The 57,671-nt window shown below is 36.0% G+C and carries 49 protein-coding genes, 3 tRNA genes and 2 pseudogenes (2 of these 54 running past the window's edge); 32 read left to right on the plus strand and 22 right to left on the minus strand.

Annotated features, from left to right (window positions below; translation table 11 throughout):
- The 11 genes and pseudogenes from CXF59_RS10175 to CXF59_RS10225 form a co-directional block, all read left to right on the plus strand.
- A protein-coding gene (locus CXF59_RS10175) for an acyl-CoA desaturase (protein WP_101137683.1) crosses the window boundary here: on the plus strand, positions 1-541 show its 3' portion. Its footprint begins 551 nt before the window's first position; 541 of the gene's 1,092 nt are visible here — the last part of the coding sequence; its start codon lies beyond the left edge, outside the window; it ends in the stop codon at positions 539-541.
- Positions 542-645: 104 nt separating this feature from the next.
- Positions 646-1,833 (plus strand): pyridoxal phosphate-dependent aminotransferase, encoded by a 1,188-nt coding sequence (locus CXF59_RS10180; RefSeq protein WP_101137684.1) that lies wholly within the window; start codon positions 646-648, stop codon positions 1,831-1,833.
- Positions 1,834-2,095: 262 nt separating this feature from the next.
- The gene (gene purT / locus CXF59_RS10185) at positions 2,096-3,253 is read left to right on the plus strand and encodes a formate-dependent phosphoribosylglycinamide formyltransferase (protein ID WP_101137685.1); all 1,158 of its coding nucleotides are present in this window, start codon (positions 2,096-2,098) and stop codon (positions 3,251-3,253) included.
- Between the two features lie 5 nt (positions 3,254-3,258).
- A complete protein-coding gene (locus CXF59_RS10190) occupies positions 3,259-3,588 on the plus strand; it encodes a DUF6370 family protein (protein ID WP_101137686.1) in 330 nt (109 codons plus the stop codon).
- A gap of 5 nt (positions 3,589-3,593) precedes the next feature.
- On the plus strand, positions 3,594-4,169 hold the full coding sequence (locus tag CXF59_RS10195) for a Crp/Fnr family transcriptional regulator (protein ID WP_101137687.1): 576 nt from the start codon (positions 3,594-3,596) through the stop codon (positions 4,167-4,169).
- A 216-nt stretch (positions 4,170-4,385) separates the two neighbouring features.
- Positions 4,386-5,102, plus strand: a complete 717-nt coding sequence (locus tag CXF59_RS10200) for a pirin family protein (protein ID WP_101137688.1) — start codon at positions 4,386-4,388, stop codon at positions 5,100-5,102.
- 56 nt (positions 5,103-5,158) lie between these two features.
- Positions 5,159-5,566 carry an OsmC family protein gene (locus CXF59_RS10205; protein WP_101137689.1) on the plus strand — a complete coding sequence of 136 codons (408 nt, stop codon included), beginning with the start codon at positions 5,159-5,161 and terminating at the stop codon, positions 5,564-5,566.
- 2 nt (positions 5,567-5,568) lie between these two features.
- Positions 5,569-5,792 (plus strand): annotated as a pseudogene (locus tag CXF59_RS10210) ((4Fe-4S)-binding protein).
- A 2-nt stretch (positions 5,793-5,794) separates the two neighbouring features.
- The gene (locus CXF59_RS10215) at positions 5,795-6,322 is read left to right on the plus strand and encodes an NADPH-dependent FMN reductase (RefSeq protein ID WP_101137690.1); all 528 of its coding nucleotides are present in this window, start codon (positions 5,795-5,797) and stop codon (positions 6,320-6,322) included.
- A gap of 296 nt (positions 6,323-6,618) precedes the next feature.
- Positions 6,619-7,491, plus strand: a complete 873-nt coding sequence (fabD, locus tag CXF59_RS10220) for an ACP S-malonyltransferase (protein ID WP_101137691.1) — start codon at positions 6,619-6,621, stop codon at positions 7,489-7,491.
- Positions 7,492-7,640: 149 nt separating this feature from the next.
- Positions 7,641-7,895: a hypothetical protein gene (locus CXF59_RS10225; RefSeq protein ID WP_101137692.1), complete on the plus strand. Its 255-nt coding sequence runs from the start codon at positions 7,641-7,643 to the stop codon at positions 7,893-7,895.
- A 42-nt stretch (positions 7,896-7,937) separates the two neighbouring features.
- Here the strand turns inward: CXF59_RS10225 and galE are convergent, their stop codons facing one another.
- Both galE and CXF59_RS10235 read right to left on the minus strand, forming a co-directional pair.
- Positions 7,938-8,951 (minus strand): UDP-glucose 4-epimerase GalE, encoded by a 1,014-nt coding sequence (gene galE, locus CXF59_RS10230; protein WP_101137693.1) that lies wholly within the window; start codon positions 8,949-8,951, stop codon positions 7,938-7,940.
- Positions 8,952-9,018: 67 nt separating this feature from the next.
- Positions 9,019-10,152, minus strand: a complete 1,134-nt coding sequence (locus tag CXF59_RS10235) for a DegT/DnrJ/EryC1/StrS aminotransferase family protein (RefSeq protein WP_101137694.1) — start codon at positions 10,150-10,152, stop codon at positions 9,019-9,021.
- Between the two features lie 224 nt (positions 10,153-10,376).
- Between CXF59_RS10235 and CXF59_RS10240 the strand changes: the two genes are divergently transcribed.
- Positions 10,377-11,609: a 3-deoxy-D-manno-octulosonic acid transferase gene (locus CXF59_RS10240; RefSeq protein ID WP_101137695.1), complete on the plus strand. Its 1,233-nt coding sequence runs from the start codon at positions 10,377-10,379 to the stop codon at positions 11,607-11,609.
- Between the two features lie 469 nt (positions 11,610-12,078).
- Positions 12,079-12,267 carry a hypothetical protein gene (locus CXF59_RS10245; protein WP_101137696.1) on the plus strand — a complete coding sequence of 63 codons (189 nt, stop codon included), beginning with the start codon at positions 12,079-12,081 and terminating at the stop codon, positions 12,265-12,267.
- Between the two features lie 140 nt (positions 12,268-12,407).
- Here the strand turns inward: CXF59_RS10245 and CXF59_RS10250 are convergent, their stop codons facing one another.
- The 4 genes from CXF59_RS10250 to mutS all read right to left on the minus strand — a co-directional run bounded on the left by CXF59_RS10250 (position 12,408) and on the right by mutS (position 15,856).
- Positions 12,408-12,755, minus strand: coding sequence for a YegP family protein (locus CXF59_RS10250; RefSeq protein WP_101137697.1), 348 nt, complete (start codon positions 12,753-12,755; stop codon positions 12,408-12,410).
- Between the two features lie 172 nt (positions 12,756-12,927).
- Positions 12,928-13,013: transfer RNA gene (locus tag CXF59_RS10255), tRNA-Leu, on the minus strand.
- A gap of 11 nt (positions 13,014-13,024) precedes the next feature.
- Positions 13,025-13,100: transfer RNA gene (locus CXF59_RS10260), tRNA-Gly, on the minus strand.
- Positions 13,101-13,249: 149 nt separating this feature from the next.
- On the minus strand, positions 13,250-15,856 hold the full coding sequence (gene mutS, locus CXF59_RS10265; RefSeq protein ID WP_198554678.1) for a DNA mismatch repair protein MutS: 2,607 nt from the start codon (positions 15,854-15,856) through the stop codon (positions 13,250-13,252).
- Between the two features lie 161 nt (positions 15,857-16,017).
- Between mutS and CXF59_RS10270 the strand changes: the two genes are divergently transcribed.
- From CXF59_RS10270 to CXF59_RS10280, 3 genes are all read left to right on the plus strand, one after another.
- Positions 16,018-16,461, plus strand: a complete 444-nt coding sequence (locus CXF59_RS10270) for a DUF1573 domain-containing protein (RefSeq protein ID WP_101137698.1) — start codon at positions 16,018-16,020, stop codon at positions 16,459-16,461.
- A gap of 75 nt (positions 16,462-16,536) precedes the next feature.
- Entirely contained in the window at positions 16,537-17,073 is a 537-nt protein-coding gene (locus CXF59_RS10275) for an RNA methyltransferase (RefSeq protein WP_101137699.1), read from the plus strand.
- A gap of 64 nt (positions 17,074-17,137) precedes the next feature.
- The gene (locus tag CXF59_RS10280) at positions 17,138-19,543 is read left to right on the plus strand and encodes a T9SS type B sorting domain-containing protein (protein ID WP_232758818.1); all 2,406 of its coding nucleotides are present in this window, start codon (positions 17,138-17,140) and stop codon (positions 19,541-19,543) included.
- Between the two features lies 1 nt (position 19,544).
- Here the strand turns inward: CXF59_RS10280 and folK are convergent, their stop codons facing one another.
- Positions 19,545-20,681 (minus strand): 2-amino-4-hydroxy-6-hydroxymethyldihydropteridine diphosphokinase, encoded by a 1,137-nt coding sequence (gene folK, locus CXF59_RS10285; protein ID WP_101137701.1) that lies wholly within the window; start codon positions 20,679-20,681, stop codon positions 19,545-19,547.
- 138 nt (positions 20,682-20,819) lie between these two features.
- Between folK and sppA the strand changes: the two genes are divergently transcribed.
- Positions 20,820-22,580, plus strand: coding sequence for a signal peptide peptidase SppA (gene sppA, locus CXF59_RS10290; RefSeq protein WP_101137702.1), 1,761 nt, complete (start codon positions 20,820-20,822; stop codon positions 22,578-22,580).
- A gap of 245 nt (positions 22,581-22,825) precedes the next feature.
- Positions 22,826-25,441, plus strand: a complete 2,616-nt coding sequence (locus CXF59_RS10295; protein ID WP_101137703.1) for an AsmA-like C-terminal region-containing protein — start codon at positions 22,826-22,828, stop codon at positions 25,439-25,441.
- 123 nt (positions 25,442-25,564) lie between these two features.
- On the opposite strand, the gene CXF59_RS10300 is transcribed toward CXF59_RS10295, so the two are convergent.
- Positions 25,565-26,359, minus strand: a complete 795-nt coding sequence (locus CXF59_RS10300) for a DUF2797 domain-containing protein (protein ID WP_101137704.1) — start codon at positions 26,357-26,359, stop codon at positions 25,565-25,567.
- A 199-nt stretch (positions 26,360-26,558) separates the two neighbouring features.
- Between CXF59_RS10300 and CXF59_RS10305 the strand changes: the two genes are divergently transcribed.
- A complete protein-coding gene (locus CXF59_RS10305; protein WP_101138521.1) occupies positions 26,559-28,085 on the plus strand; it encodes a GH3 auxin-responsive promoter family protein in 1,527 nt (508 codons plus the stop codon).
- Positions 28,086-28,607: 522 nt separating this feature from the next.
- A pseudogene (gene uraA / locus CXF59_RS10310) lies at positions 28,608-29,815 on the plus strand (uracil permease).
- 257 nt (positions 29,816-30,072) lie between these two features.
- Here the strand turns inward: uraA and serB are convergent.
- The 4 genes from serB to CXF59_RS10330 all read right to left on the minus strand — a co-directional run bounded on the left by serB (position 30,073) and on the right by CXF59_RS10330 (position 35,104).
- Positions 30,073-31,308 (minus strand): phosphoserine phosphatase SerB, encoded by a 1,236-nt coding sequence (gene serB / locus CXF59_RS10315; protein ID WP_101137705.1) that lies wholly within the window; start codon positions 31,306-31,308, stop codon positions 30,073-30,075.
- 163 nt (positions 31,309-31,471) lie between these two features.
- Entirely contained in the window at positions 31,472-32,704 is a 1,233-nt protein-coding gene (gene clpX, locus CXF59_RS10320; protein ID WP_101137706.1) for an ATP-dependent Clp protease ATP-binding subunit ClpX, read from the minus strand.
- Positions 32,705-32,780: 76 nt separating this feature from the next.
- Positions 32,781-33,455 (minus strand): ATP-dependent Clp endopeptidase proteolytic subunit ClpP, encoded by a 675-nt coding sequence (clpP, locus tag CXF59_RS10325; RefSeq protein WP_101137707.1) that lies wholly within the window; start codon positions 33,453-33,455, stop codon positions 32,781-32,783.
- A gap of 323 nt (positions 33,456-33,778) precedes the next feature.
- Positions 33,779-35,104 (minus strand): trigger factor, encoded by a 1,326-nt coding sequence (locus tag CXF59_RS10330; RefSeq protein WP_101137708.1) that lies wholly within the window; start codon positions 35,102-35,104, stop codon positions 33,779-33,781.
- A gap of 416 nt (positions 35,105-35,520) precedes the next feature.
- Between CXF59_RS10330 and CXF59_RS10335 the strand changes: the two genes are divergently transcribed.
- The gene (locus tag CXF59_RS10335) at positions 35,521-36,387 is read left to right on the plus strand and encodes a DUF4238 domain-containing protein (protein WP_157824569.1); all 867 of its coding nucleotides are present in this window, start codon (positions 35,521-35,523) and stop codon (positions 36,385-36,387) included.
- A 166-nt stretch (positions 36,388-36,553) separates the two neighbouring features.
- On the opposite strand, the gene CXF59_RS10340 is transcribed toward CXF59_RS10335, so the two are convergent.
- A complete protein-coding gene (locus tag CXF59_RS10340) occupies positions 36,554-37,102 on the minus strand; it encodes a hypothetical protein (protein WP_101137710.1) in 549 nt (182 codons plus the stop codon).
- Positions 37,103-38,104: 1,002 nt separating this feature from the next.
- On the opposite strand from CXF59_RS10340, the gene CXF59_RS10345 reads away from it, so the two are divergent.
- The 3 genes from CXF59_RS10345 (at position 38,105) to CXF59_RS15765 (ending at position 39,675) form a co-directional block, all read left to right on the plus strand.
- The gene (locus CXF59_RS10345; protein ID WP_198554679.1) at positions 38,105-38,299 is read left to right on the plus strand and encodes a hypothetical protein; all 195 of its coding nucleotides are present in this window, start codon (positions 38,105-38,107) and stop codon (positions 38,297-38,299) included.
- Between the two features lie 12 nt (positions 38,300-38,311).
- Positions 38,312-38,980: an FAD-binding oxidoreductase gene (locus CXF59_RS10350; RefSeq protein WP_101137711.1), complete on the plus strand. Its 669-nt coding sequence runs from the start codon at positions 38,312-38,314 to the stop codon at positions 38,978-38,980.
- Positions 38,981-39,501: 521 nt separating this feature from the next.
- Positions 39,502-39,675, plus strand: coding sequence for a hypothetical protein (locus tag CXF59_RS15765; RefSeq protein WP_198554680.1), 174 nt, complete (start codon positions 39,502-39,504; stop codon positions 39,673-39,675).
- Positions 39,676-39,784: 109 nt separating this feature from the next.
- Here the strand turns inward: CXF59_RS15765 and CXF59_RS10355 are convergent, their stop codons facing one another.
- A complete protein-coding gene (locus tag CXF59_RS10355; RefSeq protein ID WP_101137712.1) occupies positions 39,785-40,327 on the minus strand; it encodes a pyridoxamine 5'-phosphate oxidase family protein in 543 nt (180 codons plus the stop codon).
- A gap of 662 nt (positions 40,328-40,989) precedes the next feature.
- Entirely contained in the window at positions 40,990-42,147 is a 1,158-nt protein-coding gene (locus tag CXF59_RS10360; RefSeq protein WP_101137713.1) for a hypothetical protein, read from the minus strand.
- Between the two features lie 756 nt (positions 42,148-42,903).
- Between CXF59_RS10360 and CXF59_RS10365 the strand changes: the two genes are divergently transcribed.
- The 8 genes from CXF59_RS10365 to CXF59_RS10400 all read left to right on the plus strand — a co-directional run bounded on the left by CXF59_RS10365 (position 42,904) and on the right by CXF59_RS10400 (position 52,271).
- Positions 42,904-43,287 carry a hypothetical protein gene (locus CXF59_RS10365; RefSeq protein ID WP_101137714.1) on the plus strand — a complete coding sequence of 128 codons (384 nt, stop codon included), beginning with the start codon at positions 42,904-42,906 and terminating at the stop codon, positions 43,285-43,287.
- Positions 43,288-43,444: 157 nt separating this feature from the next.
- The gene (locus tag CXF59_RS10370; RefSeq protein ID WP_101137715.1) at positions 43,445-45,289 is read left to right on the plus strand and encodes a cystathionine beta-synthase; all 1,845 of its coding nucleotides are present in this window, start codon (positions 43,445-43,447) and stop codon (positions 45,287-45,289) included.
- Between the two features lie 501 nt (positions 45,290-45,790).
- Positions 45,791-46,720 carry an APC family permease gene (locus CXF59_RS10375; RefSeq protein WP_232758820.1) on the plus strand — a complete coding sequence of 310 codons (930 nt, stop codon included), beginning with the start codon at positions 45,791-45,793 and terminating at the stop codon, positions 46,718-46,720.
- Between the two features lie 437 nt (positions 46,721-47,157).
- Positions 47,158-47,544, plus strand: coding sequence for a DUF6122 family protein (locus CXF59_RS15405; RefSeq protein ID WP_101137716.1), 387 nt, complete (start codon positions 47,158-47,160; stop codon positions 47,542-47,544).
- Between the two features lie 440 nt (positions 47,545-47,984).
- On the plus strand, positions 47,985-48,320 hold the full coding sequence (locus tag CXF59_RS10385) for an NIPSNAP family protein (RefSeq protein ID WP_101137717.1): 336 nt from the start codon (positions 47,985-47,987) through the stop codon (positions 48,318-48,320).
- Between the two features lie 59 nt (positions 48,321-48,379).
- On the plus strand, positions 48,380-49,144 hold the full coding sequence (locus tag CXF59_RS10390) for an alpha/beta fold hydrolase (RefSeq protein WP_101137718.1): 765 nt from the start codon (positions 48,380-48,382) through the stop codon (positions 49,142-49,144).
- A gap of 266 nt (positions 49,145-49,410) precedes the next feature.
- A complete protein-coding gene (locus CXF59_RS10395; protein WP_198554681.1) occupies positions 49,411-50,853 on the plus strand; it encodes an NAD(P)/FAD-dependent oxidoreductase in 1,443 nt (480 codons plus the stop codon).
- Positions 50,854-51,101: 248 nt separating this feature from the next.
- Positions 51,102-52,271, plus strand: a complete 1,170-nt coding sequence (locus CXF59_RS10400) for a nitrate/nitrite transporter (protein ID WP_101137720.1) — start codon at positions 51,102-51,104, stop codon at positions 52,269-52,271.
- Positions 52,272-52,439: 168 nt separating this feature from the next.
- On the opposite strand, the gene CXF59_RS10405 is transcribed toward CXF59_RS10400, so the two are convergent.
- The 7 genes from CXF59_RS10405 to CXF59_RS10430 all read right to left on the minus strand — a co-directional run.
- Positions 52,440-52,511: transfer RNA gene (locus CXF59_RS10405), tRNA-Glu, on the minus strand.
- Between the two features lie 356 nt (positions 52,512-52,867).
- The gene (locus CXF59_RS10410) at positions 52,868-53,311 is read right to left on the minus strand and encodes a hypothetical protein (RefSeq protein WP_101137721.1); all 444 of its coding nucleotides are present in this window, start codon (positions 53,309-53,311) and stop codon (positions 52,868-52,870) included.
- Between the two features lie 298 nt (positions 53,312-53,609).
- Positions 53,610-56,108 (minus strand): multicopper oxidase domain-containing protein, encoded by a 2,499-nt coding sequence (locus CXF59_RS10415; RefSeq protein WP_101137722.1) that lies wholly within the window; start codon positions 56,106-56,108, stop codon positions 53,610-53,612.
- Between the two features lie 71 nt (positions 56,109-56,179).
- A complete protein-coding gene (locus tag CXF59_RS10420; protein ID WP_101137723.1) occupies positions 56,180-56,566 on the minus strand; it encodes a DUF302 domain-containing protein in 387 nt (128 codons plus the stop codon).
- A 23-nt stretch (positions 56,567-56,589) separates the two neighbouring features.
- Positions 56,590-56,727 carry a hypothetical protein gene (locus CXF59_RS15005; protein ID WP_157824571.1) on the minus strand — a complete coding sequence of 46 codons (138 nt, stop codon included), beginning with the start codon at positions 56,725-56,727 and terminating at the stop codon, positions 56,590-56,592.
- 26 nt (positions 56,728-56,753) lie between these two features.
- Complete coding sequence (locus tag CXF59_RS10425; RefSeq protein WP_101137724.1) at positions 56,754-57,308, minus strand: membrane or secreted protein; 555 nt, start codon at positions 57,306-57,308, stop codon at positions 56,754-56,756.
- 53 nt (positions 57,309-57,361) lie between these two features.
- Positions 57,362-57,671, minus strand: the 3' portion of a protein-coding gene (locus CXF59_RS10430) for a heavy metal translocating P-type ATPase (RefSeq protein ID WP_101137725.1). Its footprint extends 2,180 nt past the window's final position; only the last 310 of its 2,490 coding nucleotides appear in the window; its start codon lies beyond the right edge, outside the window — the gene reads right to left on this strand; it ends in the stop codon at positions 57,362-57,364.

Raw genomic sequence — 57,671 nt, forward strand, 5'->3', positions numbered from 1 at the left:
GCAAATGAAAACCTACCTAAAAAGAAAATTATCCTACGGTGAAGCGAAGAGCCCAAAAACACTTTGGACGACTTTGATAATCACTAAAGTCATTTACGTTTCCATTTGGATCGTATTACCAATAGTTATCGGTATCGCTTGGTGGAAAGTATTGATTGGTTTCTTTATCATGCACTACACTGCAGGATTGATTCTGAGCATTGTATTCCAATTAGCTCACGTTGTGGAAGAAACAGAAAACCCTTCTCCAAACGAATTAGGAGAAATGGGCAACACCTGGGCAATTCACCAACTATTTACCACAACTAATTTTGCTCCAAAAAACAAAATAGTAAACTGGTACACCGGTGGTCTGAATCACCAAATTGAACATCATATTTTTCCAAATATCAGCCACATTCATTATGGTAATATTGCGAAAATCGTTAAGGAAACTGCAGCAGAATGTAATTTACCTTATTACGAATACAAAACAATGCGAAGTGCAGTTATTGCTCACTTTAAACATTTGAAAGAGTTAGGAATGAAACCGGCAATGTAGAACCTTATATTGAAGAGATGTCTTGAATCTCTTCAAAACAAATAACTAAATAATTAACCACCCTCATTTTCTATTAACAAATTAGGGCAATCAACACTTTTTTAATGAATCATTTACTTTCAGACAGAATTAACAACCTAGCTACTTCACAAACATTAGCTATGGCTGCTTTGGCCAGAGAATTAAAGGCACAAGGAAAAGACATTATCAGTTTAAGTTTAGGAGAACCTGACTTCAATACTCCAGACTTTATTAAAGAAGCTGCTAAAAAAGCGATTGACGAAAATTACAGCACCTATTCTCCAGTAGATGGATACGCTGAATTGAAAGAAGCAATCTGCAGAAAATTCAAAAGAGACAATGATTTAGATTATAAACCATCACAAATTGTAGTTTCTACAGGAGCAAAACAATCTTTATACAACATTGCACAAGTAATGTTAAACGATGGTGACGAAGTAATTTTACCAGCTCCTTACTGGGTTTCTTATTTCGAAATCGTAAAATTATCAGGTGGAGTCCCAGTTGAAGTTCCTACTTCAATTGAAAGTGATTTTAAAATTACTCCAGCTCAATTAGAAGCAGCCATCACACCAAATACAAAGATGATGTGGTTCAGTTCTCCTTGTAATCCAAGTGGTTCTGTTTACAACAGAGAAGAATTAACGGCATTAGCTAAAGTATTAGAGAAATACCCTAACATCATTGTGGTCGCAGATGAAATCTACGAGCACATCAATTTCTCAGGGACTTTTTGCAGTATTGCATCTATCCCAGGAATGTTAGAAAAAACAGTTACCGTAAACGGAGTTGCAAAAGCATTTGCAATGACAGGATGGAGAATTGGTTATATTGGAGGCCCCGAATTTATCGCTAAAGCCTGTACAAAAATACAAGGACAAGTAACGAGTGGTGCAAACAGTATTGCACAACGTGCTACTATTACAGCTTTAGATGCTGATCCAAGTGTTTTAAAACACATGGTTGACGCTTTTCATAGCCGTAGAGATTTAGTTGTTGGTTTATTGAAAGAGATACCGGGTATAAAAATCAACGTGCCAGATGGTGCTTTTTATGTATTCCCAGACGTATCTTCGTTCTTCGGAAAAACATTAAGAGGAACTTTAATCAAAGACGCTAATGACTTTTCTATGTATCTTTTAGGCGAAGCTAATGTGGCAACCGTAACAGGTGACGCATTTGGGAACCCAGATTGTATCCGTTTCTCTTACGCAACAAGCGAAGACATCTTGAAAGAAGCTTTAAAAAGAATAAAAGAAGCGGTTTCGTAATTAACAAACCCTTCCCATTTTTTAAAATAGTTTAAGGTTCAGAGTTTCATAACTTTGAATTTTAAACTATTTTTGTTTACAGAATATTTTGGGCGTAACCTCGTTGAAAAAAGAAAGCTTTTTTTCAACGAGATCGAGCTATTGGCTTTATCTCTCCGTTTCACTAGGAGGATACCACCTCTATCCCTTACGCAACTTAAAAAACCCATACGCAGATAATGTACGGACAGGTCGCGACCTGTTCGCACAAAAACAATAAAACATGAAAATACTATTACTAGGCTCAGGCGAATTAGGAAAAGAATTTACAATTGCCGCACAACGCATCGGCCAAACCATAATTGCGGTAGACAGTTATGAAAATGCTCCAGCTATGCAAGTAGCGCATGGTTTTGAAGTCATCAACATGCTTGACGGAGACGCTTTGGACCGCATCGTAGCAAAACATAAGCCTGATTTTATTGTCCCTGAGATAGAAGCTATTCGGACTGAACGCTTTTACGATTACGAAAAACAAGGAATCACTGTAGTTCCCTCTGCAAAAGCCGCTAATTTCACGATGAACCGAAAAGCCATTCGTGATTTAGCTTCCAAAGAATTAGGCTTAAAAACTGCTGCTTATCGATACGCCACTAATGTCGCCGAGTTACGAAAAGGAGTCGAAACCGTGGGAATGCCTTGCGTAGTAAAACCATTAATGAGTTCGTCCGGAAAAGGACAATCAACCATAAAAACAGATTCTGATATCGAGAAAGCATGGAACTATGCTGTAGAAGGATCAAGAGGTGATGTAGTAGAAGTGATTGTGGAAGCTTTTGTCAAATTCAATTCGGAGATTACGTTGTTGACCGTTGTTCAAAATAACAACCCTACTTTATTTTGCGCACCTATTGGTCACAGACAAGAGCGTGGTGATTATCAAGAAAGCTGGCAACCCGCCAGAATTTCAGACAAAGACTTATACGAAGCTCAAGACATGGCCGAAAAAGTTACAGAAGCCCTAGGTGGTGCCGGACTTTTTGGAGTCGAATTTTTTCTTGCTGATGATGGCGTTTATTTCTCAGAACTCTCCCCTCGCCCACACGATACCGGAATGGTAACTTTGGCCCGAACACAAAACTTCAACGAGTTTGAACTGCATTTGCGCGCCATCTTAAGTTTGCCTATATTTGAAATAACATTAGAAAAAGCAGGAGCCAGTGCCGTAATTGCGGCTTCTGAAAACTCAACAAATCCAAGCTATGCGGGAATAGAAAAAATCGCCTCTCTCCCTAAAACTGATTTCAGACTCTTTGGAAAACCTTCTTCAAGACCGTACCGCAGAATGGGAGTTGCATTAGTCAATGATACATTAGAAACGCCAATAGAAGAGATTGTGGAAAAAGCTAAAGCCGCTGCTGCCTTAATTAAAGTAAGTTAGTAATCATGAAAAAAATATTTTTAGCAACATTTTTGTTTGTCACAGCCATAGTAATTGCTCAAGACAAAAAAGAACAATCAAAATCTCAAATTGTCGAAGCTGCCTGTGGACAATGCCAGTTTGGAATGGAAGGGTACGGTTGCGAATTAGCAGTACGTATTGACGGGAAACCTTATTTTATAGATGGCACTTCTATCGATTCACATGGTGATGCTCATGCCACTGATGGTTTTTGCGCCGCTATCAGAAAAGCAACCGTGGTTGGTGAAATAAAAGACAATCGTTTTGTGGTTTCAAAATTTAAATTGCTTCCCGAAGAAAAGAAAACACAATAGAAATAGTGTCATTAATTCTTCAAAATATCACCAAACACATTGCGCTTACTCGAGAAGAAGAACTATTGTTTCTATCTAAAACCGAAACGCATACTTTCAAAGCCAAAACTATTTTGTTGAATTCCGGAGAAATTTGTAAACATTCCTATTTTGTGAACTCCGGCATATTAAGGAGTTTCAATATCAATGATAACATCGTCGAACATATCTTAACTTTCGCTTGCGAAGGCTGGTGGATTGGCGACATGTATAGCTTAATTTCACAAAAACCGGGCAACCTTTTCATCGAAGTTTTAGAAGATGCTGAAATCGCTATGCTTTCTAAAGAAAACCAGGAAATTTTGTATGCTGAGATTCCTAAACTCGAGCGCTTTTTCAGAATCCTGACCGAAAACTCCTTGGTTGCCAACCAAGAACGCCTAATGGATAATCTAAGTTTATCGGCCGAAGAACGCTTTGAGAAATTTTGCATAAGATACCCAACACTACTTCAAAAAGTACCTCAAAAACAGATTGCCTCCTACATTGGCGTTACACCGGAATTCTTCAGCAAGATGAAGTCGAAGTTGCTCCGGCAATAGTGATCAGTAACCAGTTTACTTTAGTGATCAGTATTGTTTTAACGATGAAAAATACTGAAATCAATTATGAATTTAAAAATAAGTGCCAAATGACCCTGCAAACTAAAAAACGGCACACTGAACACTGAATCCTTTCTTAATCTACATTAAGTGCCTTCTTAATACAATAGTTGTAAATTTGTATTATCATAATCTAATCACTTAATTTATTTCATCATGAAAAATACAGTTTTACATAAAGCAGATACAAGAGGACATGCAGATCACGGATGGTTGAATGCGTATCATAGTTTTAGTTTTGCAAGCTGGTATAATCCAGAAAGAGTACAATTTGGTGCGTTGCGCGTTTTGAACGACGATACGGTTGCTGCAGGAATGGGTTTTGGTACTCATCCACACGACAATATGGAAATTATCACCATTCCGCTTGAAGGAGATCTGGCTCACAAAGACAGCATGGGAAATACGGAAATCATACGAAATGGCGATGTACAAGTCATGAGCGCCGGAACCGGAGTAAAGCACAGCGAATTCAATCCAAACGATGAGCAAAGAACTAAATTGTTGCAGATTTGGGTTTTTCCAAACCAACAAAATGTAGAGCCGAGATACCAACAAATTTCTTTGAATCCAGAAGAAAGGAAAAATAAACTACAACAAATTCTTTCACCAAATGCAGAAGATGAGGGGGTTTGGATTCACCAAGATGCTTGGTTTCATTTAGGTAAATTTGACAAAGGAATAGCCGCAACTTACAGCTTAAAAAAAGAAGGTAATGGAGTTTATGCCTTTATCCTTTCGGGGAATGTAATTATTAACGGACAAGAGTTGGAAACCAGAGATGGCTTCGGAATTTGGGATGTCAATTCCCTGGATATCAAAGCAACTTCAGAAGCGGAGTTCTTATTGATGGAAATTCCGATGCAACACTAATCAAAAAATAGAACTAGACTACGATGCTCAAAAAAGTTAATTTTTAAAATTAAATTATGGGAAATGTATTAGAAAAAGATATCACTGGACACATAGGTACTCAAAAGTATTTGTGCACTATTACTTGGAGAAACGGCCAACTTATTATGGACGAACCCGAAAGTATTGAAGGAAAAGACCATGGCCCAGATCCTTTTTCTACACTCCTAGCCTCTTTGGCAGCGTGTACGCTATCTACCTTGAGAATGTATATTGACCGAAAAGGGTGGGATATTCCTGAAATAAATATTTCGTTAAACTTTCACCAAGAAAGCAGTCCTGAACTCACTACAACAATCTCAAGATCAATTACTTTTCCAACAGAAATTGAAGACGACATTAAGAAGCGATTATTAATTATTGCCGAAAAATGTCCGGTGTCGAAACTATTAAAAAATAATATTGTAATCAACACAACGCTTTAATCATGGATCCAAAGGACATTGAAAAGGAATATACTAATGGCGAAGTTACCGTGGTATGGCAATCCGCTAAATGCATTCATTCAGGAAACTGTTTTCGCAACAATCCTGAAGTGTTCCAACCCCAAAAAAACCATGGATAAAGATTGATGCTTCTTCGACGGAAAAAATTAAGTCCAACATAAATAAATGCCCTTCGGGCGCATTAACCTATTACAAAAACAAATAAACATGAAAAAAATTATCGCCTTTGGCGCTTCATCCAGTAAAGATTCTATCAATAAACAATTAGCTACTTATGCTGCCGGACAATTTAAAAACACGTCAGTAGAAATTTTAGACTTGAATGATTATGAAATGCCCATTTTCTCAACAGACAAAGAAGCAGCAAGTGGTATTCCAACATTAGCAACTGATTTTTATGCTAAACTTGGAACCGCAGATTTGCTTGTAATCTCTTTTGCGGAACACAACGGTGCTTATTCCGCAGCATTTAAAAATATTTTTGACTGGACTTCGAGAATTCATGCTAAAACATTTCGAGAAAAACAAACCCTAATACTGGCTACATCTCCAGGACCAAGAGGAGGAAGCTCTGTTTTAGAAATTGTAAAAAACCGTTTTCCTTTTCAAGGTGCCGTTGTCAAAGGAAGTTTTTCACTGCCTAGTTTTAATGAAAATTTTGATGCTAAAAATGGAATCATTAATGAAGAGTTAAACAATCAGTTGTTAGAAATCATCAATTCCATCGAATTGTAATTGAGATCCACATACCACATACTTCGGATTTATTTCCGTTTTATGCAGAAAAGCGTTGTTATATAGACAACGCTTTTTTTCGTTTATTAGAGCACCGCTATTTCTCTTTAGCCCTGATGGAAGTGAAAATCCTTTTTATCCTGTCACGTTTTGAAAACGAGACAGGATAAAAAGATTGCAGCGTACAGCAGGAGAATTGTTGATTAGAAGAACAAAAGTTGGTGCTCCTGAAAAAAATAGTATTTTTGCAGACGGTTTAATTAGTAAATCATTCACTCTTTTAATAAAAAATATAGATGAAAGCATACGTATTTCCAGGTCAAGGCGCTCAATTCACAGGAATGGGTAAAGACTTATATGAAAGCTCTGCATTAGCAAAGGACTTATTTGAAAAAGCAAACGAAATATTGGGTTTCCGTATCACAGACATTATGTTTGAAGGTACTGCCGAAGAATTGAAAGAAACCAAAGTAACGCAACCGGCCGTGTTTCTACACTCGGTTATATTAGCGAAAACTTTGGAAAATTTTAAACCCGAAATGGTGGCTGGACATTCTCTAGGAGAATTTTCGGCATTAGTTACCAATGGTACTTTGTCATTTGAAGACGGGCTGAAATTAGTTTCTAAAAGAGCTTTGGCGATGCAAAAAGCGTGCGAAATCAAACCTTCAACTATGGCAGCAGTTTTAGGACTTGCTGACAATATCGTCGAAGAAGTTTGTGCTTCTATCGACGGTGTTGTTGTAGCAGCTAATTACAACTGCCCGGGACAATTGGTTATTTCAGGAGAAACATCGGCTGTTGAAGCAGCTTGTGCTGCCATGAAAGAAGCCGGAGCAAAACGCGCTTTATTATTACCAGTAGGTGGTGCTTTCCACTCACCCATGATGGAACCGGCAAGAGAAGAACTAGAAGCGGCTATTGAAGCGACTACTTTCTCGACTCCGATTTGCCCGGTATATCAAAATGTAACGGCAACAGCAATTTCATCTCCAGACGAAATCAAGAAAAACCTAATCACACAATTGACCGCTTCAGTAAAATGGACACAATCTGTGCAACAAATGATTACCGATGGTGCTACTTTGTTTACCGAAGTAGGTCCTGGAAAAGTATTGACTGGATTGATTGGAAAAATCGATCGAGAAGCTGCTACGGCTAACGCTTAGGTTTCACACGGCAGTTCTCAAAGTTTATGTAGATTTTTTTTTCTGCATCTCAATAGTAAAAACAGGAAAACTGATTCCTATTTAAATAAACAGCTGCGTTATCTGCAAATTTGTATATTTAACCAACAATTAATGTAAATTAATAAATCATGAAAAAAGTACTTTTAAGTTTAGCCTTTGTTACAACTTTAATGATGGTTTCTTGTAAGCAGGAGACTAACGATCAAGTAGGAGAAGCTACTGATGCAGTAGGGACCGAAATGGGCGAAGCGGTAGATACGGCAGCTGCCAAAGTTGATGCAGCCTTAGATTCTACTAAAGTTAAAATTAGTAACACAATGAAAGAAGGTGCTGAAAAAATGGACGATAAAGCCGATAAAATGAAAGAAGACGCGGAAAAATAACCCACAAAAAAAGGGCTGCCAATTGGCAGCCTTTTTATATACTTAACTTCTTATTTTCTGTTCCCATTTCCAGGCACTAGCCATAGCTTCTTCAAGAGAAGATTGGGCTTTCCATCCAAGAACAGTATTGGCTTTATCCGTATTGGCATAAGCAGAAGTAATATCTCCTTCTCTGCGGGCTACTATTTTATAGGGTAATTCTTGTCCGCTTACTTTTTCGAAAGCTTTAATAACTTCCAATACCGAACTTCCTGTGCCGGTGCCTAAGTTAAATCTTTCCACTTTAACGACATTGTTTTTATTCAACAATCGTTGCAACGCGATGACATGAGCTTTCGCCAAATCAACTACGTGAATATAATCCCTTATCGCTGTTCCGTCAGGCGTGGGGTAATCATCTCCATAAACAGAAAGTTCTGTACGCAATCCAAAACCGGTCTGTGTAATAAACGGCACCAAGTTTTGAGGCACTCCAATAGGCAATTCTCCAATTTCAGCTGAAGGATGTGCTCCTATCGGGTTAAAATAACGCAATAGAATAGCGTTTATACCAGATACTTTAGCAACATCAGTGACGATTTCCTCGCCTATTTGCTTTGTATTTCCATAAGGAGACATCGCTGTTTGAATCGATGCATCTTCATTGATTGGCATTGTTTCAGCTTGACCGTAAACGGTGCAGGACGAACTAAAAATAAAGTTAGTCTCCGTCATTTTCTGCAATCCTTGCAACACATAGACCAAGGCATTGATATTATTTTCATAATACAATAATGGATTCTCGACGCTTTCGCCCACTGCTTTAGAAGCTGCAAAATGGATTACACCTGAAATATCGTTATGTCTTTTGAAAAAATCCTGCACTTTATCCCTATCCCGTAAATCCAATTTTTCAAATGCCGGCATTTTTCCTGTAATCGCATCGATACCGTCCAATACTTTTAACGATGTATTAGAAAGATCGTCCACAATTATCACTTCAAAGCCTTCGTTTTGTAATTCGACAACCGTGTGAGATCCTATGAAACCTAAACCTCCTGTTACTACTATTTTCATCTATTGTTGATTTGCATTTTGTTGATTTGGTAATTCGAATTATCAAATCAACAAAATGCCTTTATTTTTATTTATTTAAGAATTCTAAAACGCTACACGTTATGAATTTTATTTGTTCGTCATCCAACTCCGTATGCATAGGAAGAGAAATCACTTCTTTTACCAATTGGTTTGTTACTGGAAAGTCTTCTTCTTTATATCTTGAATCTAAATATGCTTTTTGTGAGTGCAATGGAATTGGGTAATAAATCGCACATGGAATATCTTTGCTTAACAAATGTTTCATCAAACCATCTCTGTCTGCGTCTACAATACGTAAGGTATATTGATGAAAGACATGACAGTCGCAGATGTCGCAAATATTTGGCGCTACAATATTTTTATGCCCTTCAAATGCAGCCGAATATTTACGTGCTGCATCCTGTCTAGCTTTTCCATATTGATCTAATAAAGGCAGTTTAGCGTTTAAAACCGCTGCTTGAATACTATCCAAACGAGAATTCACTCCTACCACATCATGATGATAACGCTCATACATACCGTGATTCACAATCCCGCGGATTTTATGCGCCAAGGCGTCGTCATTAGTGAAAATGGCTCCTCCATCCCCATAACAACCTAAATTTTTAGATGGAAAAAATGAAGTTGACCCTACGTGTCCTATCGTCCCCGCTTTCTTTTTGATTCCAGTAGAAAACTTACAATTAGCACCAATCGCTTGTGCGTTGTCCTCGATTACGTATAAGTTATGCTCTTTAGCAATTGCCATAATAGCTTCCATATTAGCGGCTCGTCCGAATAAGTGAACGGGCACTATTGCTTTTGTTTTGGGTGTAATTGCTTTCCTAATTGCGTCGATAGAGATATTCATGTTGTATAAATCCACATCAACTAAAACAGGAGTCAGTTGCAATAAGGCAATCACTTCCACAGTAGCAGCAAACGTAAAATCAGCCGTAATAACTTCATCACCCGGTTTTAAATCCAATCCCATCATTGCAATTTGCAAAGCATCCGTTCCGTTTGCGCAAGGAATGACATGTTTAACGTCAAGATACTCTTCTAAAGATTTTTGAAACTGGTGAACCTGTGGTCCGTTGATATACGTATTAGTATCTAAGACCTCTTGAATAGAAACATTAACCGTTTCTTTTATTTTTTCGTATTGACTTTTCAGGTCAACCATTTGGATTTTTTTCATATATCTATTTAATTTAAACCAATTAACCTACTTGTTCAAAAAAAGGTACAAATCATACAAAATAGACAAAACACTATTTTACGATTAAGTCGCAGCACTTTTAAAAATCGAAGTAATTCTTTTAGACTTTCTTAAAACTCTTACTTGCAAAAATATGAATTTAAGCACTAAGATTTAAATGATAAACAAAAGAAACTGTATTTTAGCCCAATAAAAATTCCGGTATGCTTTTTCTCTATAACATAGTAATTCAAATTACTGGTTCACTACTAAACTTCATTGCGCTATTCAATTCAAAAATCAAGCTTTTTGTTGAAGGTCGAAAAATTGTATTTACCACTTTAGAACAGAAAATAAACCCTTCCGATAAAACAATTTGGTTTCATGCTGCCTCATTGGGGGAATACGAGCAGGGGTTACCCGTAGTAGAAAAAATCAAAGAGGAATACCCGCTACACAAAATAGTAATCACTTTTTTCTCTCCGTCTGGATATGAAGTCCGCAAAAACAACACCGTTGCAGACGCGACTGTTTATTTACCATTGGACAGCAAAAAAAATGCGAAACGATTCCTGGAAACAGTTCATCCCGACATGGTGTTTTTTATCAAGTATGAATACTGGTTGAATTATTTAAATGAACTGCACAAACAAAACACCCCTACCTATTTAATATCGGGAATTTTTAGAGAGCAGCAAATGTTCTTTAAATGGTACGGTGGTTTTTACAGAAAAGCACTGGATACTTTTACCTACTTTTTTGTACAGAATGAAGGCTCAAAAAAGTTGTTACAGCAACTAGGAAAAACAAATGTGGCCGTTTCTGGTGACACCCGCTTTGACCGCGTTGCCGCTATTTTAGAAAAAGACAATACTTTAGATTATATTTCGCAATTCAAAAATGATACCCTAACCATTGTTGTAGGAAGTTCCTGGCCGAAAGACGAAGCCTTATTGCTGGACTTTATAAATACCAATACACTGAATGTGAAATTTATCATCGCTCCCCATAACATAAAGAGTGACCAAATTGAACAGCTAAAAAACAGCATCACAAAAAAAACAGTCGTGTTCTCAGAAAAGCAAGGAAAAAAATTGCCTGATTTTGATGTCTTTATAATTGACACAATTGGTATTCTAACCAAAATCTATAGCTATGCAGACATCGCCTTCGTAGGTGGTGGTTTTGGGAAAACTGGCGTTCATAACCTACTGGAACCAGCTACTTTTGGAGTTCCAATAGTAATAGGTCCAAATTATTCTAATTTTGCTGAAGCAATCGCTTTGGTAAATATGAGTGGCTGCAACTCTGTTTCTGATAAAGCCGAATTAATTGCTGCTTTTAAAGATTTAATTGTAGATGCCAACTTCCGAAGCGAAAAAAGTCATATCTGCAGCACTTTTGTTCAAATGAATAAAGGGGCGACAAATATCATCATGAAAAACATCGCTCAATAGCTTTCATATTGAACCCTATTCTTGATTTGCTAAACAATTATTAGACGCTTAATTCTTTACAACTCGAAAAAATGAGTTCCTGATTTATCACAAGGTTTCTTTTGATCAACCAACATCAAAAATTCACTGCCTCAAAAATAAAAACATCCGTTAGAAATCACAATCTAGCTTAACATAACTTTCTTATACCATACCCTAATTTATTTACCCTCAATTAATTAAAAAACCAAGCGCTTTAAAATCCAAAAAGAGCGCCTTTTATAATAACAAAAAAAAAATCGTTACTAAATTATAAGCAATCCCAAAAACAAGCTCCCTTTCAGTCCCTATCAAACGGCACTTGAACTGTGAAAATGAGCAAATAATAAAAAACGAAAATATTTAAAAAAAAAAACAAAAAAAAAATTTACATATCAATTATTTTATATCTTTGCGACGAATTAATAATTAACCTTTATATTAAATTAAGATGAAAAAAGTATTTTTAAGTTTAGCTGTTGTTGCTGTTTTAACTGTTGTATCTTGTAAAAAATCTGAAGCTGCTGCTGAAGAAACTGTTGCTGCTGATACTACTGTTGTAGCTATTGATTCTGTAGCTGTTGATACTATGGCTGTAGCGGTTGATTCTGCTGCTGTTGAAGCACCTGCTGCTGAGTAATTTTAAAAATTACATCAAAAAATTAAAGCCATCCGCGCAAGCGAGGTGGCTTTTTTCTTTTGCGGTAGTTCCTAAAAAAAGGGTCTCTGAAATAGTTATTTCAGAGACCCTTTTTTTTACCACAATTAGAACAACTTGCGTCAATCTTCAAAAACAAAACTATCATTCGAAAAATCTAATATCTCCGCTCTTGAGCCATATTTAGTTATTTCGACGATCCCTTTTTGAACCATCAGCTCTGTACTATACTTTCTACTTGTTGCCACTACCTCATTTTCGACCACTACCCTAAAGAAAAATTTTCCTTTGGTTGTTTTAAACTTCACATAAGAACAAGTCTCTAAAACCGCCCGTACCTGTTCTACCGCCGATTCACAATCCATCCGCAACTCATAGGCATTACTCGTGAAAATTGTCTTTCCTTTTCTGGAAGTAAATTCAAACTTATAATCACCACTAAACCTTTTACTAATTACAAAAGACGCCATAAATAATTATTGAAATAAAATATGTTATCAGAGACTACGCTTCCCTTTACGATAAGAAACCAATCATAGAAAAGTTAACCCTACTAAAATACGATCTTAAATTAACATCTCGCTAATAAAGGGTTCGGTTTTAAACAAAAAAAGCTCCAAACATAGTTTGAAGCTTTTCTAGTACTCAGAGCGGGACTTGAACCCGCACGACCATTGCTGATCACTGGATTTTAAGTCCAGCGTGTCTACCAATTTCACCATCCGAGCATTATGTGGTGTGGAGCGAAAAACGGGATTCGAACCCGCGACCTCGACCTTGGCAAGGTCGCGCTCTACCAACTGAGCTATTTTCGCATTTTCAATTCTTAAAAAGAACTGCAATACTTGTTCTGTATCGCGGATGCAAATTTAAGCCTTTTATTGAATTACACAAGCCTTTTTTGCAAAAAAAAATAATAAAAAAGCTAACCTTTTGATAACCCTAACTTTAAAAATAAATAAGTTTATTTTCTAGTAAGCATTCTCTTTATTTCATTGAGTTTCATCAGCGCCTCCACTGGAGTTACCGTGTTTATATCTAAACTTAATATTTCCTCTTTGATTTCTTCCAATAACGGATCGTCTAAATTAAAGAAACTCATCTGCATTTCGTCTTTTTCAGACTTAATCCCATTCAACATATCGCTGGAATGGTTCTTTTCTAATTTCTTCAAGAGCTTTTGCGCTTTCAAAATCACGATTTGCGGCATTCCCGCCATTTTAGCAACGTGAATACCGAAACTATGTGCACTTCCCCCTTTTACTAATTTTCTAATAAAAAGAACCGTGTCTTTTAGCTCCTTCACTGCCACATTATAATTCTGAATTCTGGACAATGATTCACTCATCTTGTTTAACTCATGGTAATGCGTTGCAAATAGCGTTTTAGGCGCTGACGGATGCTCATGCAAGAACTCTGCAATTGCCCAGGCAATGGAGATTCCGTCATAGGTACTCGTCCCTCTTCCAATTTCGTCTAACAATACCAAACTCCTGTCTGAAATATTATTCAAAATGGAAGCAGTTTCATTCATTTCAACCATAAAGGTGGATTCTCCCATCGAAATATTGTCGCTGGCTCCTACCCTAGTAAATATCTTATCAACAATTCCCATCCTGACACTGTCTGCGGGAACAAAACTACCCATTTGAGCCAACAGCACAATTAAAGCTGTTTGACGCAAAATAGCCGACTTTCCGGACATATTTGGCCCAGTGATCATAATCAGCTGCTGTGTTTCTCTATCCAGAAAAACATCATTAGCAATATAAGGCATACCAACCGCTAATTGTTTTTCAATAACAGGATGTCTTCCATTCTTGATATCTAGTTCGAATGTTTCATCCAGTTCAGGACAAACATATTTATTCTCCATAGCCAGCTGGGTAAAAGAACACAAACAATCCAACTGAGCCACTAAATTAGCATTCAGCTGAACCGGTTTTATATACGTTGCAATCCAAGCAACCAATTGCTCAAATAACTCTGATTCTATTTTATGAATTTTCTCTTCGGCCCCCAGAATCTTGGTTTCATACTCCTTAAGCTCCTCGGTAATGTAACGTTCCGCATTGACTAAGGTTTGTTTTCGAATCCACTCTGCAGGAACTTTATCTTTATGCAAGTTTCTGACTTCAATGTAATAACCAAAAACATTATTGAAGGAAATTTTCAAAGAAGATATCCCTGTCAATTGAGACTCTCGTTTTTCAATTCCGTCCAAGAATTCCTTCCCTGAAGTTGAGATCGCGCGTAATTCGTCCAATTCAACATTAACTCCCTTCGCGATAGCATTCCCTTTAGCAATAGCGACCGGAGCATCTTGATTTAAGGTATTTTTAATTTTCTCTCGCAATAAATCGCAGCTATGCAAACTGTCTCCAATAATCTTCACTGCTTCTTGCGGGCTTTCCAAAGCCAATGTTTTTATGGGAATAATAGCATCTAATGACTCTTTCAAATAAACCACTTCACGAGGCGACACTTTTCCTGCCGCAATTTTCGAAATGAGACGTTCTAAGTCGGAAATTTGCTTGATTTGATATTGCATTTTTTGCAATACTTCCTGATTTTCTCGTAAGTATGAAACAACCTGATGCCGACTTCGTATTTTATTACTGTCTTTTAAAGGCAGTGCCAGCCAACGTTTTAATAAACGGCCACCCATTGGTGAAAGCGTTTTGTCAATTACATCCAGCAGCGTGACTGCATTTGGATTGTAACTGTGGTACAATTCCAGATTCCGAATTGTAAATCGATCCATCCATACATAAGCGTCTTCAGCAATACGTTGAATCGCGGTAATATGCTGCACTCTATTGTGTTGTGTTTCGGACAAGTAATACAAAATGGCTCCTGACGCAATAATTCCTTCTTTCAAGTCCTCAATACCAAATCCTTTAAGGGAAACCGTTTGAAAATGTTTTGTCAGAATTTCGAACGCATAATCTTCTTTATAAATCCAATCTTCCAAATAAAAACAGTGGTAATCATCCCCGAAGTTTTCTTTGAAATCATTTTTATTGTTTTTCTGGATCAAAACCTCACTGGGATTGAAGTTTTGCAATAACTTGTCTATATATTCTGTATTTCCTTGAGCAGCAAGAAACTCCCCTGTCGATACATCTAAAAAAGAGATCCCTATCGATTTATTGGCAAAAAATACGGAGGCCAAAAAATTATTTGCCTTTGACTGTAAAACCTCATCATTCATGGAAACCCCCGGAGTCACAAGTTCCGTCACCCCTCTTTTTACAATATTCTTAGTCATTTTAGGATCTTCGAGTTGGTCACAAATGGCAACACGAAGTCCTGCTTTCACTAATTTTGGCAAATAGGTGTTTATGGAATGATGCGGAAAACCAGCTAATGCTGTCTCTGTAGCAGAGCCCGCACCACGCTTTGTCAGAGTTATACCCAGTATTTTTGAAGCCCTAACAGCATCTTCTCCAAATGTTTCGTAAAAATCACCTACTCTGAACAACAAACAAGCATCGGGATACTTCCTTTTGATCTCATTATATTGCTTCATTAATGGTGTTTCCTTAACCTCTTTATCTTTAGATGCCAACTTATATTGTGTTTAATTAATGTAAAATGTGACAGCGAATTTAAATATTTTATAACGAATAACTATCACTTCAAAAATTAAAACCAATTTTAAGGAAAAATTAGGTTATTGGCATGATTTTTTCTTTAGCTTTGTTCTACTAATCTTAAAAACGAAAAAAAATGAGAAAAATATTTTTACTAGCGATGCTAACTGTTTTAGGAGCAGCTACATCTTGTGCTCAAGAAACCACAAAAAAAGTAAAAACAACAACTGCTAAAGTTGCCAAAGTAGACGGAGCTGGAATGGCTTTTATTTCCGAAACGATTGATTACGGGACAATTGCACACAATGCAGACGGAAAACGCGAATTTGTTTTCACTAACAATGGTACCAAACCTTTAATTATCACAAATACTCAAGGTTCATGCGGTTGTACCGTTCCTACTTCTCCAAAAGAGCCAATTGCTCCAGGTGCAAAAGGTGTTATTGGTGTAAAATATGCTACTGACAGAGTTGGAGCGTTTACTAAAACAGTGACAGTAACTTCAAACGCTGACGGACAAGCGACTAAAATACTTACTATAAAAGGTGTCGTTTTAGCTGACGGTGCTTTAAAGAGCTAAATTTTAATGACAATTTAATAAAAAAGCTTCCCTAATTCCGGAAGCTTTTTTTATTTGAACAAACCCCAAAAAAGAATGAGAAAACTAGAAAACAGCGAATTAGAGCGAAAATCCGTTGAAGATTTTAAAAGCTCAGAAAAGACGCCGGTTATTATCGTCTTAGATGATATCCGAAGTTTGCACAACATTGGCTCTGTATTCAGAACTGCCGATGCCTTTTTAATTGAAAAAATATATTTGTGTGGTATCACTGCAACGCCGCCAAATAAAGAGATTCACAAAACAGCACTTGGAGCAACTGAGACGGTAACTTGGGAACATCACGAAAACGTTCTTGAAGTCATCGAAAACTTAAAAAAAGAAGCCGTTACTACACTCGCCATCGAGCAAGTGGAAAGTGCCATTTTCCTGCAGGATTTCGAAGTAGAGAAAAATAAAAAATATGCTTTGGTGTTTGGAAATGAAGTTCATGGTGTCTCTCAAGAAGCTGTTGCATTATGTGACGGATGTATCGAGATCCCACAATTAGGCACCAAACATTCTTTAAATATCTCGGTAAGCGCAGGGATTGTAGTTTGGGATTTATTTCAAAAAATGAATTGGCCTAAGTGATTTTTGAGTAAAAAATGAATACTTTTATCGCATGAGTATTTCTTTTTTTTCCAAAATAATTCTAGTGTCATTAATTTTTATTTCCAATACAAATTATGCATTCATTTCAAGTCGTCCAATAAAAGAACACAATCCCTCTTCTACTTCCCCCTATAAACAAAGATTAAGCCGCTCGTTTGTAAATAGTGCACCTGAAATTGTGGCGACCGGCAATCAAGTATATTGTGCACAAACCAATATAAAAATAGTCACTGATGTCGCAATAACAGACCCAGATGACAGCGGGACCAATGCAATCTATATTCAAATTTCTTCCGGTTATGTATTCGGGCAAGATAATTTAACGCTAACTGGATTACACCCAGCCATTGTTTCGACTTGGGACCCCTCTACTGGAAAACTAAAACTGTTCAGTCCAACAGGTGCACAAGTGACCTACACTGATTTTATCGCTGCCATAAAAGATGTCGTATTTAAAAATTCTTCCACTTCTCCATCTGGAACACGAAGTTTCTCCATAAGCATAGGTCAAGCTAACTACTTGCCTTCAAATGGTCATTATTACCAGTTTATTCCAAGCATAGGGATTCCTTGGACGACAGCAAAAGCACTTGCCGCAAGCTCTCTTTATTATGGTTTACAAGGATACTTAGCTACCATAACTGCTGCAGATGAAGCAAAAATATCAGGAGAACAAGCCGCGGGAGCTGGATGGATTGGCGGAAGTGATGCAGCGACTGAAGGGGTTTGGAAATGGGTAACAGGTCCTGAAGGTCTTGCGAATGGTGGAACTGGAACAACTTTCTGGAATGGGCTTGCTAATGGTTCAACAACACCTCCTTATAATTTTGCCTTATGGAATACCGCCGAGCCAAATCAGTACAATGGTGCCCAAGAAAATTACGCTCACATTACCGCATCTGGTGTTGGAATTACAGGGTCTTGGAATGACTTAACAAATACTGGGGATCCTGCCGGAAATTATCAACCCAAAGGGTACATTGTTGAATATGGCGGAATGTCAGGAGATCCTGTTTTAAAAATAGCGGCAAGTACTACAATTACAATTCCAAAAATAACGAGTACAACAGCTAACAATCGCTGTGGTTCAGGAAGTTTGACTCTTCAAGCAACTGCTTCGGACGGAGTAATAAACTGGTACGCAAATGCAAGTGGCGGGGCTTCTTTAGCAACATCCAATAGCTATACAACCCCAGCTATAACTACTACAACTTCCTATTATGTTGATGCTATAAATGGAAATTGCCCAAATGCCCCTAGAACAGAAATTATTGCTACCATAAAACCACCTCCAACAATTACAGCCACAACTGAAGGTTCAGTTTGCATTTCTGGAACTACAACTTTAGGAGCATTAGCCTCCGTAGGAACAATCAACTGGTATAACGTTTCGACTGGCGGAATAACTTTAGCCACGGGAACAACATTTATAACTCCAAGCATCACCAGCACCACAACCTATTACGTCGAAGTCATTGCAAATGGTTGCACGAGTCTATCACGAACTGCCATTACAGCTACAGTTAATAATGCACCCACCATTATAGCAACGACTCCAGGGTCAGTTTGTAATTCTGGCCCGGTAATTATTAAAGCAACTCCTTCGGCAGGAACTATAAATTGGTATGATGTTGCCGCTGGCGGCTCACCATTGTTTACTGGAAATACATTTTCAAGCCCAACCATCACCACCACCACCACTTATTACGCCGAAGCGATTTTAAATAGTTGCACTAGTAGCTCAAGAGTTGCTGTAGCAGCTACAGTATATCCAATAAATACTACGATGGAGGAAATTATTTTATGCCAAGGTCAAACAACAACATTAGATGCTTCAGTGTCAAATATGGTCTATTTATGGTCACCGGGAGGAGAAACTACTCAAACTATTGTAGTCTCGACAATAGGTAATTACAGTGTAACAATTAGTTCTCCTACGGTTATTTCTTGTGATTCGAAAAAGAAGATTACTGTGATAGAACATCCACAACCTAATATCAATTCAATTGCTGTAATTGAAAACTCTATCGTAATTCAGCTCGAAAACCCTGAAAGTTATTTTGAATACTCAATTAACGGCATCGATTTCCAAGCTTTAAATCAATTTTCATATATTCCTACTGGTCAATATACTGCTTTTGTAAGAGACAATAATGGTTGCAACATAGTAACGCAACAATTCACCATCTTTACTATTCCTAAATTTTTCACTCCAAATAATGACGGTTTCAACGATGTATGGAAAATAAAGGAGATGGTCAACTACCCCAATTCAAATGTTGAAATTTATGATCGATATGGTAAATTAATTATAGAACTGAACTCTTCTAATTATAGTTGGGATGGAAAATATAACAGTAAAATTTTACCTGCCGATGATTATTGGTACCACTTAAAGCTAGACAACACCAACCCAAAAATAAAAGGTCATTTTACATTAAAAAGATAAATTATCCTGCAATTTTATTTCTAATTTCTTCTAAAACAAAAAGATAGTCTTCTTGATTTTTTACGAAATCTTTATCGGAGACATCAATAATCAAAACATTCAATTCCGTTTGCGATTTAATATATTCCAAATAGCCGGTATTGATTTTGTCCAAATAATCTGCAGGGATTTTTTGTTCATAGCTCCTGCCTCTTTTCTTTATATTCTGCAAAAGTCGCTCTGAATTTTGATACAAATAAATATACAAGTCGGGCTTGGGCATTTCTCTATAAACAATATCGAATAGATTGCGATACAGCCTGTATTCATCTTCCGCTAACGTTATTTTAGCAAAAATTAAGGATTTAAAAATATGATAATCCGCAACCAAAAAATCTTTAAACAAATCAAATTGCGCCAAATCATCGGATAATTGCTGATACCTGTCCGCGAGGAAAGACATTTCAAGCGGAAAGGCATATCGATTTTGATCTTTATAGAACTTTGGCAGAAATGGATTGTCCGCAAAGCGCTCCAGTACAGTTTTAGCATTAAAATCTTCCGCAATTTTAATCGCTAAAGTTGTTTTCCCTGCTCCAATATTCCCTTCAAAAGCAACATAGTTGAATTGCTCCAATGCAATACTTTGTAATGGATTTTCTATCGTTTCTAACACTTCACATACACTCTGATCTGAAGAAATTTCCAATAACTCTGAGATATTCTTTTTGAAAACAGGATGTTTCCAATCTAAGTCTAAATCCCGAATTGGCAACAGCACGAATTTTCTATCCTGCATCAATGGATGCGGGATTTGAAGCTTTTCGGAATCAATTATTTCTTCATTAAAAGCGATCAGGTCAATATCGATAATTCGAGATTGGTACCCCTTATCTTCACTACGAATACGCCCTACTATTTTTTCAATTTTTAAGGCTTGAGTCAGAATCTTATGTGGCGAACTATAAGTGTGTAAAACTAACGCGCAATTGTAGAAGGCGTCACTATCGAAACCCCAAGAGGGGGTTTCATATATCTTAGAAACTTTAATTACCGTACCGATTTTCTGATGTATCAATTCTATACAATGCTTCACGTTATCAAGTCGATTCCCTTGATTACTGCCGATAGATAAAATAACTTGATGTTGTGATTTCATATTAAGCACAAATTAACTAAAACAATTTTAGATTTAGCGATATATTTGTACAAAGTGTTAGCAACTAATTTTAATTTTTACTAAGGTAAACCTGTAACAATTCATCATTTTTTACGTCTAATAAATAAAAATATAATTATGAAGTTTTTAGGAAATGTATTGGCGACCATCATAGGTCTATTTATTTTTTTCATGTTGTTCTTTTTCGGAATACTAATTGTTGGGGCAGTTTTTGGCAGTGATTCAGAAGCAATCACAGTCAAAAATAATTCTGTAATCGAATTAAATCTAGAAGATATAAAATACGATTACGCTGGAAAATATGAAGACCCATGGATCACTATTTTTGCAGATAAAAAAAGCGTCGGACTAACTGATGTTATCAAAGCAATAGAAGATGCCAAAACAGATGATGATATAAAAGGTATATCCATCTTGAACAACCAATCTTCCTTAGGAATGGCTCAAAGCAAAGCCTTGAGGGATGAATTGGAAAGTTTTAAAAAATCAGGGAAATTTGTAATGGCTTATGCCAATTCCTATACCCAAAAAGAATACTACCTAAATTCAGTTGCCAGCCCTATCTATATAAATCCTGTAGGGGATATGGATTTCAAAGGACTATCTGCTGAACTCATGTTTTTCAAGGATCTTCAGGAAAAAACTGGAGTAAAAATGGAAGTGATACGTCATGGGAAATACAAAAGTGCTGTAGAACCTTTTCTTGAAAATGAAATGAGTGATGCCAACAGAGAACAAGTTACAGCACTGTTAAATTCCGTTTGGAATTCAGTTACTGCCGATATTTCGAAAAGTAGAAACATCTCGGTTGACAAACTAAATGAAATCGCAAATGGCCTTCTTGCCCGAACTCCGGAAATGGCAAAAGAGCAAAAACTGGTCGATATTATAGCCTATGAAGATGTGTATCATGATGCCATCAGAAAAGCTTTAAAAGTAGCAAAAGACGAAGACTACAACAAAGTCAGTATCTTTGATTACACGAAAAAAATGACTACAACTGGAGTAAGTATCGATTCAAAAAATCAAATTGCCATTATCTATGCACAAGGAGAAATTCAAAGTGGAGAAGGAGATGTCAACACTATAGGAGAAGGTTCTATGCGTCGTTCTTTACAGGAAGCAAGAAGAAACAAAGATGTTAAAGCTATCGTCCTTCGTATTGACAGCCCCGGAGGAAGTGCTCTTACATCTGATTTAATTTGGAGAGAATTGGAACTCACTAAAAAAGTAAAACCTATAGTTGTTTCCATGGGTAATTATGCAGCTTCAGGAGGATATTATATTGCTTGTAACGCCAACACCATTTTTGCTCAAAACAACACCATCACCGGTTCCATAGGTGTTTTTGGAATATTACCTAACTTTAGTCAGCTAACTAATAAAATTGGCATCCATACTCAGCAAGTAAAAACACATGAAAATTCTGCTCCATACAGTCCATTTGTCCCATTGGACGATAAGCTTAAAGCGGTAACTCTAGAAGGTGTAGAACATATTTACAAAACATTCGTGACCCACGTTGCCGAAGGACGAAAAATGACTTTCGCGCAAGTGGACTCTATTGCACAGGGAAGAGTTTGGGCAGGTTCAGAAGCCCTCAGACTTGGTCTTGTTGATAGAATAGGTAGTCTTGACGATGCGATAAATGAAGCTGCCGTATTAGCAAAAGTAAAAACATACAAAACAGAAAACTACCCTGAATATAAAAAGGACTTAAATGATCTTTTTGCTGACTTACCTTTTACACAATCTAAAGAAAGCTTTATAAAAGAGGAAATAGGGGAAGAAAATTACAAAGTATTACAACAAGTAAAAAAGCTAAAGTCTCAAAAAGGAGTCAGAATGGCGATGCCGTTTGAAATAAATATCCATTAAATAAAATAGATTTTAAAAATCACAGTTGCTATTAACTCCGTTTGATCTCTTTTTCAAACGGAGTTTTTTATGCTTTTTAAAATTCATAATGCGATAACATTTATTTCCTCTTCTATATCAAAAAAGAAGCAATCTATTATTTATGAAAACTTTAAAGTATCATTAATTCATAAAATGTTATTTTTGTAATTACATTTCGGATGCATATTTGCTATATAACCAGAAAACAAAACATCTAAAAACATATGCTTAATAAAATTTTAAAAATAATAGGAAGTATACTTGTTCTGCTTGCGGTGACCTTATTTGCTGTTCCTTATTTTTTCAAGGATCAAATAAAAGCTAAAATTACAGCTGCGATAAATAAAAAAGTAGATGCCAAAGTAAGTTTTGAGGATGCTGATTTGAGTCTGTTTAAAAACTTCCCCAATGCTAATGTAACTTTATACCAACTGGACATCATCAATAAAGCTCCGTTTGAAGGCGATACATTAGCATCAATCGAAGAAATAGATTTAAAAATGTCTATTAAGGAACTTTTTAAAGGAAAAGACGAAGCCATGGATATTCAAGGAATAACCTCAAAAAATGGTATGATAAATATCTTGTTCAATAAAAACGGTCTTGTAAATTATGATATTGCCATAAAAAACAAAGAGGCTGGTGCGAGTAGTCCATTGACATTAAATATTCAAAAGTATGAAATTGAAAATTTCAAGTTTAAGTACTTTGATGAAAGCTCCAAAATAAAAATGGTGATTGACAGTATAAACCATGAGGGGACTGGGGATTTTGCAGCCTCAAAATTGGATTTGGTTACAAAGTCGACAGCAAAAATCACCATTGACATGGATAAAGTCAACTATATGCACAATGTTCCCTTAACGTTAGATGCCGTTTTAGGAATAGATTTGGATCAAAGCAAATATACTTTCAAGGAAAACAAAGCATTAATCAATCAATTACCATTGCAATTTGATGGATTTATTCAGCTCGTTGATGCCGGTCAGGAATATGATTTAAAATTCAAAACACCTACATCGTCCTTTAAAAATTTCTTGGGAGTTATACCGGCTGTATATGCTGCAAATGTAGATAACGTAGAGACTACAGGTGATTTCACCGTTGTTGGCTTTGCAAAAGGACTGTATTCAGATACAACGGTACCAAAATTCAATATCGATATCGCATCAAATAATGCTACGGTTCAATATCCGGATTTACCGAAGTCAATTAAAAATATTATAATCGACAGTAAAATTATAAATAAAACTGGAATTTTAAACGATACCTATATCAATATTGACAAACTCTCTTTCAGAATAGATCAGGATGTTTTTAATATTAAAGCAAACATTAGAAATATTACTAAAAATGCAGTTGTTGACGCTGTCTTAGAAGGAACGATCAATTTAGCCAATGTGTCTAAAGCCTATCCCATAAAATTAAAGAAACCGTTAACCGGAACTTTAAAAGCGGACGTAGCGACTAAGTTCGACATGCAGTCTGTGGAGAAAAGTCAATATGAGAATATCAGGAATGCTGGTAGCATGAGCTTATCAAATTTTAAATATGCAGATGAAAACGGAAAGACAATGAACATAAGCAATGCCTTGATTCAGTTTAACCCAAGTCAGGTAAATTTGAAACAATTTGACGCCACAACAGGAAAGAGTGATTTAAGTGTCACCGGAGTTTTGGAAAATTTTTACGGCTTTATTTTTAAGAACCAAGAGTTGAAAGGAAATTTCAATCTGAATTCAAATCAGTTGGCCGTTAGCGATTTCGTGACCACGACAGAAGCCGGTAAAACGGATGCCAAAACAGAAGCGATGAAAATCCCTGCCTTTTTGAATGCCTCCCTTACCGCAAAAGCAAACACGGTATTGTATGACAATTTAACATTGAAAGACGTATCTGGAAAATTGATTATCAAGGACGAGAAGCTAACAATGGAAAACATTAAAACTTCTATTTTTGATGGAAACATTGGTTTAAATGGAGCCGTTTCCACAAAAGGAAAAGTGCCTACCTTTAACATGAACCTTTCGCTGAAGCAAGTGGATATTGCACAGTCATTTACCCAATTGGATTTTTTGAAAAAATTGGCTCCCATAGCGGGAATCATCAACGGAAAATTGAATTCTACAATCAAACTGAACGGGAATCTTGACGCCACCGCAATGAGACCTGATTTAAAAACATTAACAGGGGATTTATTGGGACAATTGCTTTCAACAACCTTAAATTCAACAAATTCAACTTTATTGACGGCATTAGGCTCTAATTTAAAATTCATTGATGTAAGTAAAATCAATTTAAACAATCTTAAGGCGGCTATTACTTTTGAGAACGGAATGGTAAGTGTTAAACCTTTTGATATCAATTATAAAGATATTAAAGCGACTATCGGGGGAACACATGGTTTTGACCAAAGAATAAATTACAACATCAAATTTGATGTGCCTGCCAAATATCTTGGAACGGAGGCTAATTCATTAATTGCAAAATTATCGCCTACTGACGCCGCTAAATTAGAAAACATTCCAATTAACGCTTCATTGACCGGAAATTTCACTAACCCAAAAATATCGACTGATATAAAAACAGCAGTAACTAACCTGACCAATCAATTGGTACAACAACAGAAAGAGCGATTATTAACTCAGGGCAATTCTGCTTTAAGTGACTTTATCACTAAAAACAAAAAGCCAAGTGACACTGCACAAGCGGCGACTCCCGCGACAAAAGAAGCTGTTAAAACACAAGTTCAAGAACAAGTTAAAACGAAAGCAACTAATCTTTTGAATGGCTTGTTTAAGCAGCCTAAAAAAACAGTAGACACCACAAAAGTGAATTAACAATTATAGAGACAGTTTGTCATTTTGACGAAGGAGAAAATTTTTTAACGAAATTCCTCCTTCGTCGGAAAGACAATATTACTCTCGTTTTTTTAATTATTAATTGCCATTACTACTTTTCCGCTAAACCGAAATCGTTACTACATATCCCTCAGAACTACGGATATTAAAAACGGTTCCATCTTCAAACAAGAGATACTGTCCTTTTATACCAGTTAATTTTCCCGTGAAACTGGGTGTCTTTTCAAGACTTAAGCTTTTAACTTTTGTTGGGTATTGCGAAACCGGGTAATGCATTTCATACAAATCATTTTTATTCAAAAAGAAATATTCTTGCACTTCTGACGGAATTAAATTTTCAAGTTTTAATCTTTCGGCTAATAAGTCTACATGCTCAATAGAATTGGTCAACATTTTTCGCCAATTAGTTTTATCGGCATAATGATTCTTTAATGCCACTTCCGTTACACCCGCTAAATAACGGTTAGGAACTTCCACTATTGAAACGGCCTCGATAGCACCTTGATCAATCCATCGTGTAGGCACCTGCGTTTTTCGGGTCACCCCTACTTTTACCTCGCTTGACAGGGCCAAATAAACAATATGAGGCTGTAGTTGCACTTTTTCCTCATAAGCAAGATCCCTATCCTGAATCCCCAAATGAGCGGTACTCAGCTCCGGTTTCATGATCCAATCCCCCACTGCCGCACTCGAATAAAAACAATCGTAACAAAATCCCTGACGGAATATTTTTTTCTTCTTTTTGCAATTCAAGCATTGGTATCCCACAAAATTAATTTCAAGGTTTTTATCCAATAATTGATTCATATTTAGAAAACTATCTTCAAAAACTAAATAATATTGAATTGGATTCCCAAATTCAGTTTGCATTTTAGTAAGTACTCCTTCGTATTGCATAGGTTTAATTGTGGATTATATTTTTTATCTTTAATAGATGGAATTCTCAAGGTTCTGTATTTCATGCCCTGAAATGACATGCAACCGTTAGGAATTCTCTAATTTTTTACTATTTTTGATACTGTTGTAAAGTTAGCATTTGTTATTTGATATTCATATGCCAATTCTAAAATGCAATTCTAAAACTCACATTTTAAAAATGCCGATACAATTAATAAATTCATTTGCCTCCTGGGTTCTAAAACAAAGAATTCATCAGATTGAGCTTTTCCTGAAATACCCTAATGAGGTTCAGGATGAGTTGCTTATGGATTTAATTCAATCTGCAAAAAACACGGAACTAGGCAAGGAATATGACTATCCTTCGATACGCTCTTATGCCGCTTTTGCCGAAAGAGTTCCCATTAGTACGTATGAAGAATTTCAACCATTAATTGAACGCACGCGTAATGGGGAACAAAATATTTTTTGGGAAACTCCTATAAAATGGTTTGCGAAATCAAGCGGAACGACTAATGCCAAAAGCAAATTTATCCCGGTAAGCCCCGAAGCCCTAGAAGATTGTCATTATAAAGGAAGTAAGGATTTATTGTGCATGTATTTGAACAATAATGAAAATTCAGAGCTCTTTACGGGCAAAAGTCTTCGTTTGGGAGGCAGCTCTCAAATACACGAAGACAACAACTCCTTTTTTGGTGATTTATCGGCGATCCTGATAGAGAACATGCCTATTTGGGCTGAATTTAGCAGCACACCGAGCAATAGAATTTCGCTAATGAGTGAGTGGGAAACAAAAATTGCCGCGATTATTAATGATACTAAAAAAGAAAACGTAACCAGTTTTGCGGGTGTACCCTCCTGGATGTTAGTTTTAATGAATAAAATGCTCGAGGAAACAGGAAAAGGAAACCTACTTGAAATTTGGCCAAATCTGGAAGTCTATTTCCATGGCGGCGTAAATTTTGAGCCTTACCGCGAACAATACCAAAAAATACTCCCTAAAAAGGATTTTAAATATTACGAAATATACAATGCTTCCGAAGGTTTTTTTGCCATTCAAGACCTCAATAATTCCAACGATTTATTGTTAATGCTCGATTACGGAATCTTCTATGAATTTATCCCAATGGATACTTTTGGCACACCAGATCAAAAGGTGGTTCGTTTAGCAGATGTAGAAATTTTTAAAAATTATGCCATAGTCATCACGACTAATTCTGGCTTATGGCGTTATCTGATTGGTGACACCGTTCGTTTCACTTCTTTAAGCCCATACCGTATTCGAGTGACAGGCAGAACGAAACACCACATTAACGTATTTGGAGAAGAATTAATGGTCGAAAACACGGATTTGGCTATTGCCAAAGCCTGTAAAATGACCCACGCTGAAGTCGTAGATTATACCGTTGCCCCTGTTTTTATGATCGACAGAGAAAAAGGAGCGCATGAATGGATGATTGAATTCAAACAGACTCCAAAATGCATTCACACTTTCCAAAACATATTAGACGATACATTAAAAAATCTAAATTCTGATTACGAGGCCAAACGTCACAATAACACCACCTTGAATCCTTTAGTTATTAATGTAGCCCGCAAAAATTTGTTTTATGACTGGCTGAAGGAAAAAGATAAATTAGGAGGACAACATAAAATCCCAAGATTATCAAACCAAAGAGATTATTTGGAACAATTAAAGAATATGCAGGCTAAAATTTTATGCTAAAGAACGATGAAAAATTATTTTACATCTTATCTTCACTCCTTTTCCTCAGTTCCTGTGGACCACACCGCATGGGTTGCGGAGCTAGAGGAATTTGCAAGAATCCACAACAATTAGAATCGGGGCAATCTGAAAAGAGCAGGCCGATCAATACTGTCGGATAATAATCCCAACTAAAAAGAGCATCAACATACATAAAAAAACCCGGGTCATTATAAAATGATACGGGGTTTTTAATTTTACAGCCTATTTATACGAAGAAAATTACCTTCTCCATCAAACAGAACGGACTGGACTAACGCAGTAAACTGGCCTGCCGTCATGCATTTACAGGCAATCGTAAAAAAGATAAAAAATAGACTAAGTTTGCAACTTCAATATCCCGTTGAACAGATTCCTCCAATTGGACGAATTTCCAAATCTTATCTTTTAAACACTACAGCAATGTCCAAAAAAATTATTGGTATTCACGAAAAACCTTCTATCCTAGAAAGCATACCACTCAGTTTCCAGCATCTTACCGCCATGTTTGGTGCTACGATACTGGTTCCGATTTTATTGGGTGTCGACCCCGCTATTGCCTTGTTGATGAACGGAATTGGGACTTTAATTTATACTTGGGTAACCAAAGGCGGTATTCCCGCGTATTTGGGATCGAGTTTTGCCTTTATCGCGCCTGCCTCCCTCATCATAGGGAGTTACGGTGGTTTTGGGCACGCGCAATCTGGATTTATATTTTTCGGATTGTTCTTTGTTGTCATCTCGTTTGTCGTGAAAAAATGGGGGATAAAATGGATCGATGTGGTGATGCCACCGGCAGTAATGGGCGCGGTCGTTGCGATTATAGGTTTGGAATTAGCTCCCGTTGCGGCACAACAAGCAGGACTTGCACCGTGGCCGACAGAAATAGGCAGCGTAGTTGCCCCTTTTGTAGCAGACAGCAATATCATATTGGTTTCGATGTTTACTTTGGGTATCGGAATTATAGGAACTGTACTATTCCGAGGATTTATGCAGGTGATTCCAATTCTTTTTGCAGTGGTCGCAGGCTATTTTCTTGCCCTCTTTATGGGAATGGTCGACACTGCCAAAATCAGCGAGGCAGCCTGGTTTGCTCTGCCTAAATTTCAGGCTCCCGTTTATGATTTGAATGCCATCATTATTATTGCTCCTGCCTGTATTGTGGTCTTAGCCGAACACATCAGTCATTTGATAGTCACTGGAAAAATCACTAATACTGATCTAATGGAGAATCCGGGCCTACACCGTTCCTTACTCGGTGATGGAATCAGTAATGTTTTATCGAGTATGGTTGGTTCGCCTCCCAATACCACTTATGGCAAAATATAGGTGTAATGGCCATCACTGGTGTGTATTCCGTTTGGGTAATTCGTGGGGCAGCCCTTTTGGCTATCACTTTTTCGGTGATCGGGAAAATTTCTGCAGCCATATCTAGCATTCCGATTGCGGTAATGGGCGGAATCACCATGTTGCTGTACGGCGTAATTGCAGTACAAGGTTTCAGAATGTTTGTGGAGCAAAAAGTCGATTTCAGCAAAAGTCGCACTATGGTGTTAGGTGCCATTACTTTTATTGTGGGTGTCAGCGGCGCTAGGATAACTCTGGGAACCGTGCAACTTAAAGGGATGGCTTTCGCGGCCATTGTTGGTGTGATGCTGTCATTAATTTTCTGGCTGTTAGACAAGGCTGGCGTAATGAACGAGGAGGCGTGATACCTTCCTTTTCTATCGCATGCCACAAAAAAAAAATACTTCGTTAGCTTGCTAGCCTTGCACGCAATAAATATTCACCAACATAACAACCAAACTAAAACAAAAAAACCACTCAAATCGAGTGGTTTTCTGTTTTATAAAACTGTAGCTATGTTGCAATTGTGCTTGTTTCACTACATCCCTGTTCGAAATTTTGTGTAATTGGTATCCATTGCTCCTCTTACATAGTATATGCAGCGCTTATTCCTAACTGAAATTTACAATTCCATCATGTCAATATGCCTGTCGTGATAGCCTAATAAGTATAAAACACCATCAAGGCCTAAGCTAGATATAGAACTTTCTGCGCTTTCTTTTACGGTAAGCTTTGCGTGAAAGGCAATTCCTAAACCTGCTAAATTTAGCATCGGCAAATCGTTTGCTCCATCCCCAACAGCTATGGTTTGATTAATGTGTATGCCTTCTCTTTCTGCAATGGCTCTCAAGTATTCGGCTTTCTTTGGGCCATCTACAATTTCGCCCAGATATTTACCCGTTAATTTACCGTCGATAATCTCCAATTCATTGGCATGAACATAATCAATCCCCAATTCTTTTTTCAGATAATTACCGAAGAAGGTGAATCCTCCCGATAAAATAGCGGTCTTATATCCGTAATATTTCAAGGCTTTCATCAAACGATGTGCTCCTTTTGTTATGGGCAAATTTTCAGCGACTGTTTGCAGTACCTCTTCACTTAAGCCTTCTAACAAAGCCATACGTTGTTTAAAACTTTCTTTAAAATCAATTTCGCCATTCATAGCCGCTTCTGTAATGGCTCTTACTTGTTCTCCTACACCCGCCAAATCAGCCAACTCATCAATAACTTCGGTTTGAATCAGAGTTGAGTCCATATCAAAACAAACCAAACGTCTATTTCTTCTGAACATATTGTCTTCTTGAAAAGAAATATCCACATCCAAAGTTCTGGAAATTTCCATAAAACTGGCGGTCATCGCAACCTTGTTTACAATGGTACCCGATACGGATAATTGCACACAAGAACGAGGATATTCTTCTTTAATGACAATAGAAGCCCTACCCGTTAATCTTTTAATAGCATCAATATTCAGGTTTTGGTCAGACATTATTTTAGCTACGGCAGCTAATTGCTTAGCAGAAAGTGTTTCTCCCAGAATGTTAATGATATACCGTTGTTTGGATTGTGTTTTTACCCAACTTTCATAATCATCAATAGAAATGGGAACAAATCGAACCTTAACCTGCAATTCATAGCCTTTAAACAACAAATCTTTTAAAACTGGGGCAGAGCAAGAACCCGCTTCAATTTCGAACAAAATACCTAAAGATAATGTTTCATGAATATCAGCCTGTCCGATGTCCAACACAATAGCATTGTACGTGCCCAATACTGCTGTTAAAGCGGCAGTAACCCCCGGTCTATCGTGTCCGGAAACCTTTAATAAAATAATCTCTTTACATTCTGTTGCCATTTTATCTCTATTGATTTTAGAAGGAACAAAAATCGGCAATCTATTTGTTTATAAAAAAGAATCTTCTTTATTTTTTCAAACAATAACAAATAGTTCAAATTACCCACAAAAAAACCCGTTCAATTGAATGAACGGGCTTCCGTATTTGAGAAATATGTAATTTTTAAGAAGCAATTTCTAATCGCTTCAATAAATTCTTATTTAAAGCTTCATTTGCATAAGCTTCATCAATTTCCAATTTTTTAGTCTCCGAACTTGGTAATTCATACATGGCATCAGTTAAGACCGCCTCACATAAAGAGCGCAATCCACGAGCTCCTAATTTGTACTCTAATGCTTTACCTACAATAAAATCTAATGCTTCGTCAGTGATTGAAAATTCAACCTCATCCATTAAAAACAATTTTTGATATTGTTTGATTAACGCATTTTTAGGTTGAGTCAAAATCGCACGAAGAGTCTCTCTATCTAAAGGATCCATGTGTGTCAATACTGGCAAACGACCAATAATCTCCGGAATCAATCCGAAATCCTTGATGTCTTTAGGAATAATGTATTGCAACAAATTCTCTTTATCGATATTGTCCACATTTTTTGATGTAGAATATCCTACTGCCTGACGATTCAATCTTTTAGAAATAATTCTTTCGATTCCGTCAAAAGCACCACCGGCGATAAACAAAATGTTTTGAGTATTTACCTCAACAAATTTTTGGTCTGGATGCTTACGCCCTCCCTTAGGTGGTACATTAACAACTGTTCCTTCTAATAACTTCAATAACGCCTGTTGTACTCCTTCTCCAGAAACATCACGTGTAATAGACGGGTTGTCACTCTTACGGGCGATTTTATCTATTTCATCAATAAAAACGATTCCTCTTTCGGCTTTAGCAACATCATAATCAGCTGCTTGAAGCAAACGTGTCAAGATACTCTCTACGTCTTCCCCAACATAACCGGCTTCTGTTAATACGGTTGCATCAACAATAGCTAAAGGAACGTCAAGCATTTTAGCAATGGTTTTAGCCACTAATGTTTTACCTGTTCCAGTTTGTCCCACCATGATGATGTTACTTTTTTCAATCTCTACCTCATCGTCCAGCTGCTGTTGCATCAAACGTTTGTAATGATTGTAAACCGCAACTGACATGACTTTTTTAGTTTGGTCCTGTCCTATTACATATTGATCTAAGAACGCTCTAATTTCTTTTGGTTTCTTTAAAATAAGATCCCCAGCTAATTTTGAACTTCCAGTTGATTTTAATTCTTCTAAAACAATTCCATGTGCCTGCTCAATACATTTATCGCATATGTGCGCATCAATCCCAGCAATCAATAAATTGGTGTCTGGTTTTTTTCTTCCGCAAAATGAGCATTCTAATTTTTCTTTCGCCATCTTTTTATGTTAGAAGTTGGATGTTAGAAGTTAGATTTACCATTCGTACCTCTAACTTCTAAAATCTAACTTTTATTTAACTTCTTCTCAACACTTCATCAATCATTCCGTATTTTTTTGCTTCTTCAGAAATCATCCAATAGTCACGTTCGCTATCTTGATGCACTTTGTCAAATGTTTGTCCTGAGTGTTCAGAGATAATTTTATACAACTCATCTTTCAGTTTCAACATTTCACGCAAGTTGATTTCCATATCAGTCGCAACTCCTTGAGCTCCTCCTGACGGTTGGTGAATCATCACTCTTGAATGTGGCAAAGCAGAACGCTTTCCTGGTGCACCTGCACATAACAATACCGCTCCCATAGAAGCTGCCATTCCTGTACAAATTGTAGCAACGTCTGGCTTGATGTATTGCATCGTGTCATAAATCCCTAATCCTGCATAAACACTTCCTCCTGGAGAATTCAAATAAATTTGAATGTCTTTTGAAGCATCGGCACTCTCTAAAAATAGTAATTGTGCTTGAACGATATTTGCAATTTGGTCATCAATTCCTGTCCCTAGGAAAATAATTCTATCCATCATCAATCTTGAAAAAACATCTAATTGAGAAATGTTCAATTGACGTTCTTCGATAATGTAAGGAGTCATGTTGGTAGGATTCATTGCCGCAACGATTTTATCGTAATACATGGCATTTACTCCTTGGTCCTTTGTAGCAAACTTTTTAAATTCTTTACCGTAGTTCATATTATATTTGTTCTAAGTTTTATGTTATCTCTTCGTTAGTGTTAGTGCAAAGGTCATACCTTTTTACAAATGATGTCAAACTGTCTTATTTTTAGCCCAGATAAAAGTAAAAAGCCTTAGAAAGGGCTGACTATTTTTTGTTGGTAAAAAAAAGCGACCAGTGAAAGCTCTTTTTTTACCTTACAAAAGAGGCTGCACTATAAAGAACTTGTAACGTATAGCTGGTCCCGATAGCTATCGAAAAGCTCCTCAAATTAATTTAAATAAAAGAGCGCCAAAAAGAATATTCTTTTGACGCTCAAATATAATCAATTTTTTAGAATTTACTCCCCGTATGAAACGGCAATAAATTCGTCGTAAGTAACTTCTTTAGTTGTTGGGTTTGCTTTTTCTTTAAACAATTCTAACAATTTCTCAGCTACTACTTGATCTGATAATTTTTTTACTTCGTCTTGGTTTGACAAAACGCGTGCTACAATTCCTTGAACTTCTTCGTCAGTAGGATTTGTTTGCCCGTATTGTGCCATTTGTGTTCTGATGTTTTTTGTAGTGAACGCTTTCAAGTCTTCAAAAGTGATTTTGATATCACTTTGCGCCATTGCTCTACCTTCAATCAACTGAAAACGCAATCCTTTTTCAGAACGTGTATATTCAGCTTCTGCTTCTTCAGGAGATAATTTTTTCTCTCCTACAGTTTGCAACCATTTTTTAAGAAATTCTGTAGGCAAATCGAATTTTGTGCTTTCGATTAAGAACTCAGTAACATCTCCTAATAATTTTTGGTCTGCTTGTGTTGCAAATTGAGTTTCAGCATCTTCTTTGATTTTTGCTTTCAATTCGTCAAGAGAAGCTACAGCTCCTTCTCCGAAAAGCTTATCAAACAACTCTTGGTTTAATTCAGCCAATTCTGTTGTGTTAATTGCTTCGATAGTGAAATCTACATCAACCTCTAGTGTATGAACCTCATCGTGATCTACTTTTAAAAACTCCATCAATTGATGTGCATCTTCAAATAAACCTTTAGTGTTTACGGTAACAACGTCACCCACTTTTTTACCGATGAATTTATCAGCAATCGCTTTGTCTTTGAAAGTAGTCAAAGAGATTGTTGTTGCGTTATTGATTCCTTTTTCTTCGTTTGTGAACGTTCCAGTTAAATCAGCACCTGCTACAACCACTTCTTGAGCAACTGCAGTACCAAATTGTTTTTGGATGCGTTCTACTTGACCGTCGACTAACTTAGCATCAGCAGTAACTACATATTTAACGATGTCGTTTTTAGCTTCTAAGTCCAATACGAAATCAGGAACTAATCCAATTTCATATTCAAAAACTAATTCTTCAGCATCCCAAGCGAAATGTTCGTTTACTTTAGGAAGCGGAGTCCCTAAAAGGTTTAATCTTTCTGATTGTAAAAAACGTTCTAAAGCTAAATCAACCACTTTAGTAACTTCTTCTACTTTTATTGCTTTACCGTATTGTTTTTCAACAAGATCTTTAGGCACAGCCCCTTTTCTAAATCCTTTAACGGTAGCCAAAGGCATTTTTTCGTTTATTCTTTTTTGTACTTGACCTTTGTAATCCATGTGAACCACTGTTATTACAATCGTCTCGTTTACAGCGTCTAATGCTACTCTTTTGATATCCATCTCGTCTTTACTTTACATTATAAATTCAGAGTGCAAAATTAATGAATTTTTCAAAGCCAACCAAGTTTTTTACCATCGAACCTTCACAGTTGAATTCCAGCAAATTATGCGGCTGAAAATCAATGGGGTTTTGTGTGTTTTGGGCGTACCGCGCCTGCGTTTTACTGCGGCGCGTCAGGCTTTGCGCTGCAATCTTTTTATCATTCCGCTATCGCTGCTTGATAAAAAAGGATTTCCACTGCAATCCTTCACGCGAGACTGAGTAGTCATCAACAAAACGCATTTTGATTATTTATAAGATAATTATTATATATTTGAATTAAAAGATAATACGGCTTTCATACCTATCTACCCATTTTCAAGGTGACATGTCTGATAACGTAAGATATATATATATTAGTTATACGATAGTAGTTATGAGTGTACCAAAAAATCATCATATAATCTCAAAAGTTCACATCAAGAATTTCTTCAATAACCGTGAAGGTAAAATCTATGTCTATGATAAATTTCAGAAGAATATATTCTTTAAATCTACATTGAAATCTCTTTTTAGTGAAGAGTACTCCAACTCAAGGTTTTCAGATGGGACAATTGATCACGAAACATTAGAAAGAGAGTTAAATGATTTTTTTGAAAAAGACTTTGCAAAAAACGTTTCAATAGTTCAACACTTCATTTCTAATAAAAAACAGAACGAAGAAATTATCAACGCTTTACTATATTTCGTTAAGTATGGCATTATTGCCGAAATGCGAACGCCAAAGCATAAAAAAGAAGTGGATGAAGCTGTTTTTGGAACATTAAAAGGTTTAAGTGAAATGTTTGCACCAGAATTGAAAGCTGATTTTGAAAAGTCAATAGAATTCCAAAACCATGTAAAATATAGTAATTTGACTAGCTACTTGGAAATTGCAGCTGGAGTTTTGGAAAAGATGGGAGATTTGAGGTACGAAATTTTAGTTGCCGATCAATTTAATTATTTTTTTATTCCGGATTTTGGAGCAGCGACTCAAAGAGATAAAATAAATGAATACTTTAATCCAGACATAAAAGAGATTGCTTACGTTGGTTTGGCCTTAACAATTAAGATTTACGTTAATTTTTACTCAACAAAACTTTATAAAAAGAGATCTATACCATCATCGTCAATTACTTATTGCGACTTCAATGCCGTAGAGTACTACAATCGTTTAAATCTTCGATACTCTCAAAGTAAAGTGGCGTCTGAAAACGAAGAATATTTAAAAGACTTTGTTGAAAGAAATTCTGCCATCGCATAACACACGTCTCACCCTGATCGCTCTGAAATGCGCAAGCGTAAGCGCAGGTATTCACCTGTGCCCACAAAGAGAAGCAAATACGGTAAAAAGTTACAGACTTAAAAAAATTTAAAACTTTATTGTATAATTTTATGTCCGATACTTTCCCGGTAAAGCCGTTTTTATTTCATTGGGTTTTGAGCATCGCCTGATAAATCTGTATCGTTATCTCGTCGCTCCAGCCTTCTAGCAAAACAATCCCGAAATCGCTTAATCGCAATTTAAAATTTAGTGTAAGCAAGGAAGAAAAGTTGTCGTTGCCCGTACTGTGTTTAATTGCCCCATTTGCATATATCGTTTTCACTATTTTATTCATGTGAAGTAGTGCCGTAAAATTCAGTTCCTGATCTGGCTGCTGTAACGTGTTCACGTAGGGAATGTTCAGTTTTCCTTCTAGTATTACGGGCATTAGCGGTGAGTTTATCAGTATGACATTCAACGAATCTGTTTCGGTGCGTAAAGTGGCTGGATCAAGCGATAATCCGATTTCGGCAGTTTGATAATTGATTACAATAAACAAATGATCGCTGGTGGCAATTACTCTGGAATCCCTGTACGAGCCAATAACCTCCACCATCCCTTCCCTGGTTTGGTATCTTTGCTGCGCCCTGATCGTAGAGCTGCATAATAGCAATACGATAGCGGCTACCCAAGCTGTTTTTATAATTTCCCCCATTATCGATTGCTTAATTGCGAAATATAATAGTTTGTAACTGAGCAGGCTTCAACCATAAATAATATCTGTTTCTTGCCACTAAGTTTCAAAGGATACCTGGATGAACAGCCATTATTCCCGTGAAATATGTAGTAATGATTTTTATCATCAACGGAACTTAAGAAAGCTATAAAATACTAACTATCAAGACGATGATTTTTTTTGGTTTCATATAAATTTACGATTTATTTACGTGCGCCTCTCTTTTTTTGGTAATTTTTTCAGTGTACCAATGCTTGTTAGTGATTAATTTGCGGTGTTGTCCCATGGAAACGTTGCGCATTCAAAACGATTGCAGATCGCTTATGGGGTTAATGTCCAGCACCCGATCTCTCGGATATGCGCTAACAACTATGGTAAAACTGCGCGATTGGATATTTTTTAAAAAGCGGATAGCAAACCTATAAAACTGGCAACCTTTCGCAGGCAAAACCATACAACCCTCTCCCGATGCTGCGGGACAATACTTCACACAGTCACTCGATGCAATCCTATTTGCCTTGATAATGAAGTAGGAAACTTATACTAAAAAATTAAAATAAGCTAGCTGAAATTTCATTTATCTCCTATACTAACCACAGATAATCAGTACATTATATTTTTTTTTACACGAATAATTGTTATATTTGGTAAGCCGAAAAAAAAATGCTGTTTGTCAACCCCATCTACTCGTGTAGAGATTGGCCTCACTTTATCATACTTTGATGACGTTAAGGACAATGTTCGCTCTCCGCTGAAAAATTTCATTACACTAAAAACCTTTTACGAGAAACAGCCATCTTAGAATTGTATACAAAATAGTGTAAAGAATATTCGTTTAAACAACTTTATTTTTAAAGTGTAGCAATTCATTTCATCATTAAAACCTACCGTAAATGGTTATGAAATAAATTAATTTCGGAATACACGACGATTGTCATAGAGAAAAAAAAGACGAAATATTGTAAACATAAAAAGAGGATAATGCGGCGATTCTCGCAATGGTTCGTAAAAGAGCAAACAGAAGAAGAAAATCTTGCCAGCAGTTTAATGGATAAAATTAAAATTGCAGGCGGTGAAAATGCAAAAGGTGATGCGCTGTATCAACTGGATAAAGATTTGAGGAAAACTTCAGGTGAAGTAAGAATCGCACAAGACGTAACAACAACTAATCCCTAATAAACAAACACCATGGAAAATCATATTGTAAAAATAATTTCAGTAGAACCAGTAACGCATGATGTAATGCGGTTTACAATTCAAAAGCCAGAAGGTTTCAAATTCGCACCGGGACAGGCAACCGAAGTGTCGATAAACACTCCTGCACTTAAAAATGAAAAGCGACCTTTTACATTTACAAGTTTAAATGATAATAAACATCTAGAATTCGTAATTAAAATTTATGATAGTCACAACGGAGTTACTAAAGAATTAGGAAAATTAAAGCACGGTGATGAACTTATCATCCGTGATGTTTGGGGCGCAATTGAATATAAAGGCGAAGGAGTGTTCATTGCGGGAGGTGCAGGTATTACCCCGTTCATTGCTATTCTTAGGCAATTACAAGCTGACGGTAAAATTGCAAATAACAAACTAATTTTTACCAATAAAACCGAAAAGGATATAATTCTGAAAAAAGAATTTAAAGAAATGCTCGACAAAAATTTTATCAACACACTCACTGATGAAAAAAAAGAGGGCTACGAAAACAGTAGGATTGATTATACTTTTCTAAAAGAAAAAATAGACAATTTTAAACAACACTTTTATGTTTGTGGACCGCCACAGTTTGTAACAGCCATTTCAGAGGCTCTCACTCAGTTAGGAGCAAAAACCGATGCGGTAATTTTCGAAAAATAGTTCGAGCAATCGTTTGGTCAGTCCAATTCGCCAGCACAATTAAAGGCGATAGTGCCCGACTATGAGGCCGCCAACAGGTATTTATGCCCTACGATAGCGCAGTCTCGTATTATTTAACGAGATCTTATGCACACCAATAAAGTATAAAATTCAATTGTATGGTCATCCAGCAATTGATATTGCTTCATGCGAATAGCTATTTAAACTCGTGCCAATCTTATTTAGCCACTATTGCAAAATCACCACCTGTCTAAACTATGCATCTTTAAAAAAATAGTAATAAACCAAACATAAATGATGCTTCGTGGCGACGTTCTAATAAGTAATTAGAATGATTTACAATATAGCACTGAAATTGATCATTCAAAATAAATAGATTGATATTTCATTCTGGCAGAGTTGTTAAATACGCCAGCAAGAAGTTTACTAATATAATTGATTCCTATAAAATAATTACAAGAAGTATGAGTCGAAAAGGGAATTTTTGGTATAATGCAATAGCTTAGCGCTTTTTTAAGACTTTGAAAACGGAACAGATTTATGATAATATGCTGATATCAAAAGAGCAAATGGAACTCGATAGATTCGAATTCATTGAAATCTCGTATAACCCTAAAAAAAGGATTTCCACTTTAGATTACAAAACACTTGAAGAATTCTGGAGACAGAAAAATAATTTTAAAAATGTTGCTTAACTAATACTACCGATTTTATTTTCATCTCCAAACCCTTGTTTTTACAAGCTAAATAATTAATGTAAGGGTAGAAGACAATATTTGTTCTACGCCCTCAGGATTAAAAAAATTAAGGCACTAAAAATTCACCAGACCAATCGGCATCAATTCTAGAAAACAAAACCCTTAAATGATTAGGACGATTTAAACGTAAATATTCAATTGTATTGGGTACGAGTTTTACTGGACAGAAATAATTTTCATCTGATTGGTAACTCACCTCGTCAGGGTTTTTTATTGGACTACCAGGTGCAATACTTGTGGTATAGTCTTTTTTAGATGCCTGTTGTACCGTGTGCCAGTAATCAGCAATTTGTTCTTTGTCAGTTATTAATTCGGCTTTTCCTTCAATACGAATTTGCAGTAGTTTTTTAGAATCATAAAACAAGGCGCTAAATTCAGAATTATTTTGAATATCTTTTATTTTTTGAGTTCTTTTGTCGGTATAGATCACCAAACTTAAGTCCAGTAATGTCTTTCGCAACACAACCGTGCGCTGCCTTGGTTTGCCATTTTCATTTGTAGCCAAGACAAAATATCGAAAAGGATGTCCTTTTTTTGCGTGTCCGTTAATTAGTTCTCGTTTCGCTTCTTCTAGGTATTGATTTTTCAATTTTATTAATTTAATTAAAACAAAATTATACTTTATTCACTTAAAATATTTCTACTTATAAATGAATTTTAATAGGGAGTTATTATGGTAGGCTTCCTATTTTTTCGTCTCAATTAAAAAACGACAGCAATTTAAATTTTTAATAAAATTAAGATTATTTCTTCTATTTTAAAAAAGAAAGTACCTCTTTTAATTCGGTATCTATTCCTAATATAGACCCAATATGGGTTGGTCAAAGAAATGGAATCATAAAACCGTTTAAATAAACAACAAAGACGGAAACCTTAACAAAGCAAGCGGATCAAAATACAAGTTTAAGAGACCGCAATCTAATAATAAGTCCTACAGCTATCGGTACAAAGATTACTTCAGAAGAGGCTCCCACTGAATTAAGTACAGAAAGCAACATTATGCTATCATATGCCATATACAATTGTATAACCCTAGATGATCGCCTTAACTCCTTACTACAAAATAGTAACATCGATAATTTAATTACTGCGCACAACCTTCTTTGTCAAAAGTATCCCAGCGACTCCAAAATCTATCTACTACACGAAACCATTATATCAAAACAGTATATATCACTCCCTATTTTAAATAAAAACGGGGAGATGTTTTAGCATCTCCCCATTTTTATAATTAAATATTCAATAGTATCACTAGTTTGTAATCGTAATCGTTCCATTCATATTAGGATGAAACTGACAATTGTAATACAGCGTGTCTGGTGCATCCATAGGAACAGTAAAAGTTATAGTTCCATTTACAGCTCCATTACTTGTAACTCCAACACCATAAGCCCTTGCAGTTCCCGTACCTTGACTCATATTTATAAAGAAAGGATGATTAGGAACAGTTAAATTAAACTTATACGTACCACCTCTTTTAAACGTAAGGTTTGGATTATCTGAGTTAGTTAACCCTTCGCCGTTAAAAACATAAGACGAAGTACCATTAGCTGTTACACTGTATGTTTTTGACTCTGCAACCGCTACGTTTGAACCTATATTTCCTTGAGCAACTATAGTATTGAAAGCATCACTATCATTCAAATGAACATTAACATAAGCGTTAAGAGCTAAAAGCTGAGTATAGGTGATCGGAGCGCCTCCTACTAAATTTGCAACTTGGCTTTTACTAATACCCGTGTCTCCGTTTACATCATTCAAAGCAGCAATAACATCACCTGACATATTATCATGGATGTGTGCAGGATGGCTCCCTCCTGGTGGGTTACCGGTACCTACAAGTTTAATTGTTACCAATGTAGTTCCATTATTTCGCTCAGCTAATTCAACAGTACCACTTATACTAGGAACATCTTTCGGGGCTAATACATAGTTCATTTTTTTTCCAGTTAATTCATTTTGACCTATGTCGCCTTGAGCAACAAGCGCTAAATTGTCAGCACTCAAATGAACATTTATATATCCGTCAAAATCAAGTAGTGCTTGGTACGTGATAGCACTACCATTATTAAGAGTTTTGAATGTTGTTGTACTTTTTCCAGTAGTTCCATCAACTGGCTTCAATGTTAAGGCTATGTCTCCACCATCAGCAGCATTATTCAAGTGAATGTGCGCAGGATGAGATCCTCCTTGAGGAGTATTGAGTAATTCTAATTCTATACTCACTGTGGCATCACTATTTTCAATAAAGGTAGCCTTTCCAGAAACTCCAGCGGCACCAACGGTTCCTAAGTCATAGACTTTAGAATTGACAGCCGTTACTGATGGGGCATCATCTTTACTACAACTGCTAAAAATAAATGGAATTATGAAGACAATGGAGAGTAAACTTTTTCTTAAATGTTTCATTTGTTTAATTTTTTTAGATTAACATTAAACAAATATAGATAAATAAAAGCTTGATTTCCTAATTTATTTGATAGAAAAGGATTTAAAACAGAACGAAAGTAAGCAACGATTTCAAGCTCATAAAGCAATATTAAACAGAACAACAAGACAAAAAAGATTGATTTTTATCATTTGATAATAGCTTGTAAAACACCCAAATACCTTTCTCTTCACGAGCAAAAAGGAAGCTTCGAATCAAAAAACCGCTTAGAGAAATGAATAAACTGACCTTCTGTTTCTTGCTCCTCATTAAAACAGAAAATCAATATTCTGTACTAATAATTGTTATATTTGAGGGAATGAAAAAGAACGATACTTGTAAGACTATTCTGGGTACATAAAAAAGTAAATTAATAGTATTTGATCAGACATATCAACAAGTTAAACACAATGCTATTATGAAAAAAAAATATCTAATTAGCACTACTGACTTTCATACTTGGATGTTCTACAAAAATTAAATCAATAACGAAGTACAATAACAATGAAGCCAATTCAACTATAAGTGGAGTTGTTGAATTTGATAAAAATCAAAATAAAATCTTAGAACGAAACTTTGGAAATCTAAGAAGCAATAGAATTATTAGCATAGCGTATCAGAACGGAAAAAAAATTAAGGAAATCGACTGTGATTATTTCGAAAAACAAGATACTTGCGTAGTTAGACAATTTTCAGTTTACGAATACGATCCAAAAGATAAGCTGAAAACACAGACCATGTATGAATCGGACTCCGCGGTACGGTTCATTCGAAAACATCATAAAACTGGAAATCTAGAAGTCATAACGACAGACAGTTGGGAAATGTTTCCAACTAATGATCCAAATCCACAAAATGCAATAAAACTAACTGACTCTGTATTTTACGATTCAAAAGGAAGAGAAATTAAACGACTTCATTGCAACGAAGACCTCGAGGAGCCTTGGACAGAAAAATTTCAGTATTCTACTAATGGTTACACAAAAGAAATAGCTGGAACTAGAATGGAAACAATACGATTTTATGAATATTCAAAACTTCAAAAACTAGCCAATAAAAAACATATTGACTTCGAATTTAGAGATGCAACAAATTATAAATACGAATTTCAACGGTACTAAAATCTATTTCACTTTAAAATACGATTAAACAAAAAGGACAATAAACTCATCCCCTTTTCATATACAATACCGTTAGGCTTAATACCAACAAAACGGCTGGCAACCCTATAAAATAAATCTAAATAACGTAAATTGCGGTCTCTCTAAAGATAAAATTATGAAAGACAATAAAATGCTAAATTATATAAAAGAGGTATTAAAAAATATGCCAGCTGGCTGGTTGAATACAACAACGCATCGTCTAGATATTTATGACGAAAAACTGGCTAAAACGCAATTCTTAGATCAGTTTGAAGCCTTATACAATGACAATAATTCTGAATCTTCAGCTTTAAATGCATTACCTACTGCTTACGACTATATTCGACTAGGACATCCTTTATCATGTGTGCTTGAATGGTCAATTGCCAAGGAAAATAATCTAAAAGCAGAAAGCGTTATCAGTTTTGAGTCAAAGACAGTCCCTGTTTTGGCAGTGCTAAGAAAAAATTTATTAGATAATAGAAAGACCCAAATCCTATATACTGGTGAACTACCTGATTTTTTTGATGCTGAAGTAGTGAGAAATATTTATGGTTATCACTTTGAGTTAAAGAAAGTGGATAACGTAGAAGCTATTCCAGCATTTAATGGAAGTACCGTTTTCATTTCCCAACAAGAGAAAATTGGCACTATTGATATCCAAGCAAATATTGACTTTTCTATCAGTCTACATGGTCACCTTGGAAGTATTTTAGTTGTAAATGGGAACCAAAACGAAAGTTACATCTCGGATATTCAGCATGTAAGAAGAAGAGAAACCATTGCAATGACACCTGCTGATTCTCTTACGGCTTTGAAGTCATTAGTAGCACAATCTCCTATTGAAACTACAGGAAGTAATATTAAAGCAGATAAAAAAGCCGTCTTAGATTCGATTAAAACAATTACGAATTCGAGTATAAAGCCATTAGTTGCTTCTAGTGGATTATCTATTCAGTATGCGATTTTAATGGGGTTAATTCATGATGCCGTTGAAAAACATAAAGGAAAAGCGATTAAAATCATTGTCCCTCCAAATTGTTATGGTGGAACAAATGACCAAGCAAGACGTGTTGCTGCTTGCATTGACAATGTTGAAATAGTAGATTTACTAGTGGATGGTGATAACGACATGGTGCAAAGTATTGATACCGTTTTAACTAAAATTGCTAATGAAAACGCTGTTCCTTACATCATTGCTGAGATTCCAACAAACCCGAGAGTTGAAGTTCCAAATCTTATAGATTTAAAAAATGTTTTAAGTCAAGAACGCAAAACGGCTGCCGGCACAATAGCGATAGATCCCGTTTTTATTTTAGATCAAACATTTTGCCCCAATGTTCACTTTTTAGGGGAAAAGGATATTCTTGCATCGGTTAGAACGATTTCATTTGCTAGTGGATCTAAATTCCCTAGTGGTGGGCAATGTACTGCTGGCTACTGTGTAGGAAATAAAAAAACGGGTGCTTTGATGGAAAAAATAGCGTTGCATCTAGACCTATGCGATAATGAGGCTACAGATCTTCAATATGAAATACTAGCCAAACAATTGCCTTCAATGAATCAAAGAATTATTGATGCTTATAAGAATACACGTGAATTTGTAAACTTTATCAATGCTACTTTACCAGAAGCAAAGATTAATTTTGTTTCTTCAGCATTGGCAGAACAAGGATTTACCCCATCTGTTTTTTCATTAGATCTACCTACAAAGGGGAATACTGATGAAGAAAAAGAAGCTTACAAGAGAGCACTAAATCTTAAATTAATCAATTTAATGATTACAGAAGTCCCGAATGAAAGTAAGTTCTGTGTGAGTTATGGGCAGTTAAAAGGATGTTACTGGACGGTACCTGCAACATCTACTCAAGGGACCACTAAAGAAGGTGACAAAGATTATATTGTGCGTGCATCACTTTCTCCAAATATGGATCTTGAACTTCATAAAAAAGTCTTTTTAAAATTTGTTGAAAACATTTAACTCAGTCGATACTTGCAGAGATAGGATGATTGCATCTCGAATTTCACGAAATACGATGACCGCTCAGAGATGTCACCGCAAAGCCTCCTGACTTTGCCCTTTTAAAAAATCATCTGATGAATTACAAACACCATTAAGCCTGAAAATTTAATGGTGTTTTTTGTTGGTTTTGTTTTGTGTTTTACTACGTCATTTAAACAAAAAAAAGGAGATGGCTAACCTGTGAAACTGCGTTTCTCATTAGTTATAATAACATAAAAAAATGCAGTATTTCTTTTTTTAATACCACTAATTATTACATTTAAAAGAAAGAAGGATACTATTGGGCAGGCCCATCTACCCATATCAGTAGAGATTGCTCTCACTTTATTAGACACCTCAACAAGTTGTACCCCATTAGGACAATAAAAATAATAAAAATCACAAAAGCAGCAACTCTTATTAATACCCTCTATATCCCTTGGGACAGACGTAATGATTGGAACGGGAATTTTTGTGCTAATGGGACAAATAGCAGAGTTAGCAGGTGATTTATTGCCTATTGCATTTATTGCCGGAGCGATATTTGTCGCCTTTAGTTCCTATTTTTATGTTCAATTTTCAAATGCATATAAGTATTCGGGAGGTGTCGCAAAGTTTTTGACAAAAGCTTATGGGCCAGGAATAGCACTGGGATCTTTCTCTCTCTTAATGTATATTTCAATGGTGGTTACCAAAAGTTTAGTAGCAGGTACTTTTGGTGCTTATGCTTTACGACTATTTCCAGAAGAGCACGCAGGCTACGCCTCAGTATTGGGTATTATTCTAATTGCAGTAGCCTACATTGTAGATATTTATGGGAACAGAGTAATCGCAGCAACTGCGGCCCTTACTGTCATTATTAAAGTTGCAGGTATTGCGTTGTTCGCAATTTCAGGCTTAGTTATTTCGAGTTTGCCCACTATTACTGTTAATTATATTGCTTCGGATAGCCAATATTTACCTGAGAGTTTTAATTTCATTGCTACATTGGCTTTATCTATTATTGCTTATAAAGGATTTACAACCATTACTAATCACGGGGGAGATATTAAAAATCCACATAAAAATGTTGGCCGTTCTCATATTATTTCAATCACAATCTGCACAGTCATTTATGTAGCCTTAGCCCTATCGGTTGCTCGCGGATTAAGTGTTGAAGAAATTGTTGTCGCAAAAGATTATGCATTGGCTGCTGCTGCTGCTGCAAAACCTGTATTTGGTGAATGGGGCTATATATTAACTATTTTTCTTACCATCATAACAACTGTTTCTGGAGTTATTGCTAGTATTTATTCAGCTTCTAGAGTATTAGGAATGTTAAGTCAAATGAAACCAGTTCCTAACTTAAATAGGGCGAAGAGTCTTAAAACCCTTGATTACTTTTTACGGTTTCTTAAGCTACACTACTAACTATTTAATTTTACACGAATTTCCTCAATTGGTGCTGTTTTTTATTTAATAATGGATATTGCCATTCATTGGAGTCTATTCAGACATCAAAAAAAAAAATAGCTGAATTTAGTTTAATAATTACTAGATATTATTGTTTTGGCGGCGTTTATATATGAAATATTTGGATGACCTATTTCTGCTCCTCGTTACCGATATTAGAATTATTTTAATTTTTTTTTAAATATTTTTTCATAAAATTACATACAGATAAAGATGGAAAAATGCATGAAGAAGAAATGATGAAAACGAATAAAAACATATCCAAAATAGCGCTATCTTTAACGGTTACGGTCCGCCTCAACTTTCTTGTTACTTGCCAGGAAAGCACTCCGAAACTCGCAACGATTCTCACACGACATGTTGTATGCAAACTAAAAAAAAATACTAAGAAATAGATGCAGATATTTACACACTACTTTTTACACTTTGGATTTCCATTTTTTATTGCATTTATCTTCTTTAGAAAAGAATGGAAAAAAGCATATTTAATTCTGATAGCTACAATGCTAGTTGATTTAGATCATTTACTAGTTGAACCAATTTTCGAAACAAATAGATGTAGCATTAATTTCCACTTTTTCCATACGTATTACGCTATTTTGATTTATGTTCTTTTACTTTTCTTTCGGAAGCCTTTTAGAATAATAGGAATTGGATTACTCTTTCATATGTTAACTGATTTCATTGATTGCTTATTTATGTATTCTCGCTGCGCAGAATGTTTTGAAGGTTCACCAGCAATTGAACTCTTAAAAGCAACTTCAAAATTAATTAGAATTTAACTGTTAAAATAGTAGAGATAAAATTAGTTCTAATATAAAAATATCTCATTGTCTAATATAACGTCAAGCTAAACCCTACTAACTTTAATGGCGTTTTTTGTTGGTTGTATTTTGCAACAGCACTTAAATTTAAAACAAAAAAAAGATAACCAAATTGCCGCCACATCAGGAAGCTATAACACTGTTTTTTTTAAAACAAGTCAGCACAACCTAACAACTCCATCCTTCAATTCTACCAATAAAAGAAAATCAAGACATTAATAATTTTCGTAAGATTAATTGATATATTTGAAATAGCGAAAGAAGAGTCTTGTTTATCCTACCGAACTACCCATATCAGTATAGATTGTTCCCACTTTATCAAATCTTAAAAAGGTAGCACTTATTCTATCCCGACGGACAAAACATACCAACTTTCTAACACTTAACAAATTAAAATTATGACAACCTGTTTTATAAAATATATAATTGACCCAGCTAAAATAGCCGACTTTGAACATTATGGGAAACTTTGGATCGACTTAGTAAATGAAATGGGTGGGCTACATCACGGCTATTTGTTACCTCACGAAGGAGCAAATAATATAGGATACGCTTCTTTTTCTTTTCCGTCGTTGGCAGATTACGAAATTTATCGGAATAAAATTCAGAACACACCAAGATGTCTTGAAGCATTTAAGTATGCTAACGACACCAAATGTATCATCAGTTACGAACGAAATTTTCTAAAACCAGTTTTCGAGGGAGTTACTGACAAGGCAAAATTATTTTACTAACGCACATTTTTGGTGAAAGTTATTACAACCATTAAAACTAAACCATAAAGAAAAAGCAAATGCCAAAATTCACTACTAATACTGTTTCTATAAACTATAGCGTATATGGAACTGGAATTCCTGTAATACTGCTTCACGGAGCAATTGTTGATTTCAACTATAACTATATTCAAACGGGTTGGATTAAAAGTTTATCTGAAAATGGGTTTCAAGTAATTGGAATTGATTTTCGTGGTTATGGTGAAAGTGATAAAAGCAATGATCCAAATTTTTACGGAACAACAAACTTGGCAGATGACGTTATTAATCTAATTGATCATTTAAAATTGGAAAATATTGGGTTAATCGGGTATTCAATGGGTACGGTGATCGCTCTTGATCTATTAAATAACCATCCTGAGTATTTTTCAAAATCCGTCTTAATAGCTACTGGTGACGGACTCATTGGAGATCCTCCATTTATATTTGAAACTCTTTTGCCTAGTCTTGCAGATTTACTTTCATATGAAACTTTCCCAAGTCATTTACCTAGTCACATTTCTGCGTATTGGAATTTTTTCAAACAAATTGGATTAGAAAAAGAGGCTATGATTGCTTTTAGTCTTGCAAAATACCCACCTCTTACTGCCGAAAAAGCTGCTGGAATTAATATTCCAACTCTGATCATAAGTGGTGAAAAGGATTTAGTTCTTGGAACAGGACAAAAAGTTGCTCAAACTTTACCCAATGGAAAATATTTAGAAATCAAAGAAGCAACTCATTTTACATTAGCCAGAGAAAGGGAAACACATCTATCAACTGTTACATTTCTAATTGGGGACTGAAAAAAAAATAAAGGAAAAGCCTCCTGACTTTGCGCTTTTAAAAGCCATGTTACAGACCAAAAGAATGATTAAGTCTTAAGATTTAATACTGTTTTTTATTCATTGTTTTTTGTACTTTACAACACATTTAAATTTAAAACAACAACCAAAAAAAGGATAACCAGAGCATCGCTGTTTCAGGAACCTATAGCTATCTTTAAAAAAAAGTAAAGGAAAGCCTATCACACTCCCGACACCCTATTTAAGACTAAAACAATAACATAAACATGACTCATACCGATATAATCATAATAGGAGCCGGCTTATCCGGTATAGGAGCTGCCTGCCATTTGGCACGTAAAAATCCCGAGAAAACCTATGTTGTTTTAGAAGCAAGAACAGAAGTTGGAGGCACTTGGAGTTTATTTCAATACCCAGGTATTCGCTCTGACTCTGATATGTATACTTTTGGCTATTCTTTTAAAACATGGGATGAGCAAAAGTCTTTCGCTGACGGACCTTCTATTTTAAAATATATAAATGAAGCTGCCGACGAATACAAGGTGCGAGATCACATTATCTATCAGCAACGTGCTCTTTCATATAACTTCGATACGAAAGAGAAATTATGGACGATCACTACTGAAAACACCTCAACAGCCGAAAAAACAATTTACACCTGTCAGTTTATCTTTAGCTGTAGCGGTTACTATAATTATACCAAAGGTTATACCCCAGAATTTACAGATCAATCGAGGTTTGAAGGAAAAATAATCCATCCTCAAAAGTGGCCTGAAAATTTAAATGTTGTCGATAAAACGATTATTGTAATTGGAAGTGGCGCTACTGCTGTCACTATTGTGCCCGAGCTAGCCGCTGAAGCCAAAATAGTTACTATGCTGCAGCGATCACCAACCTATATTGCCGCTCTGCCAAATAAAGATAAAGTTGCCGCTCAAATAAAACGTTTGTTTCCTAAAAAGATAGCTTATCGACTGATCCGTTATAAAAACATTTTATATACGATTGTCTTTTTTAATCTCTGTAAGTTTTATCCTGAAAAAATGAAAAGCTTCATCCTAAAAGGTGCTAAAAAAGGGCTAGGTGACTTTCCTGTTGATCCCCATTTTATACCAAACTATAATCCATGGGAACAACGTTTTTGCATTGCACCAAATGGAGACTTTTTTAGAGCTATAAGGAAAGGAAAGGCATCAATAGTTACAGATCACATCGACCGTTTTTTAACCGATGGGATTTTATTAGAATCAGGTAAGGCATTGAAGGCAGATATTATTATTACAGCAACAGGACTAGACTTATTAGCATTTGGTGGAGTCAAAATTCAACTGGATTCGCAGCCATTTGACATTTCTAAATCCTTTGTTTATAAGGGATTGATGTTGAGCGATCTTCCTAATTTTTTTATTTTTGTTGGCTATACTAATGCGTCATGGACATTAAAAAGTGATCTTACCAGTGAATATATTTCGCGGCTTCTGAATTATATGGACAAGCATAATTACAAAGCTTTACAGTCAAAAGTAATCGAGACTAATTTAAAATCGGTTCCACTACTCAATCTGAACTCGGGATATATTAATAGAGCATCTAATATGCTTCCCAGCCAAGGAAATAAAGCTCCTTGGCGTGTCTACCAAAATTATATTTTGGACTATAAGCTGCTCCGCTTAGATTCTGTTAAAGACAAACGGCTTCGCTTTTTTTAAAACAAAACTAGTAGTATTAGTAAGTACATTGATCGCGAAACCATTTTATTGTGGCGTTACTTTAAAAAATAATTCAAATTTAAAACTTCAAAAATCATTGATCTGTTCTATTTACACTATCTGTTTCTTTATAATTTTATTAATTTTGCTCATCCTTTAAAATTAGATCAGCAGGATCAAGAAAATTTTAAAATAGTACCTAAAAGGAATAAAATAGTAGTAACACTTACCTACAAGCAACGATGTCAATGAACCGAATAAAAACGATACTACCTATAATTGTTGTTGCTCAGTTTTGTTGTACCTCTCTTTGGTTTGCAAGTAATGCCGTAATGAGCGACTTAGTGATCAACTTCGGTCTTACCGCAAATGCAATTGGTAATCTCACCTCAGCGGTACAATTTGGATTTATTTTAGGCACCTTAGTCTTTGCAGTATTGGCAATAGCAGATCGCTTTTCTCCTTCCAGAGTATTCTTAATGAGCGCATTGCTTGGAGCGCTATTCAATGCAGGTCTAATATGGGAAGGCAACAATTTGACCATGATGCTCTCCATCCGATTTCTAACTGGCTTCTTTCTTGCTGGAATCTACCCTGTGGGAATGAAAATAGCGGCTGACTATTTTAACAAAGGGCTTGGTAAATCGCTGGGGTTTTTAGTGGGCGCCTTAGTATTAGGCACTGCCTTTCCGCATTTACTAAAAGGAATAACAGATGTGTTCCCATGGAAATTAGTTATACTCACCACTTCTTCCCTTGCCACTCTGGGCGGTTTAATGATGGTTCTCTTAGTGCCTAACGGACCTTATCGGAAACAAAGCCAAGGTATAAATCTGTCTGCTTTCTTTGGTATCTTTAGAAATCAAAACTTACGTTCTGCAGCTTTTGGGTATTTTGGGCACATGTGGGAGTTATACGCTTTTTGGGCATTTACACCGCTAATGCTTCAAACATATAGCGATTTACACCCAGAAACAACCTTTAATATTCCTATTTTGTCTTTCCTCATTATTGGTATTGGCGGATTCGCTTGTGTACTGAGTGGCTACCTCTCACAAACCTACGGTTCAAAACGAATTGCACTTATATCCTTACTGCTGTCTTGTGGGTGCTGTCTTATTTTTCCTTTTCTATTTGCCGTTCAATCAACAATGCTGTTTATTGCTTTCTTACTTTTTTGGGGAATGGTCGTTGTTGCTGATTCTCCGCTTTTATCTACATTAGTCGCTCAGAATGCCCCTGCAGAAATAAAAGGAACAGCCCTTACAATTGTAAATAGTATTGGCTTTGCAATTACAATTATTAGTATTCAATTAATCAGTGGATTGAGAACAGTGACGGATACAAACTATATTTATATTAGTTTAGCTATTGGTCCTATTTTAGGTTTATTGGCGTTAAGCAAAAAAATAAAATAGACTAATTTGCTCTGATTTAAAAACACTTTTTTTACCAAATAAAAAGCCTCGAAAGGTTTAATCTTCGAGGCTTACTTTAAGTTTCTGAAAGGTAAACTGAAATTAACTTAAAAATTCAAATAGTAAAGTCAACTTTCATAAAATATGAATTGCAATATGCAAATATTGTAGCCCGTAGCGGAATCGAACCGCTCTTACATGGATGAAAACCATGCGTCCTAACCGATAGACGAACGGGCCTTAATGCTTTATTTCATTTGCAAAAATAGAACTATTTTTGAGATGTACAAAACCAAATCCTAAAATCGGTAGTAATAAATTAGCATTTTTTTATTAGCAAATTGTAATTAATTCATAATTAGTACTTAATACAAAAAAGCAAGAGAAAAAATTTTCTGTAATCAAGACAGCAAGACACACTGTAAAAAAGCTATGACATCACATGATAGCTGTTCTTATTTTTAAAACAGGCGCTGAGCACTTATTTTATTTATTTGAAGTTTGCTAACAGTTATAATTGGTATAACCTCAGCTGTGCAAAGTTTCCTGACTTTGAATTTTCAAAAAACTGCCTTATTTTGTATTAGCACTATTCATCATTGACTTTCCTTGCTATCCATCATTTTCATACTTGATTGCATGCACTCTTTACTCATCATGCCTCCTTGCTGCATCATTTGCATCATCGCAGCCATGGTTTTCCCGTCCTTCATCATTTCACCCATCATGGATTGCATCATTTCTGAATTAGCCATTGTTCCATGCATGAAACTTTTTGTCATCATGCTGTCTTTCATCATCATTTGCATTCCGTTATTGCCCATCATCATTTTATTTCCTTGCATCATGTGCATGGCGTCTGGATTACCATGCATGTTTACCATGAATTCTGTCAAAAACTCAGGATTACTGGCAATGGCATCAAAAACTTCAGTCCTTGATTTCGAGTTTTCAAGAATTGATTTACTGTCTGTTTTTTGGTTGCAACTGTTTAATGTTAATAAACCAATTGCCGAAAAAATAATTAATACTGTTTTCATATTATTTGATTTTAGTTAATAATTACTATTTAGTAGTTAGCCGATTTAAGAAAGACTTCTGTTTTTTATCCGGCTGTTAGTTTTATTCTTACTCTTATGTGCAGTTTTATAGTTTCTCGGTTTTGTATGGTTAAATCAGCTGCTGAAGATGTTAAAAGATATCTATTCCGCGCCTCTGCTATAGTTGCGCACCAAATTCTTCCATTTCTAAATCCATTTCACAAGCAGTGACCATAATTTGAAATAATTATTTCTGTACTGTATATCCGGCTCGTAAATAAATTTATACCAATGGATTTTAAAATCTGACAGACAACCCACCTCCCGCACCGAATCGATTATCGTAACTTCCCATTAATGAAACGTTTCTTGATAACATATACTCAGCACCAGCACTACAAACGGTGTCTGATGTATACTCTTTAGCAACAGGAAGATCATTTACCAAACCTAAATCCAGTCTATATTCATAATATCCAAACACTGAAAATTTAGGGAATATCATTATACTTCTTCCTAAGGAAATTCGCGGTCTAAGTTCATTATCAATTCTCGCATCAAGAGCAAATAAATAGGGAGTCAAAAATCGGATACCAACTACTGCGGTAGTATTAAACGAATCAAAACTATCTTCCTTATCGTTTTCTATGTTTACACCCCCAAAAACCCGCAAGTAATCGTGTAAATATCTTTCGTAGGTAACTTCACCTTCGATATTTTTGTTCCATCCATATTCCAAGGACACGTTAAATTGATTTCTTAAGTTGGAAGCCGCTAATTGTAAAGCCGTAAAATGAGATGCTGCATCCACCATTCCCCAAGAATAATATCTGTTTGTTTCAGCAACTAACTCAGAAATGGGAAATCCTTTCATACGAGTATCCCGTGGAGTATCATAACTAAAGACTCTTGCCATACCTCCCATCATATGGTATAATACATGACAATGGAAAAACCAATCTCCATATTCATTTCCGTAAAATTCTATGGTGACATTCTCCATTGGAGGTACATTTACGGTATGCTTTAGAGGCGAGTAATCTCCATTTTTATTGATCACTCTAAAGAAATGGCCGTGCAAGTGCATCGGGTGATGCATCATAGTTAGATTGTTCAATGTTATTCTTGTGACCTGCCCTCCTTCAATCTTTATTTTATCGGTTTCAGCTAGAGGAACACCATTCATACTCCAGATATAGCGCTGCATATTTCCTGTTAGGTTCAACAGGATTTCTTTCACAGGCGCATTAGCAGAATAGTTTGTTTTTACCGGTGATCTTAGATAGTCATAATTGTATTCTGAAAATAGATTCATTCCTTCCATTTTCATTTCGCTTTCCATGCCATTTCCCTTCTTAGAATCAGCTACTACCATATGGTTTTCTTGCATACCGTCCATTTGTGTTTTCGAATGATCCATTTTCGAATGATCCATTTCCATTCCTTTCATTGTAGAATCTTTGGGCATATCCATTTGCTTGTGCTTCATGTCGTCCATCTTCATCCCTTTCATTTTCGAATGATCTATTTGCATTCCCTTCATTGTAGAATCTTTAGGCATATCCATTTGCTTGTGCTTCATGTCGTCCATCTTCATCCCTTTCATTTTCGAATGATCCATTTGCATTCCCTTCATTGCAGAATCTTTGGGCATATCCATTTGCATGCCATATTCGTTCTTTATTTTGAAACGTTCGTCTTTTTTCGGGCGATACTTTATTGCATGAGCTCCCATTTTCATGTCCATCTTCGCCATCTTTTGCATCATACCAATTTTGTCTGGTCTTGGAACAACTTGCGCTGCTAAAGTTTTACCGCTTCCCAGAAAGGCCGAAGCCGTACCTGAACCATCCTGTGCCGTAATTCTATATTCAATTTTACCGTCTTCAGGAATGGTCACAATGAAATCATAGGTTTCTGCGACACCAATAAATGTCTTGTTTTTGACAACCGGTACTACGTCATGACCATCTGCTGAAACAAGTACCGGATCTTCGCCGCCAAAAGTCATCCAAAAAGAAGTGGAAGCTCCGCCATTAATAACGCGTACTCTTACCTTTTCTCCCGATTTAAAATCAGGATATTCGATGGCCTGTTTTCCATTAATCAAAAATGCAGGATAATATACATCCGCAATATCAGCCCCGCCCATACGCTGTCTCCAAAAGTCCAATTGTGCTCCAAATGCTCCTCTTGCAATAACTTTATTAAGCGGTGTTGAAGTCCCTTTTCTTATCCCGTACCATTCGTTACCTCGTTTTAAATTTCGTAAAACATTCATCGGTTTTTCATTGGTCCAATCCGATAACATGAGTACCACTTCTTTGTCATACAACAATGTTTCCTTCTGTGGATGAATAACAATAGATCCATACACTCCGCTTTGCTCTTGTAACATGGTATGGGAATGATACCAATACGTTCCAGATTGATTGATAGGAAATTCATAATTAAGGGTTTGCCCGGGTTTAATGGGAGGTGTATTTAAATACGGTACACCATCATAAAAATTTGGTAAAATAAGTCCGTGCCAATGGATGGACGTTTCTTCCTTCATTTCATTTTTAACATGAATAATAGCATACTCTCCTTCAGTAAATTCCAATACTGGACCCGGTATGCTTCCATTTACCGTCATTCCTTTTACAGCTACCCCTGCTTTATTAACCACTTCCTCGTTAATGGTGAGTGTGTATTCTTTTACTGGAAGATTCTCGACGTTGCCTTCTACAACCTGACTAAAAATAGATTGGGATACAATAAAAATCAATAATACTCTATATATGTAAGTCTTCATCTTATTGTTTTTAATTATTGATCTTAAATGCAATTTGACTTGCTGAATAAGGGGCACTGTTAAAAACGAGGCTATAAAGTATTAATTACTTTTTGTAGCTTGTCTCTGATTTCTGTCGCTATTTCGCCAAGTGCTGCACTTTCTACCGCTTGCATCGATGCTGCCGGATCAACTGCCGAAACTTCTACCTGACCTTTTACTTTCTCTTGAACAATAACATTGCAAGGCAGCATGGTTCCTATTTTATCTTCTGCCAGTAGCGCTTTGTAAGCGGAAGCCGGATTGCAGGCTCCCAGAATGGTGTAATTATAAAAATCTACATCTAGTTTCTTTTTTAATGTTGCCTTTAAATCGATTTCTGTTAGTACTCCAAACCCTTCCAATTTAAGAGCTGCTGTAACTTTCTCTATTGCATTTTCAAAACTGTCGTTAATTGTTCTACTGAAATAATATTCCATAACTTTTTATTTTTTTAATTAAATTATTTTCTTCTTCTGTAACGGTGAGCTACCGCTAATAGTATAAGTGCAAAAATCAATATAGAGCCCCACCAAAACCAATGCATTCCCATAAAGGAGTAGCCATCCATATGCATTTCTCCATGTGCTGTATTATCCATAATATCAAGGTATTAGTGTTAAAAAATTAATGATGGGCTTTATGATCTTCTTTCTTTTCCATTTTTTCATCCATCGCTTTCATTTTGCTCTTATCCATTTTTTCTGCCTTCATTTTCTCCATTATTTTCATCATTTCTGGATTATCCATCATTGATTTACACATATCGGACATCATAGCATCATTATTTTTAGCTTTTTCCATCATGCCTTTCATCATGCCTTTCATCATTTCTGGATTATCCTCCATCATTTTCATCATTGCAGGCATCATACTTTTCATCATTTCAGGATTACCCTTCATCATTTTCATCATTTCAGGCATCATGCTTTTCATCATTTCAGGATTTTCTTTCATCTTCTCCATCATTATGACATGATGCTCTTTCATCATCATCATTTTACCGCTTTTGCTGCTCATCAACGCGCCCATCATCTCTTTTGACATCATTTCGTCATTGGCGATAGTGTTCATGATTTCGGTTCTCTTCTCTGATTTTGAGAGTACCTGATTCGTTGACTGACAGGAATACAATAGTCCAATTAGACCGGTTGCAAAGGCAAATTTCTGTAGTGTTTTCATAGTATTTTATTTTATAGATTAAAATATTTATATTAACAGTCAACTTTAGCGCCTTAAAATTTCAAATTTCGCAGTCGCAGTGCATTTGCAATAACGGAAACCGAACTAAAGCTCATTGCCAAAGCAGCAATCATCGGCGAAAGCAAGAGTCCGAAAAAAGGATATAAAACCCCTGCGGCAATGGGGATTCCGAGTACATTATAGAAGAACGCAAAAAATAAATTTTGATTTATATTTTTCATCACGGCATGACTTAATGCTTTAGCCTTGACAATCCCTTGCAAATCTCCTTTGACCAAAGTTATTTTGGCGCTTTCGATTGCTACATCGGTTCCGGTTCCCATAGCAATACCAATATCGGCT

It is taken from the genome of Flavobacterium sp. ALD4, assembly GCF_002836475.1.
In the GTDB taxonomy this organism is placed as follows: Bacteria; Bacteroidota; Bacteroidia; order Flavobacteriales; family Flavobacteriaceae; genus Flavobacterium.

What these genes read in the sequence shown, in the direction of transcription:
- CXF59_RS10330 (WP_101137708.1), bottom strand. Translation starts at nt 35,104, where the DNA reads ATGGATATCAAAAGAGTAGCATTAGACGCTGTAAACGAGACGATTGTA.
- CXF59_RS10425 (WP_101137724.1), bottom strand. Translation starts at nt 57,308, where the DNA reads ATGAAAACACTACAGAAATTTGCCTTTGCAACCGGTCTAATTGGACTA.
- CXF59_RS10225 (WP_101137692.1), top strand. Translation starts at nt 7,641, where the DNA reads ATGAAAAAAGTACTTTTAAGTTTAGCCTTTGTTACAACTTTAATGATG.
- clpX (WP_101137706.1), bottom strand. Translation starts at nt 32,704, where the DNA reads ATGGCGAAAGAAAAATTAGAATGCTCATTTTGCGGAAGAAAAAAACCA.
- CXF59_RS10300 (WP_101137704.1), bottom strand. Translation starts at nt 26,359, where the DNA reads ATGCAATACGAAGGAGTACTTACTAAAATGCAAACTGAATTTGGGAAT.
- CXF59_RS10180 (WP_101137684.1), top strand. Translation starts at nt 646, where the DNA reads ATGAATCATTTACTTTCAGACAGAATTAACAACCTAGCTACTTCACAA.
- folK (WP_101137701.1), bottom strand. Translation starts at nt 20,681, where the DNA reads ATGAAATCACAACATCAAGTTATTTTATCTATCGGCAGTAATCAAGGG.
- CXF59_RS10305 (WP_101138521.1), top strand. Translation starts at nt 26,559, where the DNA reads ATGCCGATACAATTAATAAATTCATTTGCCTCCTGGGTTCTAAAACAA.
- CXF59_RS10335 (WP_157824569.1), top strand. Translation starts at nt 35,521, where the DNA reads ATGAGTGTACCAAAAAATCATCATATAATCTCAAAAGTTCACATCAAG.
- sppA (WP_101137702.1), top strand. Translation starts at nt 20,820, where the DNA reads ATGAAGTTTTTAGGAAATGTATTGGCGACCATCATAGGTCTATTTATT.
- CXF59_RS10420 (WP_101137723.1), bottom strand. Translation starts at nt 56,566, where the DNA reads ATGGAATATTATTTCAGTAGAACAATTAACGACAGTTTTGAAAATGCA.
- CXF59_RS10410 (WP_101137721.1), bottom strand. Translation starts at nt 53,311, where the DNA reads ATGAAAACAGTATTAATTATTTTTTCGGCAATTGGTTTATTAACATTA.
- CXF59_RS10400 (WP_101137720.1), top strand. Translation starts at nt 51,102, where the DNA reads ATGAACCGAATAAAAACGATACTACCTATAATTGTTGTTGCTCAGTTT.
- CXF59_RS10270 (WP_101137698.1), top strand. Translation starts at nt 16,018, where the DNA reads ATGAGAAAAATATTTTTACTAGCGATGCTAACTGTTTTAGGAGCAGCT.
- CXF59_RS10340 (WP_101137710.1), bottom strand. Translation starts at nt 37,102, where the DNA reads ATGGGGGAAATTATAAAAACAGCTTGGGTAGCCGCTATCGTATTGCTA.
- CXF59_RS10385 (WP_101137717.1), top strand. Translation starts at nt 47,985, where the DNA reads ATGACAACCTGTTTTATAAAATATATAATTGACCCAGCTAAAATAGCC.
- purT (WP_101137685.1), top strand. Translation starts at nt 2,096, where the DNA reads ATGAAAATACTATTACTAGGCTCAGGCGAATTAGGAAAAGAATTTACA.
- CXF59_RS10375 (WP_232758820.1), top strand. Translation starts at nt 45,791, where the DNA reads ATGGGACAAATAGCAGAGTTAGCAGGTGATTTATTGCCTATTGCATTT.
- CXF59_RS10370 (WP_101137715.1), top strand. Translation starts at nt 43,445, where the DNA reads ATGAAAGACAATAAAATGCTAAATTATATAAAAGAGGTATTAAAAAAT.
- CXF59_RS15405 (WP_101137716.1), top strand. Translation starts at nt 47,158, where the DNA reads ATGCAGATATTTACACACTACTTTTTACACTTTGGATTTCCATTTTTT.
- CXF59_RS10275 (WP_101137699.1), top strand. Translation starts at nt 16,537, where the DNA reads ATGAGAAAACTAGAAAACAGCGAATTAGAGCGAAAATCCGTTGAAGAT.
- CXF59_RS10365 (WP_101137714.1), top strand. Translation starts at nt 42,904, where the DNA reads ATGTATGAATCGGACTCCGCGGTACGGTTCATTCGAAAACATCATAAA.
- CXF59_RS10415 (WP_101137722.1), bottom strand. Translation starts at nt 56,108, where the DNA reads ATGAAGACTTACATATATAGAGTATTATTGATTTTTATTGTATCCCAA.
- CXF59_RS15005 (WP_157824571.1), bottom strand. Translation starts at nt 56,727, where the DNA reads ATGGATAATACAGCACATGGAGAAATGCATATGGATGGCTACTCCTTT.
- CXF59_RS10200 (WP_101137688.1), top strand. Translation starts at nt 4,386, where the DNA reads ATGAAAAATACAGTTTTACATAAAGCAGATACAAGAGGACATGCAGAT.
- CXF59_RS10395 (WP_198554681.1), top strand. Translation starts at nt 49,411, where the DNA reads ATGACTCATACCGATATAATCATAATAGGAGCCGGCTTATCCGGTATA.
- CXF59_RS10215 (WP_101137690.1), top strand. Translation starts at nt 5,795, where the DNA reads ATGAAAAAAATTATCGCCTTTGGCGCTTCATCCAGTAAAGATTCTATC.
- CXF59_RS10235 (WP_101137694.1), bottom strand. Translation starts at nt 10,152, where the DNA reads ATGAAAAAAATCCAAATGGTTGACCTGAAAAGTCAATACGAAAAAATA.
- fabD (WP_101137691.1), top strand. Translation starts at nt 6,619, where the DNA reads ATGAAAGCATACGTATTTCCAGGTCAAGGCGCTCAATTCACAGGAATG.
- CXF59_RS10295 (WP_101137703.1), top strand. Translation starts at nt 22,826, where the DNA reads ATGCTTAATAAAATTTTAAAAATAATAGGAAGTATACTTGTTCTGCTT.
- CXF59_RS10345 (WP_198554679.1), top strand. Translation starts at nt 38,105, where the DNA reads ATGCGGCGATTCTCGCAATGGTTCGTAAAAGAGCAAACAGAAGAAGAA.
- CXF59_RS10350 (WP_101137711.1), top strand. Translation starts at nt 38,312, where the DNA reads ATGGAAAATCATATTGTAAAAATAATTTCAGTAGAACCAGTAACGCAT.
- CXF59_RS10390 (WP_101137718.1), top strand. Translation starts at nt 48,380, where the DNA reads ATGCCAAAATTCACTACTAATACTGTTTCTATAAACTATAGCGTATAT.
- galE (WP_101137693.1), bottom strand. Translation starts at nt 8,951, where the DNA reads ATGAAAATAGTAGTAACAGGAGGTTTAGGTTTCATAGGATCTCACACG.
- clpP (WP_101137707.1), bottom strand. Translation starts at nt 33,455, where the DNA reads ATGAACTACGGTAAAGAATTTAAAAAGTTTGCTACAAAGGACCAAGGA.
- CXF59_RS10360 (WP_101137713.1), bottom strand. Translation starts at nt 42,147, where the DNA reads ATGAAACATTTAAGAAAAAGTTTACTCTCCATTGTCTTCATAATTCCA.
- CXF59_RS10190 (WP_101137686.1), top strand. Translation starts at nt 3,259, where the DNA reads ATGAAAAAAATATTTTTAGCAACATTTTTGTTTGTCACAGCCATAGTA.
- CXF59_RS10240 (WP_101137695.1), top strand. Translation starts at nt 10,377, where the DNA reads ATGCTTTTTCTCTATAACATAGTAATTCAAATTACTGGTTCACTACTA.
- CXF59_RS10250 (WP_101137697.1), bottom strand. Translation starts at nt 12,755, where the DNA reads ATGGCGTCTTTTGTAATTAGTAAAAGGTTTAGTGGTGATTATAAGTTT.
- CXF59_RS10205 (WP_101137689.1), top strand. Translation starts at nt 5,159, where the DNA reads ATGGGAAATGTATTAGAAAAAGATATCACTGGACACATAGGTACTCAA.
- CXF59_RS10245 (WP_101137696.1), top strand. Translation starts at nt 12,079, where the DNA reads ATGAAAAAAGTATTTTTAAGTTTAGCTGTTGTTGCTGTTTTAACTGTT.
- serB (WP_101137705.1), bottom strand. Translation starts at nt 31,308, where the DNA reads ATGGCAACAGAATGTAAAGAGATTATTTTATTAAAGGTTTCCGGACAC.